This is a genomic window from Actinoplanes sp. NPDC004185 (genome assembly GCF_053603475.1).
The window spans coordinates 1-57,302 of record NZ_JBSGFR010000054.1 but is presented as its reverse complement, the minus strand read 5'-3'; the positions used below and the strand labels follow the sequence as shown (position 1 = coordinate 57,302).

Annotated in this window: 49 protein-coding genes and 2 pseudogenes; 27 read left to right on the top strand and 24 right to left on the bottom strand. The window is 67.1% G+C overall.

Annotated features, from left to right (window positions below):
• Together ACWEOZ_RS37545 and ACWEOZ_RS37540 are read left to right on the top strand one after the other, a co-directional pair.
• A partial coding sequence (locus ACWEOZ_RS37545; protein ID WP_451915429.1) for a non-reducing end alpha-L-arabinofuranosidase family hydrolase occupies positions 1-165 on the top strand: 165 nt, incomplete at its 5' end.
• A 100-nt stretch (positions 166-265) separates the two neighbouring features.
• Positions 266-1,648: a poly(ethylene terephthalate) hydrolase family protein gene (locus tag ACWEOZ_RS37540; RefSeq protein ID WP_451915426.1), complete on the top strand. Its 1,383-nt coding sequence runs from the start codon at positions 266-268 to the stop codon at positions 1,646-1,648.
• Positions 1,649-1,732: 84 nt separating this feature from the next.
• Here the strand turns inward: ACWEOZ_RS37540 and ACWEOZ_RS37535 are convergent, their stop codons facing one another.
• Positions 1,733-1,891: a hypothetical protein gene (locus ACWEOZ_RS37535; protein WP_451915425.1), complete on the bottom strand. Its 159-nt coding sequence runs from the start codon at positions 1,889-1,891 to the stop codon at positions 1,733-1,735.
• 323 nt (positions 1,892-2,214) lie between these two features.
• Positions 2,215-2,796 carry a response regulator gene (locus ACWEOZ_RS37530; RefSeq protein ID WP_451915424.1) on the bottom strand — a complete coding sequence of 194 codons (582 nt, stop codon included), beginning with the start codon at positions 2,794-2,796 and terminating at the stop codon, positions 2,215-2,217.
• 412 nt (positions 2,797-3,208) lie between these two features.
• Here ACWEOZ_RS37530 and ACWEOZ_RS37525 point away from each other — a divergent pair, with 412 nt between their 5' ends.
• From ACWEOZ_RS37525 to ACWEOZ_RS37515, 3 genes are all read left to right on the top strand, one after another.
• Positions 3,209-3,433 carry a hypothetical protein gene (locus ACWEOZ_RS37525; protein ID WP_451915423.1) on the top strand — a complete coding sequence of 75 codons (225 nt, stop codon included), beginning with the start codon at positions 3,209-3,211 and terminating at the stop codon, positions 3,431-3,433.
• A gap of 687 nt (positions 3,434-4,120) precedes the next feature.
• The gene (locus ACWEOZ_RS37520; RefSeq protein ID WP_451915422.1) at positions 4,121-4,873 is read left to right on the top strand and encodes a GAF and ANTAR domain-containing protein; all 753 of its coding nucleotides are present in this window, start codon (positions 4,121-4,123) and stop codon (positions 4,871-4,873) included.
• Positions 4,874-5,218: 345 nt separating this feature from the next.
• Positions 5,219-5,572, top strand: coding sequence for an STAS domain-containing protein (locus ACWEOZ_RS37515; protein ID WP_451915421.1), 354 nt, complete (start codon positions 5,219-5,221; stop codon positions 5,570-5,572).
• 12 nt (positions 5,573-5,584) lie between these two features.
• Here the strand turns inward: ACWEOZ_RS37515 and ACWEOZ_RS37510 are convergent, their stop codons facing one another.
• Positions 5,585-6,841 carry a PP2C family protein-serine/threonine phosphatase gene (locus tag ACWEOZ_RS37510; RefSeq protein ID WP_451915420.1) on the bottom strand — a complete coding sequence of 419 codons (1,257 nt, stop codon included), beginning with the start codon at positions 6,839-6,841 and terminating at the stop codon, positions 5,585-5,587.
• 266 nt (positions 6,842-7,107) lie between these two features.
• On the opposite strand from ACWEOZ_RS37510, the gene ACWEOZ_RS37505 reads away from it, so the two are divergent.
• The 3 genes from ACWEOZ_RS37505 (at position 7,108) to ACWEOZ_RS37495 (ending at position 8,799) form a co-directional block, all read left to right on the top strand.
• Positions 7,108-7,854: an ATP-binding protein gene (locus ACWEOZ_RS37505; RefSeq protein ID WP_451915419.1), complete on the top strand. Its 747-nt coding sequence runs from the start codon at positions 7,108-7,110 to the stop codon at positions 7,852-7,854.
• A 253-nt stretch (positions 7,855-8,107) separates the two neighbouring features.
• Entirely contained in the window at positions 8,108-8,368 is a 261-nt protein-coding gene (locus ACWEOZ_RS37500) for a hypothetical protein (protein ID WP_451915418.1), read from the top strand.
• Complete coding sequence (locus ACWEOZ_RS37495) at positions 8,368-8,799, top strand: diacylglycerol/lipid kinase family protein (RefSeq protein ID WP_451915428.1); 432 nt, start codon at positions 8,368-8,370, stop codon at positions 8,797-8,799. Before ACWEOZ_RS37500 ends, ACWEOZ_RS37495 begins: the two co-directional genes overlap by 1 nt.
• 200 nt (positions 8,800-8,999) lie before the next feature.
• Here the strand turns inward: ACWEOZ_RS37495 and tkt are convergent, their stop codons facing one another.
• Entirely contained in the window at positions 9,000-11,111 is a 2,112-nt protein-coding gene (tkt, locus tag ACWEOZ_RS37490) for a transketolase (protein ID WP_451915417.1), read from the bottom strand.
• Between the two features lie 341 nt (positions 11,112-11,452).
• Here tkt and ACWEOZ_RS37485 point away from each other — a divergent pair, with 341 nt between their 5' ends.
• Positions 11,453-12,208, top strand: coding sequence for a hypothetical protein (locus tag ACWEOZ_RS37485; RefSeq protein ID WP_451915416.1), 756 nt, complete (start codon positions 11,453-11,455; stop codon positions 12,206-12,208).
• Between the two features lie 252 nt (positions 12,209-12,460).
• Here ACWEOZ_RS37485 and ACWEOZ_RS37480 read toward each other — a convergent pair whose 3' ends face one another.
• Positions 12,461-12,781, bottom strand: a complete 321-nt coding sequence (locus ACWEOZ_RS37480; RefSeq protein WP_451915415.1) for a helix-turn-helix domain-containing protein — start codon at positions 12,779-12,781, stop codon at positions 12,461-12,463.
• 855 nt (positions 12,782-13,636) lie between these two features.
• Here ACWEOZ_RS37480 and ACWEOZ_RS37475 point away from each other — a divergent pair.
• Positions 13,637-13,909 carry a hypothetical protein gene (locus tag ACWEOZ_RS37475; protein WP_451915414.1) on the top strand — a complete coding sequence of 91 codons (273 nt, stop codon included), beginning with the start codon at positions 13,637-13,639 and terminating at the stop codon, positions 13,907-13,909.
• 774 nt (positions 13,910-14,683) lie between these two features.
• Here ACWEOZ_RS37475 and ACWEOZ_RS37470 read toward each other — a convergent pair.
• Positions 14,684-15,757: a sensor histidine kinase gene (locus tag ACWEOZ_RS37470; protein ID WP_451915413.1), complete on the bottom strand. Its 1,074-nt coding sequence runs from the start codon at positions 15,755-15,757 to the stop codon at positions 14,684-14,686.
• A gap of 84 nt (positions 15,758-15,841) precedes the next feature.
• The gene (locus ACWEOZ_RS37465) at positions 15,842-17,284 is read right to left on the bottom strand and encodes an ATPase domain-containing protein (RefSeq protein ID WP_451915412.1); all 1,443 of its coding nucleotides are present in this window, start codon (positions 17,282-17,284) and stop codon (positions 15,842-15,844) included.
• A 335-nt stretch (positions 17,285-17,619) separates the two neighbouring features.
• On the opposite strand from ACWEOZ_RS37465, the gene ACWEOZ_RS37460 reads away from it, so the two are divergent.
• Together ACWEOZ_RS37460 and ACWEOZ_RS37455 are read left to right on the top strand one after the other, a co-directional pair.
• Positions 17,620-19,659 carry an ATP-binding protein gene (locus ACWEOZ_RS37460; protein ID WP_451915411.1) on the top strand — a complete coding sequence of 680 codons (2,040 nt, stop codon included), beginning with the start codon at positions 17,620-17,622 and terminating at the stop codon, positions 19,657-19,659.
• A 144-nt stretch (positions 19,660-19,803) separates the two neighbouring features.
• Positions 19,804-20,202, top strand: coding sequence for a response regulator (locus ACWEOZ_RS37455; protein ID WP_451915410.1), 399 nt, complete (start codon positions 19,804-19,806; stop codon positions 20,200-20,202).
• On the opposite strand, the gene ACWEOZ_RS37450 is transcribed toward ACWEOZ_RS37455, so the two are convergent.
• The gene (locus ACWEOZ_RS37450) at positions 20,178-20,564 is read right to left on the bottom strand and encodes a TraR/DksA family transcriptional regulator (protein ID WP_451915409.1); all 387 of its coding nucleotides are present in this window, start codon (positions 20,562-20,564) and stop codon (positions 20,178-20,180) included. The two genes, ACWEOZ_RS37455 and ACWEOZ_RS37450, sit on opposite strands and share 25 nt — an antisense overlap.
• Positions 20,565-21,101: 537 nt before the next feature.
• On the opposite strand from ACWEOZ_RS37450, the gene ACWEOZ_RS37445 reads away from it, so the two are divergent.
• Positions 21,102-22,067: an MFS transporter gene (locus ACWEOZ_RS37445; RefSeq protein WP_451915427.1), complete on the top strand. Its 966-nt coding sequence runs from the start codon at positions 21,102-21,104 to the stop codon at positions 22,065-22,067.
• Between the two features lie 171 nt (positions 22,068-22,238).
• On the opposite strand, the gene ACWEOZ_RS37440 is transcribed toward ACWEOZ_RS37445, so the two are convergent.
• Positions 22,239-22,751: a hypothetical protein gene (locus ACWEOZ_RS37440; protein ID WP_451915408.1), complete on the bottom strand. Its 513-nt coding sequence runs from the start codon at positions 22,749-22,751 to the stop codon at positions 22,239-22,241.
• 62 nt (positions 22,752-22,813) lie between these two features.
• Positions 22,814-23,008 (bottom strand): hypothetical protein, encoded by a 195-nt coding sequence (locus ACWEOZ_RS37435; protein WP_451915407.1) that lies wholly within the window; start codon positions 23,006-23,008, stop codon positions 22,814-22,816.
• 1,020 nt (positions 23,009-24,028) lie between these two features.
• Here ACWEOZ_RS37435 and ACWEOZ_RS37430 point away from each other — a divergent pair.
• Positions 24,029-25,402: an extracellular catalytic domain type 1 short-chain-length polyhydroxyalkanoate depolymerase gene (locus ACWEOZ_RS37430; protein ID WP_451915406.1), complete on the top strand. Its 1,374-nt coding sequence runs from the start codon at positions 24,029-24,031 to the stop codon at positions 25,400-25,402.
• 121 nt (positions 25,403-25,523) lie between these two features.
• On the opposite strand, the gene ACWEOZ_RS37425 is transcribed toward ACWEOZ_RS37430, so the two are convergent.
• The 5 genes from ACWEOZ_RS37425 to ACWEOZ_RS37405 form a co-directional block, all read right to left on the bottom strand.
• On the bottom strand, positions 25,524-25,697 hold the full coding sequence (locus ACWEOZ_RS37425; RefSeq protein ID WP_451915405.1) for a hypothetical protein: 174 nt from the start codon (positions 25,695-25,697) through the stop codon (positions 25,524-25,526).
• Complete coding sequence (locus tag ACWEOZ_RS37420; RefSeq protein WP_451915404.1) at positions 25,694-25,864, bottom strand: hypothetical protein; 171 nt, start codon at positions 25,862-25,864, stop codon at positions 25,694-25,696. Before ACWEOZ_RS37420 ends, ACWEOZ_RS37425 begins: the two co-directional genes overlap by 4 nt.
• A gap of 472 nt (positions 25,865-26,336) precedes the next feature.
• Complete coding sequence (locus ACWEOZ_RS37415) at positions 26,337-27,842, bottom strand: cellulose binding domain-containing protein (RefSeq protein ID WP_451915403.1); 1,506 nt, start codon at positions 27,840-27,842, stop codon at positions 26,337-26,339.
• A 26-nt stretch (positions 27,843-27,868) separates the two neighbouring features.
• A complete protein-coding gene (locus tag ACWEOZ_RS37410) occupies positions 27,869-28,033 on the bottom strand; it encodes a hypothetical protein (protein WP_451915402.1) in 165 nt (54 codons plus the stop codon).
• Positions 28,034-28,579: 546 nt separating this feature from the next.
• Positions 28,580-28,978 (bottom strand): MmcQ/YjbR family DNA-binding protein, encoded by a 399-nt coding sequence (locus tag ACWEOZ_RS37405; protein ID WP_451915401.1) that lies wholly within the window; start codon positions 28,976-28,978, stop codon positions 28,580-28,582.
• A gap of 456 nt (positions 28,979-29,434) precedes the next feature.
• On the opposite strand from ACWEOZ_RS37405, the gene ACWEOZ_RS37400 reads away from it, so the two are divergent.
• Positions 29,435-29,773: a hypothetical protein gene (locus tag ACWEOZ_RS37400; protein WP_451915400.1), complete on the top strand. Its 339-nt coding sequence runs from the start codon at positions 29,435-29,437 to the stop codon at positions 29,771-29,773.
• 88 nt (positions 29,774-29,861) lie between these two features.
• On the opposite strand, the gene ACWEOZ_RS37395 is transcribed toward ACWEOZ_RS37400, so the two are convergent.
• Complete coding sequence (locus tag ACWEOZ_RS37395) at positions 29,862-30,767, bottom strand: hypothetical protein (protein WP_451915399.1); 906 nt, start codon at positions 30,765-30,767, stop codon at positions 29,862-29,864.
• 255 nt (positions 30,768-31,022) lie between these two features.
• On the opposite strand from ACWEOZ_RS37395, the gene ACWEOZ_RS37390 reads away from it, so the two are divergent.
• The 6 genes from ACWEOZ_RS37390 (at position 31,023) to ACWEOZ_RS37365 (ending at position 38,131) form a co-directional block, all read left to right on the top strand.
• Entirely contained in the window at positions 31,023-31,463 is a 441-nt protein-coding gene (locus tag ACWEOZ_RS37390; RefSeq protein ID WP_451915398.1) for an endonuclease domain-containing protein, read from the top strand.
• Positions 31,464-32,015: 552 nt separating this feature from the next.
• A complete protein-coding gene (locus ACWEOZ_RS37385) occupies positions 32,016-33,416 on the top strand; it encodes a hypothetical protein (RefSeq protein ID WP_451915397.1) in 1,401 nt (466 codons plus the stop codon).
• A 247-nt stretch (positions 33,417-33,663) separates the two neighbouring features.
• Positions 33,664-33,957: a hypothetical protein gene (locus tag ACWEOZ_RS37380; RefSeq protein WP_451915396.1), complete on the top strand. Its 294-nt coding sequence runs from the start codon at positions 33,664-33,666 to the stop codon at positions 33,955-33,957.
• Between the two features lie 649 nt (positions 33,958-34,606).
• Entirely contained in the window at positions 34,607-34,804 is a 198-nt protein-coding gene (locus ACWEOZ_RS37375) for a hypothetical protein (protein ID WP_451915395.1), read from the top strand.
• A 441-nt stretch (positions 34,805-35,245) separates the two neighbouring features.
• Positions 35,246-37,021 carry an endo-1,4-beta-xylanase gene (locus tag ACWEOZ_RS37370; RefSeq protein WP_451915394.1) on the top strand — a complete coding sequence of 592 codons (1,776 nt, stop codon included), beginning with the start codon at positions 35,246-35,248 and terminating at the stop codon, positions 37,019-37,021.
• An 846-nt stretch (positions 37,022-37,867) separates the two neighbouring features.
• Positions 37,868-38,131, top strand: coding sequence for a hypothetical protein (locus tag ACWEOZ_RS37365; RefSeq protein WP_451915393.1), 264 nt, complete (start codon positions 37,868-37,870; stop codon positions 38,129-38,131).
• A gap of 294 nt (positions 38,132-38,425) precedes the next feature.
• Here the strand turns inward: ACWEOZ_RS37365 and ACWEOZ_RS37360 are convergent, their stop codons facing one another.
• Both ACWEOZ_RS37360 and ACWEOZ_RS37355 read right to left on the bottom strand, forming a co-directional pair.
• On the bottom strand, positions 38,426-39,247 hold the full coding sequence (locus tag ACWEOZ_RS37360; protein WP_451915392.1) for a hypothetical protein: 822 nt from the start codon (positions 39,245-39,247) through the stop codon (positions 38,426-38,428).
• Positions 39,248-39,802: 555 nt separating this feature from the next.
• Positions 39,803-40,084 (bottom strand): hypothetical protein, encoded by a 282-nt coding sequence (locus ACWEOZ_RS37355; protein WP_451915391.1) that lies wholly within the window; start codon positions 40,082-40,084, stop codon positions 39,803-39,805.
• A gap of 107 nt (positions 40,085-40,191) precedes the next feature.
• Between ACWEOZ_RS37355 and ACWEOZ_RS37350 the strand changes: the two genes are divergently transcribed.
• A complete protein-coding gene (locus ACWEOZ_RS37350) occupies positions 40,192-40,776 on the top strand; it encodes a dihydrofolate reductase family protein (RefSeq protein ID WP_451915390.1) in 585 nt (194 codons plus the stop codon).
• A gap of 283 nt (positions 40,777-41,059) precedes the next feature.
• Here ACWEOZ_RS37350 and ACWEOZ_RS37345 read toward each other — a convergent pair whose 3' ends face one another.
• The 4 genes and pseudogenes from ACWEOZ_RS37345 to ACWEOZ_RS37330 form a co-directional block, all read right to left on the bottom strand.
• Positions 41,060-41,992 (bottom strand): RNA polymerase subunit sigma-70, encoded by a 933-nt coding sequence (locus ACWEOZ_RS37345; RefSeq protein ID WP_451915389.1) that lies wholly within the window; start codon positions 41,990-41,992, stop codon positions 41,060-41,062.
• A gap of 173 nt (positions 41,993-42,165) precedes the next feature.
• A complete protein-coding gene (locus ACWEOZ_RS37340) occupies positions 42,166-44,454 on the bottom strand; it encodes a tyrosine-type recombinase/integrase (RefSeq protein WP_451915388.1) in 2,289 nt (762 codons plus the stop codon).
• Between the two features lie 108 nt (positions 44,455-44,562).
• Positions 44,563-45,084: pseudogene (locus tag ACWEOZ_RS37335) on the bottom strand (tyrosine-type recombinase/integrase); the annotation flags it as partial.
• A gap of 416 nt (positions 45,085-45,500) precedes the next feature.
• A pseudogene (locus tag ACWEOZ_RS37330) lies at positions 45,501-45,713 on the bottom strand (site-specific integrase); the annotation flags it as partial.
• Between the two features lie 126 nt (positions 45,714-45,839).
• On the opposite strand from ACWEOZ_RS37330, the gene ACWEOZ_RS37325 reads away from it, so the two are divergent.
• Entirely contained in the window at positions 45,840-46,145 is a 306-nt protein-coding gene (locus tag ACWEOZ_RS37325) for a hypothetical protein (protein ID WP_451915387.1), read from the top strand.
• Between the two features lie 194 nt (positions 46,146-46,339).
• On the opposite strand, the gene ACWEOZ_RS37320 is transcribed toward ACWEOZ_RS37325, so the two are convergent.
• Entirely contained in the window at positions 46,340-47,134 is a 795-nt protein-coding gene (locus ACWEOZ_RS37320; protein WP_451915386.1) for a MerR family transcriptional regulator, read from the bottom strand.
• 78 nt (positions 47,135-47,212) lie between these two features.
• Between ACWEOZ_RS37320 and ACWEOZ_RS37315 the strand changes: the two genes are divergently transcribed.
• The 3 genes from ACWEOZ_RS37315 (at position 47,213) to ACWEOZ_RS37305 (ending at position 49,513) form a co-directional block, all read left to right on the top strand.
• The gene (locus ACWEOZ_RS37315) at positions 47,213-47,572 is read left to right on the top strand and encodes a nuclear transport factor 2 family protein (protein ID WP_451915385.1); all 360 of its coding nucleotides are present in this window, start codon (positions 47,213-47,215) and stop codon (positions 47,570-47,572) included.
• Between the two features lie 42 nt (positions 47,573-47,614).
• Positions 47,615-48,403: an SDR family oxidoreductase gene (locus ACWEOZ_RS37310; RefSeq protein ID WP_451915384.1), complete on the top strand. Its 789-nt coding sequence runs from the start codon at positions 47,615-47,617 to the stop codon at positions 48,401-48,403.
• 78 nt (positions 48,404-48,481) lie between these two features.
• The gene (locus tag ACWEOZ_RS37305; RefSeq protein ID WP_451915383.1) at positions 48,482-49,513 is read left to right on the top strand and encodes an alpha/beta hydrolase; all 1,032 of its coding nucleotides are present in this window, start codon (positions 48,482-48,484) and stop codon (positions 49,511-49,513) included.
• A gap of 16 nt (positions 49,514-49,529) precedes the next feature.
• Here ACWEOZ_RS37305 and ACWEOZ_RS37300 read toward each other — a convergent pair whose 3' ends face one another.
• The gene (locus ACWEOZ_RS37300) at positions 49,530-49,934 is read right to left on the bottom strand and encodes a hypothetical protein (protein ID WP_451915382.1); all 405 of its coding nucleotides are present in this window, start codon (positions 49,932-49,934) and stop codon (positions 49,530-49,532) included.
• 2,252 nt (positions 49,935-52,186) lie between these two features.
• Between ACWEOZ_RS37300 and ACWEOZ_RS37295 the strand changes: the two genes are divergently transcribed.
• Positions 52,187-56,998, top strand: coding sequence for a P-loop NTPase (locus ACWEOZ_RS37295; protein WP_451915381.1), 4,812 nt, complete (start codon positions 52,187-52,189; stop codon positions 56,996-56,998).
• The last annotated feature ends 304 nt before the right edge of the window (positions 56,999-57,302 follow it).

Sequence of the window (57,302 nt, the reverse complement as noted above, 5' to 3'; positions counted from 1 at the left end):
ACCAACGACATCAGCCACGGTGACCTGGTCCGGACCAACCCGGACCAGACCAAGACCGTCGACCCCTGCAACCTCCAGCTGCTCTACCAGGGCAAAGACCCCAACGCCGGCGGCGACTACAACAACCTGCCGTGGCGCCCGGGCCTGCTCACCCTGCAGCGCTGACGGCACCCCGCCCAGCTGTCGAGCCGCTGCCGGCAGGCGAACCCGCCTGCCGGCAGCAGCCACCGCCCCGACCCGTCACTGACAGCAGAGGAGTACCACGATGCACCAGCCCGACATCGGCGACACTCCCGTTCACGCGACCGCGCCGCCGCCACGAACCGGCGCCACCCGCCGGCGTCTGCGCATGCTCCGCGCCTCGGTGGCGATCGGTGTGGTGCTGGCCATCGCGGTGGTCGCGGCCCGTTCGGCGTCCGCTGACAGCCCGTACCAGCGCGGCCCGGACCCGACCGTGGCGAGCGTCGCGGCCACCTACGGACCCTTCGCCACCGCGCAAGTCAGCGTGTCGCCCGGCAACGGGTTCAACGGCGGCACGATCTACTACCCGACCGACACCAGCCAGGGCACGTGGGGCGCGGTCGCCATCGTGCCCGGCTACACCGCCCGCTTCGCCGACGAGGAAGCCTGGATGGGCCCGCGGCTCGCCTCCTTCGGCTTCGTCGTCATCGGCGTCGAGACCAACAGCACCACCGACTGGGACACCGCCCGTGGCACCCAGCTGCTGGCCGCGCTCGACTACCTCACGCAGCGCAGCCCCGTACGCGACCGGGTCGACGCTAACCGGCTCTCCGTGATCGGCCATTCGATGGGCGGCGGCGGTGCCCTCTACGCGGCCACCCAGCGCCCGTCGCTGAAAGCCGCGATCGGCCTCGCCCCCTACTTCCCGTCCGGCAACCTGAACAACGACCGGGTGCCCACGCTGATCCAGGGCGGCCAGAACGACACGGTGGTGACCCCCTCGTACCTCGACGGTCTCTTCCCGACCCTGCGCGCCGACACCCCCGGCGCGTACGTGCAATACAGCGGCGCCGACCACCTGTTCTGGACCAAGCCGAACGACATCGAGCTGCGCACCCAGATCCCGTGGCTGAAGATCTTCGTCGACGGCGACACCCGGTACACCCCGTTCATGTGCCCGGCGTTGCAGGACAACACCCGGGTCGCCCGATACACCGCCAAGTGCTCACTGATCCCCAGCACACCGCCGTCCTCGCCGTCAGCCAGCCCGAGCGCGTCGACCCCGCCGACCTCGACCCCGCCGGCGACCACCGGCGCGCTGAAAGGCCGGGCCAGCGGGCGATGCACGGACATCACCGGCTACGGCACCGCCGACGGCACCCGGCTCCAGCTGTACGACTGCACCGGCCAGTGGAACCAGACCTGGACCTACACCAACAACACGCTGGTCAACCCGCAGAGCGGCAAGTGCCTGAACACCGGCAGCGACGGCACAGCCGTGAACCTGTGGACGTGCAACGGCAGCGGCGCGCAGAAGTGGACGCTGCAGAGCAACGGCAACGTGGTCAACACCGCATCCGGCAAGTGCCTCGACGCAATCGGCCAGGCCACCGGAAACGGTACGGGCCTCCAGGTCTACAACTGCATCGCCGGCGGCCAGGGCAACCAGCAGTGGGCGCTGCAATAACCCTCGCGGACAGCTAGGGCAGGGTGCCGTCGGTTCATTCGGCGGCACCCCACCGCCCGACAGGGCGCGACCAGTCGTCGTCGATCAGCGGGCGGTCAGCGCCTCCCCGCCGACCACGGTACGGATCCCGGCGGGCACTCCGTCCAGAGTGACGTCCTTGCGGAAGAACCGTCTGGCTTCCGCCTCGAGCGCCCGGGCCACGTACCCGTCGGTCTCGAGCGTGTTGAGGATCGGCACCCGCATGCACCGCAGGTCGGGGGTGCATCCGATGTGCCGCGTCGCGACGGGTCGTAACGCCGGTACGTGATCGGCTGGCCGCCGCGGTACCGCAACAGCTGGCCCGCTGGCGGCGCGCCGCGCTCGGCGGCGTGCTGATGCAGATGACTCATCAGCGTCGGTGACACCGGCTGCCACCGCACCGGACCACCCTTCTCATGCAGCAGCACCAGGCACTGGTCCTGGTCCTGGTCGATCGGGCGCAGTGCCAGCGTTCCCCCCACGACGGCACGCCATCTCGGTGTGCAGAAGCAGCGCGCCGCAGGCGGTGCTCAGAAACGCCGCGGCGATCAAGCGCCACAGCTGGTGCAGCCGCGCGAGGGCTGGTCGCCGCCGCCACCCCATGGCTGAAGCAACCATCGGCGGAACAGGTAAGAAAAGACCAGCGCCTGCGCCAGGTTCGCCACCACGAAGAAGAGCGCGAGTGCTGGGGGTGCACCGGTGGCCGTGTTCACGGCCATGGTGACCACGGTCAGGGCGATCAGGTCGAGCCAGAACCAGCGAGAGGAGCGCTGGGCGAGGAACCAGACGGCGGAGACACCAGCCGCGGGCCACACCAGGCTCAGGTTGGTCTCATCCATGACGGTCAGACGCCCGGCGTAGGTAGCGAGCACGTACAAGGCGGTGAAGCCCAGCGTGCGCGGCAACGACGACGACAGGCTCACGGGGGCGGCCCGGATCCGGGTCTGGACTTCGCCGCTCCACAGCACTGTCAAGAACAGCGCCGGTAACGCCGGGCGTAGCTCGCGCAGGCGGGTCAGTAGATCAAGGCCGTCCATGTCGGGCATGTCGACGTCAAGGATCACGGCGTCCGGGAGGCCGTGGTGCCGCACCAGCATCAGAGCCGTCGCTGCATCCTCAGCGGATTTCACCTGATGTCCCTGGCGCATCAGTCGTTTTCACGACCAGGTCACGAATGTCCAGCTCGTCGTCGACCACCAGTAGCTTCGCCACCGACGCACCTCCCCTTTCACCATCCCTATCGGCGGTGCAGCGGCTACTGATGAGCACCCAGGAAGAACCGCAGGATGCTCGACAGAGGCAGGGGGGTAAGGCCAGGTGCTCAGACGGCACATTGGGCTGGCTCGGTCGATCGGGCGATCTGTAAGACTTCGCCTGATGTTCGGGGAGCCCGGTTCAATTCAGCGGAGCTGAGACATTGTCGCCCGGCGGCCGGGCACTGTCGGCTGGCGGCGCCGTCGTTGTCTGCGAAACCGGGTGGTATGAAGAGGCCTTGTCTCAGCGACTCGAATAAGCCGACGAGCAGACGGGTATGCGACGGATATGACCTCCCACGAGCAAGATCGACGCACGACGGCCGCGACGATGCACGAGACCGCTGAGGCGCTGGAGCGCAGCGAGGCCACACTGCACGAAAGCGCCGAGAAGTCTCCGGACGAGGCCACCACACGCCGGCTGCACGATCTCGGCGACGCCGTCACTCATGAGGCCAAGAAAATCGACGAGCGCGCAGATACCATCGCACCACGAACGCGAACGTCTGCTTGACGCTCGTCGACGTGGTTCCGGGTGCCCGCTCAGGTCATCACTCGAACGTGCGCTCTGGTACACGGACCTGCAGCCAGGCTGGCTGCGATCGCTGGCCGCCGTGCCGGGGAAACCCGCCGGGCCGGCCGATACGGATCGGCGATCCCCGCTTGAGGAGCAAGAGCCGCCGGCGGCTGGACGGCCCGCATGAGCGGACTGTCAGTGATGTGGCTGTCGACGCGCGGCGAGAGTACAGATAGCGGGCCGGATACGGCGGCTCGAACGTCGAACCTACGGCTGCCGCCGAAACGTTCTGTGCTGTACACCGCGCCGCAGTTTCCTAGGTGCTGGGCGCAGATGACGTCACGCGGCGGCGGTAAGAGGAGCGCTCCGACCAACGGGCCATCAGCAAAGTCCTGGTCACAGCGACGCACAGCCCCGGACGCCTGACCTATCCCTGCACTTTCGAGCTGTTGAAGCTGACGTCGGCCTCACCGACGTCGCGCTCCCGGGCTATGGAACGGCTACTCTAATTCAGCGAGCGTAACTCCGCCGGCATCTGCGAAGCGTCACGCGCACGTGTAGACACCTTCGCAGCGGGCACACCCACACCAAGCCGGGACATGATTCGCGATAGTGACCTGGTGAGGCCCTGGGCGGTAAGCCAATCCCGCCCGGGGCCGCCCGACGTCGAGAAAGGGAACGGCATTGGCCCGCAACGGCAGCGGTGAAACCGGCGACCAGGGTGGGGCGCCCTCGGACACCACCAGCCGATCCGCGACAGATGACCTGGCAATGCGGCTCAGCGACCTGGCCCGGACCTTGCAACTCGAGGACAGTGTCGACGAGACCTTGCAGGCGATCGTGCACGCAGCCGTCGGCACAGTACCGGGTGCCCAGTACGCGGCACTGTCGGTGATGGAGCGCCGCCGTGCGATCTATACCCGGGCCGGGACCGACGAGCTGGTGTTCCAGGTGGATCAGGTGCAGTACGACACCGGCGAAGGCCCCTGCCTGAGTGCGGTGTACGAACAGCAAACCGTACGCCTGCCGGACATGACCACCGAAGCCCGGTGGCCGCAATTCACCGGTCGCACCGCGGAGATCGGCGTGCTGAGCATGCTGTCGTTCCAGCTCTACGTCAAAGAGGACAACCTCGGTGCGCTGAATATGTATTCCACCGAGAAGCAGGCGTTCGACGACGAGTCCGAACACATCGGTCTGCTGTTCGCCTCACACGCCGCCGTCGCGATGTCCGGCGCGCAGGAGCAGGAACACCTGCGCAAGGCCGTCGCCGCGCGAGATGTGATCGGACAGGCCAAAGGCGTCTTGATGGAGCGCCACAAGATCAGCGCCGACCAGGCGTTCTCCGTGCTGGCACGGGCCAGCCAGCAGACCAACACCAAACTGGTCGACGTCGCCCGTTCGCTGACCGACACCGGACAACTCACTGCAGGATGATTGAGGACGATCCGGACTGACCTTGCTGCCTCCCGCGGTACCACCCTGGCCGGTCGGCGGCGTAAGCCCGGTCCGTACTGCTGCCAGCCTGCGGCGACGGGTCACGGACGGACGGCCGCCGCCCGGTGTCGGCCTCTCTTCGGAAAGAACGTTTACGTCGGAACGGTGATACTGGATCGAGGCGCGACACCAGACCACCGAACGCGGTGATGATCAACATATGCTCGGCTCGTCTTCGACCAAGTGACCACCTTGGTCCCGGTTCGCCGTAGCCGTTGTGGATATTAGGGTAACGAGGCCCGCCGCCCGGCGGTGCATCGAGGTGCCCGGGTTCTGGAGGTAGTCGTGGATCTACAGCTGTCGGCCCGGGCCGCTCGGGGGTGCACGGTCGTGCGGGTCGGCGGTGAGCTCGATATGGATACGTGTCCCCATTTGCAGGATTTCCTGCAAGAGGTCACTGATTCCGGTGCTCTGCAGGTGGTGTTGGACTGCACCGACGTGACGTTCATGGACTCCAGCGGTCTGGGCGTCCTGATGGTGTGGTTCAAGGAGCTGCAGGACAAGGGCGGCCGGTTGTGCGTCGCCGGGGTGCAGCAACCCGTCGAGTACGTGTTGCGGGTGTCAGCGGTGGACCAGGTGCTCAAGGTCTACGACACGGTGGATGCCGCCGAGGCCGACATGCCACCGACGGGGCCCTGACCACGGTCGTCGTCACCGGTGGTCGGCTGAGGTCGCGGCGGCGAGGTCAGCTCCGGCGTCGGCGCGGCGTGGTCGTCCGTGGTGGCCGTGCCAGTCGATGATCAGCAGAGTGGCGTCGTCAGCCAGTTCGGGGCCGGCGACCTCGAGAACGGCGTCAGCCAGCGAACGGGCGGCCTCGCGCGGGTGTAGTGCGGTCAAGGAACGCAGCTTGGCGGGCAGGTCCAAGGCGGCGGCGGCGCGTTCACGCATCCCGTCGGTGACGATCACCAGGCGGTCGCCGGGCCGCAACGCGACCTGATCGACGCGGCACGGCGAATCGGGGAACATCCCGAGCGCGAAGTTGCGGGGCAGGTCCAGCGGCTGCGGGTCGCCGTCGCGCACCAGCAACGGCGGTACGTGCCCAGCGTTGATCACGTCGCAGATCCCGGTGGTGAGGTCGATACGTCCGAGCACGGCGGTGATGAAGGCCCCTCGCGTCGGAGTGTGCTGGGCGATTACGGCGCTGGCGGTGTCGGCCTGTTCGGTGAGGCTGTGCCCGGCCCGGCGGGAGTTGCGCAGGCTGGCCACGCCGAGGGTGGCGGTCAGTGCGCTGGCCACACCGTGGCCCATGGCGTCGGTGATGCTGAAGTGCAGGGTGTCGCGGGCGACGCTGTAGTCGAAGGTGTCCCCGCCGATGCTGGCGGCCGGCTCGAGCCAGCCGGACAGGGTGAACGCGCCGCCCTCGCAGGTGAACGCGGCCGGCAGGAGCCGGCGTTGGATCTCCGCGGACAGGGTGAACGGTACGGTGCGCTGTCCCCATTCGAACAGGTCGGTGTGGCGCCGGTTGGCGATGATCACGAACGCCAGCGCATGCGCGGTCCGGGCGATCTCCCCGAGCGTCCCGGTTGCCGGTGCCGTGTCGAGGGCGATCTCGAGCAGGCCGATGATCTCGCCGCGTTCGGTGACCGGCGCAAGGACCAGCCACCCGCCGTCGGCGGACTCCACCTGCAGTTTCTGCGTGCGGAGCACCTGCTCCTGGGGGCCACCGTCGAACGGCACCACTGTCGCCACCTCGCCGCCGTCGCGGCGTCCCTCACCGTCGGTGTCCAACGGCACGTACGCCAACCGGACCAGAGCCCGGCCGCTGAGGTCAGCGATGAGGAAGGAGACGCTGCGAGCGCGCAGCGCCGCACCGAGTTCCCGGGTGACAGCCTCGACGGCCTGCACCGGTGTGGCTTCCTCGGCCGCGGCCAGCATGGTGGACAGCGCTACCTCCATGGTGGGGTCCATCCCGGCAGCATACGGATCTTCCGGCCGATCCACCGCGACGACCGAGCTTACAACTGCCGAACGGCATACTCATGCACTCAGCCGGGTACAACGCGCCTCAACCGCCTCTCGACCGCAGCCCGGACCAGCGGCGGCGGCCACTCAGAAAGCGATCAATGGCCCTGATGGCCGGCAATGCCCGTCGGCGTTGCGCAGAATGTTCAACCCTGAGATCGACGACGGGCACGACACAGCTGAAACGACGCCCGGTAGAGGAGCTGACGCACGTGACCCAGCCCGCGAGCTGGCAGGTCGAGTCCCATGATGATCTGGTCACCGTCACGGTGCGCGGTACGGTCGACGCCCGATCCGGTCCGGCACTGCAAGATTCTCTGAGCCAGTGCTTGCGACGCAGACCGAGGGCTGTGCTGGTCGAGTTGTCCGGCGCCACTGTGACCGACGCGCACGCAGTGGAGGCTTTCTCCACGGTCGCCACTGAGGCGCGGCTCTGGCCCGGTACGCCGGTGCTGCTCTGCGCGCCGGATACTGCCACCGCCGGCCTGCTCACGACCAAGGCCGAGGAAACACCGCCGCTGTACGCCAGGACGGCTGACGCACTCCGCGCGCTGGCCAGTCACGATGAGCTCATCAGCGAGGACATCCGCCCGGTTCCGGGTGCCGCCCGCCAGGCCCGCGCCATCGTCACGGAGGCGTGCGCGCGATGGAACGTCCCGCATCTCACTGCTTCAGCCACCCTGGTCGCCAGCGAGCTGGTCACCAACGCGGTCGTGCACGCCCACACCCCGGTGACCTTTCAGATTAAAATGCAACCGCACTATCTGTACATTGCCGTGTTCGATGGCGCCGCCGCCGAGCCGGAAGCCCGCAGCGACCATCACGCGGACATCCCGGGCGGGCGGGGCCTGCACCTGGTCGCATCCGCTGCCACCACGTGGGGACACCAACGGCAGAACGGCGGCAAGGTCGTCTGGGCCTGTCTGGCTACCGGCCGGCGGACCAGCGCCGACTGCTGACGTGCCAGAGCCCCACATCACCCGCTGAGCGGCTGCCAGCCGAGCTCACAACTGCAAGCCTTGGGACGCCGCCCTCGCCGGGTCAGCGCAGGCGAGGGCCGGCATCTGGCCAGGATGCCAACTCCGCATCGATGTCTCGCTGGTCGGCCACTTGCTCACGGAAGGTGACTTCCCGCTCCCGGGCGTCGAGAAGTTCGGCACGGAGCACGCTGCTGGCCTCGCGCTGTTGCGCTGATCGTTCCCGAGCAGCGAGGTGTCGTACGCGCGCGTCCAGGTGTTCCTCGTGCAGCGCCTCGACAACAGCCCGGTACCGCTGGATGATCCGCGGATCAGCGGGGACCGGCCGGTGGAGGGATGGGGGCTCGCGCCTGTCATGGCCTCGGCGATCCCGGTCGCGGCTTTGTTCATGAAGCTGGTGCGCGTGCCACGCGGCCGTCGACACAGCCACCTCGGCATCGATCTCGTCCTGCTGTTGAAGACGTCGGCGCCGTCGGCGAGCAGAATTTCGCCGTGATGGCCGGCATGGGTTTCGACGCCCACATGCTCGACGCGACCAACGACACCGCGAAGCACATCGGTTGGCTCGCCTACGTCGCCGGCGCCGCGCAACACCTGCGTGACCGGCCCATGCGGCTCCGCATCACCCTCGACGACCAGCCTGCGTTCACCCGCCGCCCACGCACTGTGATCGTCGGTAACGTCGGTCGCCTGCAGGGTGGCGTGCGGCTGCTCAACGACGCCCAGCCCGACGACGGGCTGCTCGATGTCGCCGTGCTGAGCTCCCGCACCTTGCAGCACTGGGCGGCGCTGGGCTGGGGCGTGCTGCGCCGAAAGACACCGTCGCCCGGATGGAGACCTTCACTGCCGCCCGGGTGGAGATCCACAGCACCCGTGACCAGCCCCGCCAACTCGACGGCGACCTCATCATCCCTGGCCGGGACCTGATCGTCACCGTACAGCCGGAGGCGTTGCCGCTCTGTGTGCCGCAACCGGCGACCAACGACTGCAGGTTGCCGCTGCGGATACGGTCCCGGGACAGGTCGTCCAGCCAGACCGACACCCCTGCCTGCGACAACGCAGCCAGCTTCTCGTTCTGCGTCATGACAATGCCTTCCCGGTACGGAGAGGGAGCGGAAGCCGACGGTTCAGCGGTCGCCGGTCGGTGAATGCAGGACGCCGACACTGTCCGGTCCGGTGGGCGCGACCGCCGGCGCGTCGACGGCGGCGAGGCTTTCCCGGGCCGCGGTCACGACGGCGTCGGCGGTGAGCCCGAACTGCTCGTACAGCACGGTGTAGGCGGCGCTCGCGCCGTAGTGGTCGAGCCCGACGATGCGGCCGGCGTCGCCGACGAATTCCCGCCAGCCCATGGACACTCCGGCTTCGACGCTGACCCGGGCGCGGACCGTGGGCGGGAGTACCTGCTCGCGGTAGCTGCGGTCCTGCGCGGCGAACCACTCCCAGCAGGGCAGCGACACCACCCGGGTGGGGACCCCGTCGGCTTCCAGCACGTCCCGGGCAGCGACGGCGATCTGCACCTCCGAGCCGGTGCCCATGAGGATGACCTGAGGGCTGCCACCGGAGGCTTCGGCCAGCACGTACCCGCCCCTGGCCACTCCCTCGGCCGAGGCGAACCGGGTGCGGTCGAAGACGGGCAGGTTCTGCCGGGACAGCGCCAGACCGGCCGGGCGGTCGTTGTGCTCCAGGATGGTGCGCCACGCGACAGCGGTCTCGTTGGCATCCGCCGGGCGCACGAAGTCCAAGCCGGGAATGGCCCGCAGGGCCGCGTAGTGCTCGACCGGCTGGTGGGTGGGGCCGTCCTCGCCCAGGCCGATGGAGTCGTGGGTCCACACGTAGGTGACCGGTAGCTGCATGAGGGCGGCGAGACGGACGGCGCCGCGCATGTAGTCGGAGAACGTGAGGAACGTCCCGCCGTAGACGCGGGTACCGCCGTGCTGGGCGATGCCGTTCATGATCGCGCCCATGGCATGCTCACGGACGCCGAAGTGCAGGGTGCGCCCGTACGGTCCGCCGCTCCACATCTTGGTCTGCCGGTTCGTGGGCAGGAACGAGGCCTCGCCCTTGACGGCGGTGTTGTTGCTCTCCGCCAGGTCGGCCGAGCCACCCCACAGCTCCGGCAGGACCGGGTAGAGCGCGGCCAGGACTTCTCCGGAAGCCTTCCGCGTGGCCACCCCTTTGGCGTCGGCGTCCCAGGTGGGCAGCTTGCCGGCCCAGCCCTTAGGCAGGGTGCGGGTGGACATGCGCTCGAGCAGGGCAGCACCGTCGGGATTGCCGGCCTGCCACGCGTCGAAGCGCTGCTGCCACTGTTCGCGCTTCTGCTTGCCGCGTTCGGCGACCTGGCGGACGTGCTCCAGCACCTCCGGGGCGACCTCGAACGTGGTGTCCGGGTTGAAGCCGAGGACCTGCTTGGTGGCGCGGACCTCGTCGTCGCCGAGCGCGGAGCCGTGCGCGGCCCCGGTGTTCTGCTTGTTCGGCGCCGGCCAGCCGATGATCGTGTGCAGCACGATGACCGACGGCCGGCCGGTCTCCGCCTTGGCCGCGGCCAGTGCCCGGTCGACGGCGGCCAGGTCCTCGCCGTCGTCCACGTGCTGCACGTGCCAGCCGTACGCTTCGTAGCGGTTGCCGACATCCTCGGTGAACGCGATCCGGGTGTCGTCCTCGATCGAGATCCGGTTGTCGTCGTACACCAGCACGAGATTGCCCAGCTGCTGGGTACCGGCCAGCGACGACGCTTCGCCGCTGACCCCCTCTTCCAGATCGCCGTCGGAGGCGAACACCCACACGGTGTGGTCGAACACGCTCTCCCCGGCCGGGGTGTCCGGGTCGAGCAGGCCCCGCTCGCGGCGGGCGGCCATCGCCATGCCGACGGCGTTGCCGACGCCCTGACCCAGCGGGCCGGTCGTCGTCTCCACCCCCGGGGTGTGGTTCACCTCAGGGTGCCCGGGAGTCAGTGAACCCCAGGTGCGCAGCGCCTGCAGGTCGGCGAGTTCCAGGCCGTAGCCGGACAGGTAGAGCTGGATGTAGAGGGTCAGGCTCGAGTGGCCCATCGAGAGGACGAACCGGTCGCGGCCGGTCCAGTGCGGGTCGGCTGGATCGTGGCGCAGCCACTTCTGGAACAGCAGATAGGCGGCGGGTGCCAGGCTCATCGCCGTGCCGGGATGCCCGTTACCGACCTTCTGCACCGCGTCCATGGCCAGCACCCGTACGGTGTCGATCGCCCGGCGGTCAACATCGCCCATCCCTTCCGGAAGGGTTGGATGCGGCTGAGAAGGGTGGCCGGCGGAGGTGTCGCCGGCGGCCTCTGCCGGGGCCTCGGGGCGGGTGCTCTTCGTCGCGGTGGCGGAATCGGTCTCGTTGGCGGTCATCGGTAGCGGCGCTCCCTCGAAGTGGGCGGTCAACGCTCTAGCCGCGCAAATGGCAATACCTTCACTATGCGGCTACCCCGCCTACCGATTTGCACACCTCCGCACCGTATGACGAACAGCCCAGCGCAGCGACGAACCCGCCCGCACGCGATGCTCCTTTGTGGCACGCTTCGCAGCGGTGTGACTTCTGCCGTTTAACCCATCGACGAGCGGGAATGCGGCCGCTACGACCGGTAGCGCCTGTTCTCGGTGCAGACATTGCCGCTGAGTCGATCGGAGACATCATGAGCACGCTTCCCTCCCGCAAAGACTCCGCGCCCCGCACCCGCGAGTCGCTGGCAGAGACCACCAACAGCACGGCCGCACGGCCCGCCGAGGCCGACACCGGCGCATATGCCCCACGCACGGATCAGCAGAACATGGTCGCGCGGCAGAAGGACCGCTTCGGCGGCATCAAGTGGGGATCGGCGTTCTTCGGTTGGCTGACCGCCACCGGCACCTCAGTCATCCTGACCGGCCTGCTGCTGGCCGTGGGCACCGCCGTGGGTCTGGCCGCCGCCGATGACATCTCCGACGCGCAGAGCAAGGCGGGGCAGAACGCCGGCGAACTCGGTGTCGCCGGGGCCATCACCCTGCTGGTAGTGCTGCTGATCGCTTACTACTGCGGCGGATACGTCGCCGGGCGGATGGCCCGCTTCAACGGCATTCGCCAAGGGGTCGCGGTGTGGATCTGGGCCGTCGTCATCACCGCCGCCATCGCCATCGCCACCGCCACGCTGGGCGACAAGTACAACGTCCTCGACCGGGTCGGCGGGTTTCCGCAACTACCGGTCAGCGGCGATGACGCCACCACCGGTGCTATCATCGCGCTGATCCTGGCTTTGCTCGCCGCCCTCGTCGGAGCCATCCTCGGCGGCCTGGCCGGCATGCGCTTCCACCGCAAGGTCGACAAAGCAGGACTCGACCACTGAGCGACCTGCAGTGTGCGACACCCGATGCCGCACACGGCACCCACTCAGCGGATGCGGTCCGTGGGCCGGGGTCGGCGAGGAACGGCAGCGTGGCGGCGCGGGCGCCTGGTGGGTGCCGCAGTGGCTGGACCGCCGCCTACCGCACCTCGCCCTCGCCGAGCACTGACCGGCGCCCGGCAGGGCGCTCGCGGGCACTTGGGCCTTGGCCACGAACGGTCCTTCCGCGTCGGGAAAGGACCGGCGGTGGTGAGGTCAGGCAGCCTCCGCTTCCCGTGGGCGCTGCTGGTTCTCGTTCTGTTGAAGAGCTTCCCGGAGCTGGTCCTCGAGGATGATGATCCGGCAGGCGGCTTCCAGAGCGACACCCTGGCCGACCATCTCGCGGGCCCGCGCGGCGAGACGCAAATGGTAACGGGAGTAGCGACGGTGTCCACCCGCCGAGCGGTACGCGACGAACAGTTTCGCCTTCTCCAGGCGGCGCAGGAAGTCTTGCGAGGCGCCGGTGATCTCCGCAGCGCGGCCCATCGTGTAAGCGGGGTAGTCCTCGTCGTCGAGCATGTCATCGGGTTGGCCCATGCATACACCTTCCATGACGAGGGCCCCGGCGCAGAAGCACCGGGGCCCAGGGTTATGGGTTTACCACACCATCTACCGACAGGTTCGTCGGTTTGCCTTTTCCGCACCTGCGCCGTTTCGCGGCTTGCGGTGCGAGGATCGCATAAGCGTGACCGGAGACCACCTCACGTTCGATGGGACCTGCGGTGTCCACCCCAGAACGATGACTCCGTCCTGACGGCGGGCGATCCAACGGTGCTCAGCCCTCCCTTTCCTCTGCTTCTATTGCTATGACACTGTCGTACTCAAACGCCGGTGCCGGAGCCCCACGCAAACTTCACGGCCCCATCCACGTACGGCGGTTCTTCTTGCATCAAGCCGGGCCCCGAAATTGCATCAGCCCTGCCTGCACTGCCTTGACCTGGAATTACATCAAGGTCTTGAACTGCACGTGCCTTACTGAACTCCATGTGGTGATGCTGTGCCACCACGTGCCGAGCGAGCCACGTGACTTCCGGGCCCTGCTTGACGCTCGGACTCACATCGTCTGCGTCTTCGACGATCTCTGCTTCCAACGAGGGGAAGACTATCTGCCCCTGGCGACAAAGTCTAGTTCCCCCGGCCTAGATTTTCTCGGCAGCGTCGTGGGGTCAGCTCCCGTCCCGGCATGACCGCACTCCTCCGCGCAGTGGCGGGACGAGAATCTGGACACCGCCCACACTCGGAACTCTGATCGCACGCGCGACGGGCCGGCCCCGGGGCGCTGAGTCCCGGGCCGTCGCGCGGCGCTCACAGGAAAAGCGATACTCACCCGAAAAAGTGGCAAGCTTCATCCGCGCCGCCACTGCTCAGTACGTACGACGAAAGGATCCCCGCATGCCCGCCACCGGCCACGACATCGCTGAGACGCTCAACCGCGCTTTCGACGAACCCACCATGACCATGACGACCCTGCTCGCCGACGTCATCCCCGCGCTGGCCGAGTTCGACCAGGACGCCACCACCGCGGCCGACCCCGAGAGCTACCACGACCGGATCGTCCTGCACGACGGCACCATCATCCTCTACGACAGCCGGACCGAACGGTGGACGGTCAGCAGCGCAGAAGAGGTCGCCGCCTCCGACCGGAGGCGTACCGCCTCCGCCTGACCAACCTCCCAGCGGGAGGCGACCGGGACAGGATCAGCAGATGGATGGTTGTTGATCTGCGGCATGATCTTCGTTCCGTGACGGATGACATGATCCCGACCTGGGCGCCGGAGGATCTGTAGCAGGTCGCGCAGCCGTTGCTCCCTGATGGAAGCTACCGGCCGCACTGTTCGGGGGCAGCCGCCATCGCCCCTCGTCGCTTCAGCGAGTGGACCGCGGCCGGGCTCTGGGAAAGGATGCATCACCGGCTGTTGGACCAGTTCGGGGTCAATGGCGAAGATCGGCTGGTCGCGGCCCGTCATGGACTCCATCGCGGTACGGGCGAAAAGGAGGGCGCCGACCGGCCAGAACCCCGGCGACGGGGGAAGCCGGGGTTGAAGATCCATGTCATGTGCGACCGCCGTGGGACACCGCCGACGGTCTTGAGCACCGCGGCCAACACTTACGATTCACTGGTGATGGGGCCGCTGCTGGACTCGATCGCTCGATCCGCCCCCGGCACGGCAGAGCCCAGCGCCGTCCCGGCAAGCTGCGCGCCGAGATCCGCCGCCGGGGCATGGTCCCGGACGCAAGGGCGTCGAAGCCTCCGACCACCTCGGTCGGCATCGGTGATCGTCGAAGCGTAATCGTCCGGCTCCTGCGCAACCGCCGCCTCGTCCGCCGCTACGACCGCAAAGCCGAGCACTTCCAAGCCTGCGCCGGCCTCACCCGCACCCTGCCTGCCTACCGCCGACTCCGCGAGTCACCAACTGGGAAACGCCTTAGTCAGGACAATTAGCGCCGGCCCGCTGCGTCTGCCCTTGGCAGGGTGAGAGTGAACGTGCTGCCGCGGCCGACATGGGATTCGGCGGTGACCGTGCCTCCCATGCGTTCGGCCAGTAACCGTGCGTACGGCAAGCCCAGGCCAGTGCCAGGGGCAATCGACCCGGGTAGCCGCTCATATGGCTGGAAGATCCGCTCGATCTCGTCCGGGGCGATGCCGGGTCCGGTGTCTGTGACGTCTACTTCGACGGACTCCGCCTGGATGCGCCCGCGGATATCTATGTCGCCGTATTCACGGTTGTACTTGATGGCGTTGGACAACAGGTTGGTCATGACCCGGTGCACATGAACAGGGTCGGCGCGCACCCACGCTGGCTCGCCACCCATTGTGTGCACGTTCATGGTGAGGTTGCGGCGTTCGGCGAGCGGGCGGACGGCCGCGACTGCCGAGTGGACCGCTTCCACCGGGTCCATCACCGTGGTGCGGTCGGGAAGGTGACCCGATTCGGTGCGACTGCGTTCGAGCAGTTCGTTGACGAGGTCGAGCATGCGTTTGCCACCTCGGGCGATGTGGTCCAGCAGTTCGGACTGTTCGGGGTCGAGGCCCTCGGTGTGCATGAGCTCGGCGGAAGCCAGAACAGCTTGCAAAGGTGTGCACAGCTCGTGGTTGATGTGGGCGACGTGAAGCTGCATTATCCGGCGTTCGTCCGCGGCCTGCCGGCGCCTGGCCGCCAAGCGGTTGATCCGGTCGAGTAGTTGCCGCTGAGTGACCGGCACTGTGAGAATCTCATCGGCAGCGATAACCACGCTCGCCGGTAGGGCAGGACGGTCGCTGGCCCGGGTGAGCAGCATGATCGGGGGGCCGTGCCAGAAGCCGCTGTCTGCTGACATCCGGTCGGGAGCTGACCCGTCGGTTGCGGTGAGCGCCTGCAGGAGCGAGCGGGGATCGGCCACCAAAAGGTCGACCGGGCTGTCCACTATCCCAACAGTGGGCACCACCTCAACATCGAAGCTGTGGTGAGCCAGCGCCTGCTCGACGAGCTGACGGTTACGTCCGGAGGACATGAGCAGCCCGATACGGCTCACCACGGTCCTCCTCGCCGTCAGACTGACTCTGATCCCGGGCGCCACCGGAGCTGCCGGCCGGTCTGGGCATGCGGGAACATGGGGTCATCGCGCCGGCGTATCCAGCAGGGTCGGTGTGCCGTGCAGGATGCCCCGCATGTTCGTCAGGGCAGCGCCCACCTTCACGCCGTACCGAGTGATCTCAAACTCGCGCATGGTCTTCTCGAAATCGCTCATCCGCTTCTTCAGCACGCCGAGAACCTTGCGCAGCTCGCCATGGATCTCGATGTACCGCAGGTAAATGATGTTGTCGGCGAGATAGCTGATGGCATTGTCGGTAGCGCGGAACTCCCCGGTGATGTTGGCCGTTTCGCTGATCAGAATCGTCGTGACGCCCATGTTGCGTAAGTACTTGGCTACCGCGTGCAAGTACGTTTCGGGCCGATCCTCACGCATACACATCCCGAACCCCGAAACGCTGTCGATCATGACGATGCGGGCATCGGATTGCTCGATCTGCTCGCGTACCATCCGGCCGAACTGGTCGGCGGTGTAGCGTAACGGCTCAATCTGCACTATGGACAGGTTGCCGGTGGCCACCATGTTCGCGACCGGAATGTTGACTCCCTGTGCCCGGTACGCGAGAACGTCGGCGCTCTCTTCGAACGTGTACACCACCGAGCGCTCGCCGCGTCCGGCGGCCTCCTTCATGAACTGCAGGCCCAGGGTCGTCTTCCCGACTCCGCTGGGGCCCGACATGATCGTCACGGTGCCGCGTTCGATACCGCCACCCATCAGCTCGTCGATTTCCGGAACGCCGGAGGAGAGTGTCTCGGCGACGAACGGCTTACCGTGATCCTGTGGCGTCAAGCGCGGGTAGACGTGCATTCCGTCAGCTTCGATGCTCAAGCTGTGACTGCCGGCGGCGAACGCTGAGCCGCGCAACTTCGACACCAGGACCGTACGTAGTCCGTTGTTGTTGCCCATGTGGATGACACCGTCGGACATGAATTGCAGGTCCGCGTCCTGGTCGGTGTGCTGGCTCTCCGAGACGAACATGACCGTCGAACCCTGCGAGACCAGGAACCGCAACAGCGAAATTGCCTGCCGGCGGAAATGAACCTCGTCGAGCGACAAATAGCGTAGCTGGGTCATCGCGTCAAGGAAGATCCGACTAGGGCGCACCTGCTTGACAGCTTCGATGATCGCTTGGGTCGTCGGCTCCAGTTCCACCTCGGCGGGGTGAAAGACGTCGTAGGTCTGCCCTTCGGTGAACAACGTTGCCGACGGAGTCAGATCGAGAAAGGTGACACCGGCCAGGTCAAGACCCACGGCCGCGGCGTTGGCCCTTACTTCTTCCTCCGGCTCACCCTGGTTGATGAACAGCGTCGGTTCTCCTGTGGCAACGCCCTGGGTGAGGAAGTGCAAGCCTACCGTGGTCTTGCCGCTGCCCGGCCCACCGCGCACCAGGTATGACCGCTGTCCGAGCAGTCCGCCGTGAAGAATCTCGTCCAGTCCCTCGATGCCGGTAAGCAACCGGTCCGCCACGAACCACTCCCCCACGACAGGCGCCGATGCCTTCGACGATGGAATAGGGCCGACCGTCCTGGAGCGATCTGGCCTGATACGGCCGAACCTACCGCAGGCATTGGCGCCACAACTCCGATTCGCCGATGTTCCCGGTCTTCCTGCACGAGCCTCATGAGTGGTGGTCGAGCTGCTCGCGCCGCCGCCGCTACGCACGCCCCGCCGCTTCGCCGATTCCGTGATGTCGGACAGCCATTGGTCAATAGAGTGTGGTGGTGGCTCGTGTCGGTGGGTGTCAGGCGGGAACCTCCGATGGTCAGGCGCCGGGGGTACCGGGCGAAGCAGTGGTCCAGGAGATGGAGCTGGGTGCCGGCGTGCTGACCCAGGACGCTGCGGATGCCTTGGCGGCCGTCACGGCTCGGGCGGCGCTGGCGCCGACGGCGATGATTCATGTGGCTGACGGTGACCAGCTGCGGTTGGCCGGTGGCGTGGGTCTGCCGCCGGGGTGGGCTGCTTCTCGTCGCGTGCCGGTGTCCTCGACGTTGGCGGGTGCGGTGTTCACCGGACATTGTCCGTTGATCGTTGAGGACGTGAACGCCGATGACCGCGTTCCCGCGGAGGCTCCCGTGCGTGCGGTCGGCATCCGCTCGTACGCGGGTTTCCCGATCCTCGACTTCGACGGGACCGTAGTGGGGGTCTGCGCGGTGATGGACACCCGTCCCCGCCCGTGGCTGCCATCAGAGCGGTCCGGGGTCGACGAAGGCGCGCGGGCGTGTACTGCATTCATCGGCGAGCGGCGTGCGGCTGCGACGGCCGACCGCTCCCGGCGGTTTCTCGACGCTTTGCTCGCCAGTTTGCAGGTGGGAGTCGCGGCCGTGGACGCCGACGGCCGGATAGTCGTGACGAATCAGGCGATGAGGGCGTTGTCCGCCGGGCTTGCGGAGGCCGGAGATCTACGGGCCTGGGCAGAGCAGCAGCCCCTCGGCGATGCCGCCGGTCGGCCGCTGCCGCCGGACACCGTTCCGCTCCTTCGGGCCTTACACGGTGAGCGGCTGCGCGACGTGGAAATCAGGGTCGAGCGTCCAGGCCGGCAGACCCGCACTTTGCTGACCGACGCGCAGCCCATTCTGGGCCGGCATGAGGAGGTTCTCGGAGCCGTCGCCGCCGTCTACGACGTGACGGAACGGCGCCGCGCCGAACGGTTCCACGACTGTGAGCTGGCCGTCTCGCGCATCCTTTCCGAACCTGGCAGCGTGCAGCAGATTGCGGAAAGGGTGCTGCGCGCCATCACCGAAACGCTCGACTGGCCGCGAGCGGAGTTGTGGTCGGTCGATGACGAGGCACAGGTGTTACGGCCGACAGCGGTTCACAGCGCGGACTATGACACCTCGATGCGCGCGCCGGCACAGTTGCGGTGTGGTCAGGGTCTTGCCGGGCGGGCGTGGAAGGACGGCGAGCCGGTCTTCATCAGCAACATCAGCGCCGACACCGACGCGATGTCGGCGCGCATTCCCACCGGATCTGGCCTGCGGACTGCGCTGGCGGTGCCGGTACCCAGCGGCGAGCAGACACTGGCGGTGTTGGCGCTGTTCGCCGATGTCGTCGAAGGCCGGCAGGAGTTGCTGGTCACGTTACTCAAGGGCATTGCTGCGCTTATCGGGCAGTTCCTCGAACGGCGCCGGGCGCAGGAACTACAGCTGGCTCTCGCGTTCACCAAGGACGAGTATCTGGCATTGATCGGTCACGAGATGCGGACGCCATTGACCTCAATCGCCGCCTACGCCGACCAGTTGCTCGACCTTCATGCCGAGGACTTCGACGTCGAGGGACGCGCGATGGTGACGGTCGTGCTGCGCAACAGTAATCAGCTGCGCCGCATCGTCGACGACCTGATGGATCTGTCAGCGTTGGACAACGGGTATGCCACTCTCCTGTATCAGTCTTGCGACCTGGCCGCCCTGATCCGCGAGGCCGCCGCTGGAGTGCAGGGGCATGCAGACCAGGCCGGGTTGAGCATTGCCTGTGAGCTGCCCGAACGCTGCCTGATCTCAGCAGACGCGGCACGGCTACGCCAAGCTCTGGACGTCCTGCTGTCCAACGCTGTATTGCACACCGCACCCGAGGGACGCATCACCATTGTGCTGACCGAGATCGCAGGCGCTGTGGAATTGACCGTGACCGACACCGGCGTCGGCATTCCCGTGCACGAGCAGCCGAAGGTGTTCGGCCGGTTCTACCGGTCCAGCCGCACCCGGGAACAGCGCATCCCGGGAGCCGGGCTGGGCCTCGCGCTCAGCCGGGCGATCATCGAACGTCACAAAGGCACCATCCGCCTGCTCGCCGAGGACCAGCCCGGTACGAGCGTGCAGATGCGCCTACCGACCGCGCGCAGCTGAACCCCCTTACCGTTCAGTCGATTCTGCTCAGATCGCCTTTACCGCCGGGCGCAGCGGTCCCGACGTGTGATCGGGTGAAGGTCCTGCACGATGTCGTCCTGTGCCATAGCGTTCTTGATGACGCGTACGTGAGAGGGGTCGTAGGTGGCATTGGTCATCGTCGCGGAAGACGAGGACGACATCCGGCACATCATGGGCCGCGTCCTACGGCGCGCCGGTCACACCGTCATCGAAGCACCCGACGGCTCGGCAGCCCTCACAGAAGTCCATACAGCCAGGCCGGATGCTGTCGTCAGTGACATCGACATGCCGCGTATGTCAGGGCTGCAACTGTGTGAAGCCATCCGCGCCGACCCCCGAACCGCCACCCTCCCAGTGATCTTCGTCAGCGGCAGTCTCGTTCCGGGAGACACCAGGCCGGTGGATGCCCAAGCCACCGCCATCGTGTCGAAGCCCTTCCTTCCCCGCGATCTGGTGGCTTGCTTGGCCAAGGCCCTCACCACCGGCCACGTGAAAGGTCAGGAGCCGACCAGCTGCCCGTAACCCCGTACCGTCTGCTGACGAGTCAACCAAGGTGGGGTGAGTTCGAGCCTATTTGGGCGGCGGCAACAGCGAGCATGCGGAAGAACCTCAAGGCGCTCCACGGGGATGTTGCGGTCGCACCTCTGGCAGACGCCGTAGGTACCCTCGGCGATCCGTTGCAGGGCACCGGTGATCTGCTCGATGATGCGCCGGGTGGCGACCAGCAGCTCGGCCTGGATGTGGGCCTCGCCGGGATCGCCGGTGTCGGCGTTGAGCTCAGTCAGTTCTCGCAGCCGGGCGGTTCGTGCGGCGAAGTCGTCCGACAAGGACGCTCGCAGGTCGGCCGGCCAACGGTGGTCGACCGTTCGGTGGTCGAGGCTCATGGGATGCCTTTCGAAGAAGATGCGGAAACAAAAAAGGGCCGAAGCTACGTGGCTTCGCCCTGGTGGTCGTTCTGGGATGCAACGACTCCGTGGGCGGGCCTCGGCCGGTTCGCACCAGGCGCGACAGGTGGTGCGTCGGCGTGCCGGACACCACGGACCCCCGTGCCGGGACCACGCGGCCCGGCGCCATCGCAGCGCGGGCAGCACCGAAAGCCGTCACCTCGGTGACGGCTGGCGAGCAGAACGGCACCGGCGGCATGGCTCCACCATAGGGGTGATGTCGGCCGGCAGCCGACGCCGTCCGGGTGGCGGTCACCGCAGCGGGTCGAACGGCGCCAGTTCGGGCGGCACTTCGCCCTTGATCACGGTCTGGGCCATCAATTGCCCGGTGATCGGACGAGCGCGATGCCCCACATGCCGTGTCCGCCGGCGACGAACACCCGCGGTGCGGCGGTCGGGCCCATCAACGGCAGCCCGTCTGCGGTGCGCGTCAGGCGACGACATGACCGCTGACACGGCACCGCACCACGCCACGCCATCGAGACAACACAAAGCGGCGCTGCGCCGACACTGCGGCGCCGTCAGTACCTGGGCTACGCCGCCGGAGACGTCGCCAACAACCTGACGTTCTCGCTGGCCTCCAGCTTCCTGCTCATCTACTACACCGACGTGGCCGGCGTCGCAGCGGCCACCGCTGGGACGTTGTTCCTGGTCGTCCGGGTGTGGGGCGGGGTCACCGACCTGTTCGCCGGCCGGATCGCCGACGCGACGACGACGCGGTGGGGCCGGTTCCGCCCGTACGTGCTGTTCGGGTCCATCCCGCTGCTCGCGTCCGCCCTGCTGTGCCTGGCCGGCATGTTCTCGTTGCAGACGGTCGGGGTGTACTACGCCCGCGACGTGCTGAACGACGCGAACCTGTACATCATGCTGACCGTCGTGCAGAACCTCGGCATGATCGTCGCCGCGGTCGCGCTGCCGAAGATGATGGGCCTGCTCGGCAAGAAGGGCGCGTACCTGCTCGGCGGCATGGTGGCCGCGGCCGGGGGTGCAGGAGTCGCCGTCGCCCCCGGATCCATGCCATGGATCGGCATCGTCGCGTTCGGTGTGCTCGGCATGGGACTGGGCATGACCAACACACTGATTTTCGCCTTCCAGGCGGACACGGTGGACTACGGCGAATGGCGCAGCGGCGTGCGCGCCGAGGGCAGCAGCTACGCCGTCCTGTCATTCACCCGAAAAGCCGGGCAGGACATCGGCGGCGCCATAGCCGCCTACACCATCGGCCTCGGCGGCTACATCTCCGGTGGTGCCTCTCAGACCGACACAGCGGTCACCTCGATCAGAGTCGCAGCCGGGGCGATCCCCGCCGGCTTGATCATCGGTGCTGTCGCAGTGATGCTGGCCTATCCCCTGACCGAGAAGGCGTTCAGGACCATGGTGGCCGAGATGGCGCAGCGCCGGGTCGGTGAGGCCGCCGCTGCACAGGACGCGACTGACCAGTAGTAACCTCGCGGTGCCGTTAGCGGCCGCCTGGCTCTCTGCCGGCTCGCGCGCCACCCCGACAAAGCCGCTCGCGGTCCACGCGATACGTGGCTGTGTTCGAGGCCGTTGCCAACGGTCAACACGCGGGTGACGAAGTGCATGCGCAGTTGACTGGTTCGACAGCGGTCGTGCTCAGCCGCGTTCCCACACGGCGACGGCATCCCCGTCGGGTTGCGCCACCCAGCCCAAGGCCTCGGGTCGTGCAGGGGTGCCGGTGAATGTCAGGGTGAGCGCGGCGGTGCCGGCCTCGAACCGTACCGGCTTGCTCTGCTCCGCCTCATTCTCCCAGCCCTCGGCGTCGTAGAGGATGAACATTGCCGGGTCGACGGTGATCGGACGGGTGGCGGTGACCTTGAGGACGGCTGTGGCGGAGTGAGCCGACCAGGTGGTCGAGGCGAGCGTCACGGTGGCGACCGGCGTGGACCTGCGGGTGACGATGACGATACGGCCGTTCTGCGCGAACGTGAGCGACGGGTCGCTGTCCTTGATCGCCGGAGGTGCTGGCACGGCCACGCTCGCCGTCGGGGTGGAGGCGACCACGGCCGGCACGGGCTGCTGGCCCGCCGAAGCGACCCCGATGGAGTTGAGCGACGCGGCAGCCGCCAGGCCGATGACCACGACCGCGACGCCAAGGGGCCTCTTCATGACCCCACCCTATCGGGACCGATCGATTTCGCTGCCTCCGGTCACGAGAATTCGGCCAGGGGCTAGCCGACCGGGAGCGGCAGAACGGTACGCCAGAACCAGCACAGCGGACCGAACAGCCGCCGCCCAGGCGCACCGTCGCGGGCGGCTGTGTAGACGTACAGGTAAACCGCGAATGCTGTAGCCAAGAAGCCGAGCCGCAGCGAGAACGTGAACATCCCGGTCGACGCCTCCAGCCGGATCACAGTGACCACCACGATCGCAGTCAAGATCAGCCACAACGGCGCGCCTGACGGAAGGTTGATCCGCCCCCGGCCTAGGAGGACCCACCGCAGCACCCCGAACAGGTCCCAGGCCGGCAACGCGGGCCGTCGGCGTCAGCTCCGAAGATCTACTCCGCCATTCCACCTGTGCGCGCACGTAGCCCGGCTGGACGATTTCGCGTAACTCGGCTCAGCGGGCCTCGACGTTGCTCGAGGGCGCCTGAGTCGAGTGGCGTCAGTAGATGGAGCCGGGTTGAACCATAAGCCCATGCTTCCGAAGCGGCGACGACCTCGAATTTCGCCGTCTGCGAGCAGCTTGGTCGGGCCGCCCGGAGCAGCACCAAGGCCTCGACGATCGAGATACGAATGGCACCCCACGGTGATTGTCGTCGGCCCGCCGGCCGGCCTGTGCGGGTGAATGCTCCGTCGATCGAGGCGGCGCGCTGACCGAGCGCGCGCAGCCTGGTGACGTCGCCGTACTCGGTGGGCCGCGTCGGGGACGGCACCGCCTCGACCTCCGGGCCATCAGCGACCAGTCACGGCGGGAGGGCATAACGTTTTTCCGAAACTTCCGAAACATTTCCGAAAACTATTGTTCCCTGATGCCCCCTCTGCCTAGCATCGCTCTACATCGAGCTGCATCCATATCGTGCTCAGGTCGTTTCGCATCGGCATCCCCCTCGGCGTACCTGGCGGTCTCCGCCTGCCGGCGTGCCCACGACCGCGATCCAAGCGCCGACTCGAGGAGGGAGAGGCCATGGCGGGTGCGCCCTCAGTTTCGCTCGGCGTTACGCGCCCTAGACGGTCGTTGGGAATGCGGACCGTGGTCGGAGCACAGTCACGGCGGCCGTGTCCGGCACGGGCAACGGCCAGCAGATCCAGCCCCACGACCGCAAAGGCCAAACCAACCAGAGGTTCAGCCTGGGCTGACCCAGCCGGTTTGTGGTGGGCGCCTCACCGCCTCACCCCGGCCCTCGCACCACGCCGCATACCGTCGTCTGAAGAGAAGGTTTGATGAAGCGCCTCTTGCAGATCCTGCTCGCGGCCGGCACGGCGCTGGTCGCCGGCCTCGCCGCGATCCTGGTGTCCAACTCCCCCGCGATGGCGGCGAGCCTGACCCGGGTGACCAACTTCGGCACCAACCCGACCAACCTCAACATGTACATCTATGTGCCGGCGAACCTCGCGCCCCGGCCGGCGCTGCTGGTGCTGGTGCACTACTGCAGCGGTTCGGCGAGCGCCGTCTTCAACGGCAACGGCCACGACTACGTCAACGCCGCCGACCGCTACGGCTACATCATGGTGCTGCCCGAGGCCACCCGTAGCGGCGGCTGCTTCGACGTGTCGACCGCCGCCGGGCTCCGGCGCAACGGCGGCAGCGACTCCACAGGCATCAAGTCGATGGTCGACTACGCCCGCTCGCAGTACCCGGCCATCGACTCCTCCCGCATCGTGGTGTCCGGGTTCTCCTCCGGCGCCATGATGACCAACGTCCTGGCCGCCGAGTACCCGGACGTGTTCAGCGCCGGGTCGGCGTTCTCCGGCGTACCGGCCGGCTGCTTCGCCACCAGCGACGGGTCGATGTGGAACAGTCAGTGCTCCGGCGGCAACGTCATCCGGACGGCCCAGCAGTGGGGCGACACCGCCCGCGCCATGTACCCGGGCTACACCGGCGCCTACCCGCGCATGCAGTTGTGGCACGGCACCACCGACACCACGCTCTCATACCCCAACTTCGGCGAGGAGATCAAGCAGTGGACCAACCTGCACGGCCTGTCGCAGACGCCGGCGTACACCGACCGTCCGCAGTCCAGCTGGACCCGGACCCGCTACGGTGACACCGGCACCCAGGCGACCGTCGAGGGGATCAGCATCTCCGGCGTCGGCCACCAGCTTCCGATGAGCGGCCAGATCGCGTACGCCATCTCCTTCCTCGGACTCGACCGGTCGTCGACCCCACCGTCGTCGACCCCACCGTCGTCGACCCCGCCCGCCGGGGGCGCGAAAGAGATCGTGGGGACCCAGTCCGGCCGGTGCATCGACGTGCCGAGCGCGTCGCGCACCAACGGGACGCGGGTGCAGCTCTACGACTGCCACGGCCAGTCCAACCAGCAGTGGACATACACCGCGAGCAAGCAGCTCCAGGTGTACGGCAGCATGTGCCTGGACGCCGCCGGGTCCGGTAACGGGTCAGCGGTGCAGATCTACGCCTGCAACGGCCAGAGCAATCAGCAGTGGAACGTCAACACCAACGGCACCGTCACCGGCGTCCAGTCCGGCCGCTGCCTGGACGTGTGGGGCACCGGCAACGGGCAGCAGGTTCAGCTCTACGACTGCAACGGGCGGCCCAACCAGCAGTTCACGCTCGTAAGCGCTGCGCTCCGGTAGCTGACCCGGAGGGAGTCGCCCCGCGGTGATTCCGTGGCTACTGACCCGCCTCGACGAGGCCCTGACAGCACCACTCGTCGCGGGATCGAGCCCGGCGGCCAGCAGGCCGCCGGGCTCGGTGTCACCAGTACTGGTTCGGACTGTCGGCGCTGTAGATGAAGTTTCCCGAGCCGTTGTAGAAGACCGTGTGGGTGTAGTTGATGTGAGTCTTCGTCCGGCTCTCCCCCTGGCTCGTCCCGTTGACGTAGAAGTCGGCCCACAGCGGGTTCCACGTGCCGGAGCGGACGCTGATCACACACTGACGGCCGTGTTCTGCGAGGCCCGCCGACAGCCGCCGCCGGAGTCGGCCGACGCCGGCGCTCCCACGCTGAGCACACCCGCGGCCACGGCCAGCATGGCGACGCCCGTGCTCACCTTGGTCGCCGACCTCTTCATCTTCACCTGCGGTGCGAGTCGAGTCATCACCCTTCTCCTCCCAAACCGATGGGTCCTGAGTTTTCTCACTGTGTTTTCGTTCCGGAATGGCCCGGATCCGTCGCGGGCGTTCGCCCGTCGGCGGCGAGCCCGCCAATGGCCGTGGGGATCTACTGCCAGAGGATGAGGAACTGTTCCCAGATGTCGGCGCTGCCGGAGGCAGACCGCCAACGGCATCGATGCATAAGTGGTCTGAAGTGGACGGTGGCGAGCGCGGTATTCAGCACGCTGGGCGACTTGGCGCTCGGCGTGGTGCCGGCCCGCTACCGACCGTTCATGTCGACGAACCCGGCACTGACCCTCAAGTCGTCCACCGGCAAATACCCCCTCGCGCAACCGCTCAGCGCGCGGTTCCAGGTGGTCGGGGCCGTGGACGGTCCACGTCACCATCCTCTACCCGCAGCCGACTCCATGCAGGAAGGTCGCCGGCCCGCTGGTGGACGATGGGGCGGTGAACCGCTCAGACGACGGTGCAGGGAACGCCGTTGAGCGTGAAGGATGCGGGCTTGCCGGTGTTGCCGGTGTGGGTGGCCTGGAAACCGATGGATGTCGTCGCCCCAGGCGCCAGCGTGCCGTTGTAGCTGACATTGCGTGCATTCACCGTGCCACCGGCTGGAGAGTAGGTGGCGCTCCAGCCCGAGGTGATCGACTGGCCGGAGGGCAGGGTGAAGGTCAGCGTCCAGCCGTCGATCGTCGAGGTCCCGGCATTGGTGATGCCGATGGTGGCGGTAAAGCCGGAATCCCACGTGCTCATGGTGTAGCTGACCCGCGGCGCCGTACCCGCGGGCGGCGCCACCGTCGGCGTCACGGTGGGTGAGGCGCTGGCTGACGGGCCGGGCGACGAGGTGCCGCCGGTGTTCGTCACGAACGTCATGGCGCTGCGGGCGGGCAGGGTTACGGTCAGCGAGCCGTTCGTCATGGTGAGCGCGCTCTGGGGCGCGACGTTGCGACTGGCGTCGGTCAGCCAGTTCGCGACGGTGCCGGACGAGGCCGTGCCCGCGAGGGTGAACTGCTGGCTGACCGCGGAGGTGTTCTTGTTGACGGCGACGATGACGACGGTGTCGCCGCTCTTGTACGCCGAGACGTACACGTTCGACGCGGGGTTGGCGGTCGCGTCGATCCGTACGTATCCGGGGCGGACGAACCGCGCGAAGTGCGCCATCATCGCGCCTCGTTTACTGATCTGGCCGTCCTCGCGCATGGGGCCGTAGCTGCGCCGCAGATACCACCAGACGTACGCCTGGAATTCCGCGTCGACCATGGCGTGGTGGATGTGTTCGGCCACGTCGAGCGCCTCGGGCCAGGCGTCCCCCGAGTTCGCGTTGCTGTTGGGGTAGTAGACCTCGGTCATCCAGAGCTCTTTGCCCGCTCCCTTCTGCTTGAACAGCGGGTACGGGAAGTTCGCGTACGAGGTGCCGTAGAGGTGAGCCCCGATGATGTCCACGTTGGCCAGCGCTGCGGCGTCGTTGAGGATAGGGTCCGACATCGATTTGACGTACTGGAACGATTCGGGGGCGATGACGCGGGTGCCGATGACGCCGGAGTTCTCCGTCAAGAACTTGACTATCTCGGCGGAGGTCCACCACGTCCACGTCGACGCGTAGTCGGGTTCGTTCTGCACCGAGATGGCATAGAGGTTCACCCCGTTGGTGCGCATGTAGGTGGTGAAGTCGTTCAGGTGGGTGGCGTAGGCCCCGTACGAGCTTGCCTTGAGCCTTTTCTGGTTGGGCACGCCGTTGCGGGTGAAGGTTTCGGTCATGCCGGCGGGCGGGTTCCACGGCGACGCGAAGACGGTCGCGCCGAGTTCGACGGCGCGCTTGGCGGTCGCGAGGTCGCGGCTGAAGTCCGACTGGTTCTCTCCGACCGGAATCCGTAGCACGGAGAACCCGAGCCGGTCCTCACCGTTGCCGAAAGCCGTGTCCCGTTGGGCTGCGGTCAGGTCACCGACCCAGGCCGCGTGGGACATGGCGCCGAAGCCCTTGATGGTCTGCTTCAGGGCGGACGGATGATGTTCGCCGCCGCGGCCGAGGCATCCGTGGCCGCCACCACCGACGCCGTGACCGTGAGAACGGGAACGGCCGCCAACGTCGTCAGAACGACGCGGCGGCTCAGCAGCCGTCGTTCTCCGGCCACCGGCTCGTTCTCGAGGTCAGTCATCGGGTACTCCTGTCGGTCTTCATCGGCGCGCGTCCGCTGGGCAACGGCCCGCAGAACGTCGTGGTCCGATTCGACTGGAGGACCGCTCAGCTGACCGGCCGGCGCTCTCCGGCCGGAGGGAAACCGCTCCCCGCCGCGGTGAAGTCGCCGGCCCAGGCGCCGCGTCGATTGCCTCCGACCACCTGGTTACGGTGAAGTTAACGTTCACAACGCGCCAAGTCAATGACGGCCGTCAATGACCGGGCGGTCCCGTACATCGGCACAAGCGTGCTATGCCTGTTCGCCGAACCTCACCGGTCGCCGCGTCCGGGACGTGCCCGACAGCGGTGGAGCGCAGGATGGCCCGCTCGACGGACGTGCACGCGTCATCCATTTCGGCGGCCGCGAAGACGTCGCGCTCGAGCAGCTCGTGGAACGGCTGCCCGGTGGCCATCTCCAGCAGCCGCCCCCGACGATCATGCCGCCGTTGGAGTAGCTGACGAATAGAGAAATTGTTTCTCAGCACCGAACCTAAATAAGCGGCAACGTGGGGAGGTAGCCGGCGGTTCATCCACCTGCCTTCAGCCGGAATGCGAGGCGGCGGGGCGCCTGCACGCGATAGCTGTCCGTCACCAGTTCGGCAACCTCGACCCAGTCCGTCTCGTCGTCCAGCACCATTCCTACGACATTCCCACCCCAGTCGGCCCGGAAGAACGGAGGGCCGGCATGCGCCAGCGCGGCCAACTCCCCGGGCGGTGCCCGGAAGGTCATCAGGATGGCCGGATCGTCCAGATCGATATACGCCGACCGTCTCTCGTCGGTGGTGTAGAGGTGCAGGAACGTCCGCCGGCGAATCCGCCACCGCAGGCCGATCCACGCCGGTTCCTCGTACGCCTCGGGCAGTTCCCCGCAGATCACCCGGAGCCGGCCCACAACGGCAGGTGGAACGTCCGCGATGTCGCTCATCTGTTCCTCCCCGCCGGATAGGACATCAGCACATCAGATTCTCCGGGGTTGGCGGGGCCGCGCCGACGTCATAGGCCTATCAGGCCCAGCTCGGAGGACCTTTGTGCCTACAGGCTACGTACGTCGATTACCCGCGTGGTGGGCGCGGCATCGCCGATCCCGTCCCGGTAGCCGAGTCGATCGGGTCGACCATTGAGGATTCGTATCCGGCTCGTGCGCGGAACCGGATCAGCTGTACCTCGGTTGCCGAGTCCGTGTCGCGCATTCGCCGCTCGACCGATCCGCCGTGCCGACCCAGCAGCTCCAACACCGTGTCCTCGTACCGCTGCCCAGCTGCGGCCTGCCCCGGCGACATCTCGACGATGGCGACCAAGAGCAGCTCTCCGGACAGTTCCGTCTCACTCGGCATCATCACGCCCCGGCCGTATCCATCGAAGACAAGGGATCATGCTCGGGATGGATGTACGACGCACTCAATTCGGCACCGCGGTACGCGCTCGGGCTCACGAACTCGAACAGGTGACCTTCCGCCACCGCACGGCGGGCATCTCCGGCGATCCGGTCCGCGACCATGCGGCAGACAGAGACGGCCGGTTCGGATGGGACATCCCCTTCTCTGACGGTCGCGTGCTGCGCGTCCTCATGCCCGGCGTCGAGCTGACACGACTCCACGACGACATCACCGCACAAGCACCATGTCTCTACGTCAACGGGCACGCATGGTGGTGGAACGACGCGGTGGGCTCCGTAGCCAGCGAGGGCATGACCACCCGGCAACCATCCCGACAGGACTGATCAACACCGGACCCAACCGAAGATCGACGCCTACTCGCCCGGGCTGGCGGAACGCACCATAACTATCAGCCGGCGCACCAGAAGCCCCTCAACTACCCGGCTGACGGGTTGCGGCGCCCGGATCGGTGCTCTGCTCAAGGGCTGTCCACCACTCCTCCAGCTCATCGACCCGGCTCTGGAGTGCGGCGTTCACCGCCCGGGCCGCCGCCAGTTCCTCGGTCAGCGCACCGATCGGCCCGGAGGCGGTCAGGGCGTCGAGCCAGCCCGCGACCAGCCGGTCCTCAGCGGCGACCCGGCGGAGCGCGGAGGCGACCACCTCCGGTGACAACTCAGCCACGAACTCTCTCGGGAGCGTGAGCAGGCGAGCGACCTCGCCGAGGCTCCGCGCAGCGCTCATCTGGCGCCGAAGGCGCTCGGCGGACGGCACCGCCGGTTCGGCCGGCGTCGCAGCCGCCGCGATCGGCTTGGCAGGAGAAGAAGCGGGCTTCGACACAGGCGCGGGCGCAGGTGCCGGCTCCGGTTCAGGCTCAACCTCTGACGGGAGTTCGGGAAGATCGTCTCCCACCCAGGCGTAGGCCAGAGTGTCGCCCTTCTGCCGTCGGAGGACATTTGGCCACTTGGGCAGAACCGCCAGCGCACGGGGCCCGTGCCGGGCCCAGGTCTCGTTCCGGAGACCGAGCTCGGCCAGATGCTCCCGGATCTCTCGCACCTTCAGTGGGACCGATGACTCGGCCAACAGGCGGAGAACCACCGCGAGGGGCTCCTGGGCGAAGACGGCGTGGAACAGCCGGGAGTCGGACAGAGCCAGGAAACGCAGCGAACCCCTCGTCGCGACGTGAACGCCGGCGCCCCGTGGGACAAGCTCCTCTTCCCCATCGGTGTCATCCCACTTGACCCGATAGTTTGTCCCGTCATCCGCGAGGACCGATCCGGCTCGGGTACGGCGTACGCCGAACGAATCGGACACCCGGACAAGACTCTGATCTGCGCTCACGAATGCGACTGTAATGGTTATCGTCGCGGCCGGGGCGTCGGCCGGAGGCAGCCCATCCTGGCCAGGCTCATCGGTCGTGTGCGCAAGTGTCACTGCTCTCCTTGCCGCTCTAGGAGAGGCGGACTCACGCCACCCTCAACGGATCGGCGACACTCAGGTGCTCCTCATGATCGCCCGAGGCGGTCTTGCGGCGGTCAGGGCGAGGTTGTGCGGCTCGTGCAACCGCCTCTGCCGGCGACCTCCCTACCTGACGCGATGGTGACGCCCGCCTGCTGGCGCTGGGTCACCGACCGACAGACACTGGACGGACTCCGGGCACAAGCAGCGACGAGCACCGACCCGCCGTCGCACGTCCTGCCTGAGCACCACATCACCTTCGAGCTGCTGAGACTCTGGGACGACGGCCGGTGCGTCGTCTGCAGTGTGACCGCCGCGAACCGACTCGTCCGAGATCATGAACATGCCAGTGGGCAGCTGCGTGGTCTGCTCTGTTCGGCGTGCACCACCGCTGAAGGGCGCTCCGACTCCCCACTGTTCGCGAACTACCGCCGTCGGCCGCCGGTCGACCTCCTCAGCGTCGAGGTGCTGTACCTCCCACTCGGTTTCCGGCCGGGCACATGCCACCTGGCCAGTATGCCGGGGCCACAGGACCGGATGGCGCCCTTCTGGTCGGCAACCCGTCGGTCGTCAACGTAGACGGCTAGACCTGGAGGACGGATCGGGCAGGTGTAGGCGGCACAGCCGGCATCGGCCTTTCCCATCGGGCTGTTCGCGCTCGGCGTGTCCTGTCCGGGGTCGGTTGAGCGGAAGCTGTCCAGCGCCGTGTGCCGTCGTCCGCCTCGGCGATCCGAGCCGGGCGGGGCCTGATTTGCTGGGCGTCTGACGGAATCGAGACCAGCCGATGCTTGCCGACTTTAAGTAAGGTGTCGGTTGATGACCGTTCCGAGGGTGGGGGCCACGGACTGTGAGCGGATTCGAGGTTCAGATTGGTCAGCTGCGGGATGCGGCCAAGGCGGCGGGATCTGCTGCTGATCAGGCCAGGGTGGTGAACCCGGGTACCGGCTTGGAGGCGATCGCTACAGCGTTGCCTGGTGGGGTGGCGGCCTCGAGTGCGCCCGCTCTGGCGTCGGCGTTCAATCAGCGCGGCAAGGTGTGGGCGGACGAGATCGCCCGGTGGAGCGCATCGGTCAGGTCGGTCGCGCAGACGTACGCCGACAGTGATGACTCTGCGCGAAGAGCTTTCGGGAAATGACCGTCAGCTACGCCGAGGTCCGCAGATGGGACGACAACGCGCTCGAGACCTCAGCCACCGGCCTGCATGGCCGGCAGTACACACTCATCGGGCTGCAGGACGAACTCGACGACGCCAGGAGACTGCCCGACTGGCACGGCACGGCGGGTGAGGACGCACGCAGTTCGCTCGGGCATACGCGCAACAATGCGGAGATTCTGATCGCGGAGCTGGCCGCCGTCGAACGTGGCTTGCAGAACGCGGCGGACGACGTGCTGGCCCTCAAGAGCCGCGTGGCGAACAACGACTCCCTGGCCGACACCTACCAGTTCCGCATCGCCGACGACGGCGCGATCGTGGACACCAAGCCCGCCGATCCCCCGCCGCGGTCGCGGTTCGAGGCCGAGGACCGCGCCGAGGCGGCCCGGTACCGCGAGACCATCAGGCAGCAGTTGGTCCACGAGACCTCCGCGATCCTGACCACGGCGAACAACATCGACACCACTCTGGCCCGGGTCATGCGCCTCGCGCTGGACCGCAAGATCAGCGATCACGACGCGACCACCCTGGCCGGTGCCAGCAAGGGCGGCGACATCGACGCCCAGGTCGTCGATATGGAACAGGGGCTGCGTGACGCCGGGCTGCTGACCGGGCCGCCCGCCGCCGGCCACTACCGGGAATGGTTGGAGAACGCCGTGCGCCGAGGCGTGTCGATCGACACGATCACGAAGATCGCCGCTGATCACCACATCACGCCGGCCGACTTCTCGATCCTGGACGGTATGGAAGAGATCCGCGAGGACGAGGACGGCAACGGGATCTTCAAGTCGTACTTCCTGATGCCGACCGACATCAGCGGGGACGACGCGGCCAAGGCGGTACGGATGACCTACATCCTCAACGCCGGCACCGACTACGGCACCGAAGGCGAAACGACCGACTTCGCGCCGACCCCGTACGGATCGGAGGAACTGCAACGCATCACCGACCGGCAACGGGAGAACTCGTTCAGCTACGACGACGATGTGGGATTCGTGCACGGCAACGGCGGGCGGCTGGTGACCACCCCCAACGGCATGATGATGGGCATGGGCGGCAACTTCATCCAGGACCAGTTCAGCCAGCAGGGCGGAACGACATGGGGCGACACGTTCATGCTGAACATCGACGACCCCGACGATCCCGCGCAACAACTGCGCGACGTGGTGAGCTCGGGTCACGCGTGGTACGAAGGCGATGACGGCCCCTACCAGGGTGCTCTGGACACGGACCGGCTGTTGCACCACGAGGAGCGCCACTCCCAGCAATGGGCGCGCGAAGGCTACACGAAGTTCCTCGCCTCGTACGGGTGGGAAAAGATCACCGGCGGCAACCAGACCGAGGAAGACGCAGGGCTTTCCGATGGCGGATATCACTAGACGGCTGCGCGTCATATGCGCCGCCGTCCTCCTGGCGGCGGTGACGGCGGCGTGCGACACCACAGCGCCATACGCGCCGTCGCTGCCACCGGCAGCCGGATTCCGGGTCGACGACGGCGTCCTGAAACTGTGGACCGGCACCCCGTGCCAGGGCGTCACCGGCCTTACATTGATCTTCGACACTGGCACCAAGGACAGCACCAAGCAGGTGTGGAGGGCTCCGCAGCCGGGAGTGACGGTGGAACGCATGGACCTGCTGAGCACTGGCAAGGGATCCGCCCCGGACACCGACGGACCTCTGCAGGTCCAGACGCCGCTGCCCGCCGGCTACGACTGGACTACGGCATCTTCGATCAACTTCTCCGTTGACGGCCCGACCGCGTTCGGCGCCAGGGTCGAGGTCGCCCCCGTGCTGCGCGAGTCAGCCCAGCATCCGCCCGGAAGCTACCTGTTCGGCCAACGCGGCTGGATGGACGCCGCAGACGTCCAGCGCGAGAACCGGAAGTCATTTCTGACCGTCTGCACTCCCGACCCGAACTGACCGCGCCACCACCCATCCCGCGGAGCCGACCATGGACACCCCCGAACGCCCTACCCGCGCGGGCGGCCTCCAGGCAGCGCTCCGGCGCCTCGTGCTCGGCGCGTTCGCCTGCACCGCCGTGGTGATCGTGGTGCTCGTTGGCGAGGCAGTGCTCAGCGCCACCGGACTGTCCGCCGACCCGCACGCTACGCGGTCTTCGCGGGAATCCTGTTCGCGGCGGTCCTGACACCGGTCGCGCTCGCGCTATGGCTGCTGTACCAATCAATGCGACGACGCGGCAACCGCCAAGCCACAAAGATCGAATAGTTAAGCCAGCGCATGACGGCGCTGACTTCAGTTTTCACGTTGTCCCAGACCGCCACGATCGGCCTGCCCAGCTGCTGATGCGCGGCATCTAGCACGTTGTCACCTGTGCGGTCGGACCGTTTGGGCCGACCTTGAGGGTGAGAGGCAACGATCCTTGCACTGCCGACCGCCGAACCGCCGACCGGTGACCGGCTCGCGCCACGCTCAGTCACCACGAGCGTCCGGTCGGCGCACGGATCGCGGCAGGTGAGGACGCCGGTCAAGCACGTCGCAACGTCGATAAGCGATCATGGTCCTCTCATGTCACTCAAGCCGCCATGAACGCCGACGATTGTTGAGGAACATGCACGTCGAGATGAGTGACAGGCTCTGGGGCGGTCGTCTGGAGACGACGTGGTTCGACCCGTGCGGTGGTAGCGCCGTTCTTGTGGTGTCGACGCAGCACGACGACGAGATCCACCGGTTCCGCATCGAGGCTGATGCAGTGCACGAGTTTCGGTTCGAGACGGACGGTGGTGGCCGCGGTTCTACGCAGAAGTAACGCAGGCCCATCTTGACACCAGGTCGGATAAGCTGGCCCAGCTGACGCTCATCTTGTGGTCGGAGGAGCACACGATAACAATCCGAGCCGCTTTCATCCGCATTACCGAACAGACGAAACAGCACCCGGCGTAGATGAAGTGACGTCTTGCCGGCCCAATTCTGGACACGCTCATCTCGCAAATCAATGCGCTGCTGGCTTGAAGGGACTGCACCGGCTAGGAGCGCGTCGCATGCGTTGAGCTGCGAGCCGCTGGCGGCGGGCCCGGCGCAGTCGAGCTAATCCCGGCCCCTCACCTGCGTGGGGACGACTCAAGCAACACAGTATTGCTCGCCTTAGAGGCCAGTCGTTGGTTTCGCCGGCGGCGGCCATGGGGCCGATCCTCCCGCCGCGCAGTTCGACGATGAACCTGTTATGCCCCCTTTCGGCACTCACGGTTGTGTGTCTTCTGTACCGTCGATCGTTCCCTTATCGCAGACTCCAAGAGGACCCGTGTTGAACGCCCTCCGCGCCCGCCTGACGCTGCTGGTATCCGTGCTGTGTCTGCTCGCCGGTGGTGCCGCCTGCGATCCGTCCGGTGATCAGGACGCACGGCCGAGCGTATCCAGCACCGCCCGGACGTCCGGCCGCGTGGACCTGCTCGCCGGGGACTGGAGCCATTTTCCTGGGGCGACCGCCGGCCCCGGCGGTGTGCGCATCCACGGCCTGGGACGGCAGATCGTGCTTCAGGACGGCACGGGCGGGCAGCCCCATCCGCCGGTGAACCTGCGCGGCCCGCAGCTACGGGTTCGCGGCGACTTTCAGGTGAGCGCGACGCTGGACCGTCAGGCCGGCCAGGTGGCGTCGCTCTACCTGTACGGCGAGGTGCCGATCGTCTACGACGAGTGGCGACAGAACCGGCGGGGCCTGCGTGTCGCGGTCTCGGACCGCGAACTGCGCCTGAGCGTCTGGGACGGCGGTTCCGCCGAGCCGGCCTTGGAGCGGACCGCCCCGGCCGGGCCTGCTGGAACGGTCGCCATCAGGTTGGAACGTCACGGCGGCGACCTGGTGCTGTCCGCCGGCGAGGCCCGAGTGACTGTCGCAGATCCGGGAGTGTTCGACTCCGGTTCGGTCACATTCGGCGTCGACGGCGTGCCGGGCGGGCCGGACTGGACGCTGGCGGCGCTGGAGGCCACGGCGCGCGACGGCGGCAGCGTCGAGATCCGTGACACCCCGCTGACGGGGCAGCCGGCCCCGCCCGGGGACTCCCTGCGCGGCCTGGCCGAAGCCAGCGGCCGCCGGCTACCGATCGGGGCCGCGATGGCGGCCGCACCACTGCTCAGCGACGCAGGCTATCGCACCCTCGCCGCCACCCACTTCTCGATGCTCACCACCGAGAACGACCTCAAACCCCAGTTCGTGCACCCCGGGCCGGACACCTACGACTTCGCCGAGGGCGACCTGCTGGTCGACTTCGCGGCCGCCAATCACATGACGGTGCACGCGCACACCCTGGTCTTCGGCGAGGCCAACCCGCGTTGGATGCAGGACGTCGCACTCGCCGACCGAGCACGCGTCATGACCGGTCATGTCCGGACCGTCGTCGGTCACTACCGCGGCCGGGTCGCGGAATGGGACGTCGTCAACGAACCGTTGTCCGAGGACGACGGACCCGACGGCGGCCCCGGCCTGCGCGAGCACCTGTGGCAGCAGGCCATGGGCGAGTCGTACATCGACAAGGCGTTCGCCGCCGCCCGCGCCGCAGACCCCGGAGCGAAGCTGTACCTCAACGAGTTCGGCGCCGAGGCCGACGGCCCCCGCTGGGACGCCCTGTACGCCTTGGTCGTCCGCCTCAAGGGACGGGGAGTGCCCATCGACGGGGTCGGCTTCCAGAGTCACATCCACGAAGCCGGTGACCACATCGACCCAACCGTGCTCCGGTCCCACATCGCCGCGCTGGCCGAGCTCGGCCTGTCCGCGCGCGTCTCCGAGATCGATGTGTACGGCGAATCACCGCGTGTGCAGGCTGCCCAGTTCGCCGGCGTGCTCGGCGCCTGTCTGGCCGAGCCGACTTGCACCTCGTTCACCATCTGGGGCATCACCGATCGCTACGGCTCCACCGCCGAACACGACAGCTACCCGCTCGAACCCGGCGACGAACTGCCGTGGGACGACCGTCTTCACCCGAAGCCCGCTGTCGGCGCCCTGCTGGACACCCTGCGAGCCGCCCGCCGGTGATGGCCCTGAAGCCACCGGCGCCGCCGGTCAGCACGTAGATCGGGATGCCGTTGCCGTCGCAGATCAGGTGGTGCGTGGAGCCAGGCTTGCCGCGGTTGAGCCCGTCGTGAGCACGGCGTGGATCGTCGATGACGCGTTGCCGTCGACGAGATGACACGGTGCTCGAGTTCGACGAGGCCACCCTTGCCGAGTGACGCATCAACCTTCCCTATGCCCGGGAAGAGAATTCTCGAGTCTGGGACGGCCCGCTCGAACGCACTCTCGTCGGCGAATCCGGATACCGGTGGACGTCGACGCGTACGCCGGCCAAGCGTGGGACACGGTCGGGCGCGCTCATGGCCGTTGATGCCGCTTGGCCGGTGGCTGCGCTTGGAGCGCAGTAAGTCCTTGAAAGGCACAGGTAGCGCTTGCCGCCGTGGTCGACATCTCAGCGACGTTCATCTCTGTCGGTCGTTCGGCTCCCAGGCTGAGTGCATTGATGGGTACGGGGCAGTCAACCTACGCCTGCGGTCTGGATCAACTCTCAGAGCCACCCCTGCGATCAATCTCATGAACGCCGACACCTGTCTCCGCCTGCAAACCGGCGCCGAGATCCGATCTAAATCGGCGTCGCCCGCCCGACAACGCGCGCCAACGCCGACGTTCCGGCGCGCCGCAGCCCTCAGTCCTGGGCGACATCATCGCCACCGGCCGGGCCGGCCAGCCCGGCCCGGTCCACGTTCGGACCTCGCCGCGTGCGTCAACGCCCAGACCAGCGGAGGTGTACGCATACGCTCATCCCCTCGCACCGTGGGTACGCTGCGGGCGAGGACGTCGCGTCAAGCGCGCGATGACAGACTCATCACCGTGGCACAGTTCGAGTTTGAGGTCCTTGACGTCTTCGACATCCCACAGCGCCACGGACTCATTGTCGTCGGCACGGTCCGGCACGGGACCGTACGTTCCGGCGTCATGCTGCGTGACGCCGCCACGGGAGACTCGTTCAGGCTTATGGGCGTCGACCTGGTACGCGGCCGCGATCGCGACGGTGGCGGTTTCGGCCTGGTGGTGTCGCGAGACGAGCGCGCCCATGCCCAGCCGGGCCGCATCTGGATCACCGACGAGGACTGAAGCACCCGTCGATATTTCCCTCCCCCCGACGGCCGTCAACTATCGATCCGCTGTGATGACAAGCCACAACGAACCCGCGACAACGACGCCAGCTCCAGACGGCCCCAGGTCGGACCTCCTCAGATCCGAACAGAGTCGCCATTAGCCCTACGACCAGTCTGGTCGTATCGCGCGCGCGGCGCGGCGACCGGGCACTTCGACCGGAGCTTGCCGGCACATGCGAGGTCCGGGTGGTCGACTCGGCGACCCGTTTGAGCGCCGGTATCGCCGCCGGCTTACATGGCGTTCCGGGAATTACTCGAGGCCAGGGATCCGCTGATTCAGCGTCTGACGACTCGTGCCGTGCGCGGGAGCCGTCAGACGGCTTACAGCCGGGCTCCCGGCCGGTCCAGGCGAATGGGGCATCGTGACGGTGCGGGGCCGCGCTGCCCGGCCACGCCCGACCGCCTGCATGGTGATCTCCTGGTTGCGCAGTCGCCCGTGGCCGTGCCCCAGCCCGGACCATGTCCGACCGGTGAGGGTGATGGTCAGGTCGCAGCCGGTCCACGCCGATGTCGGGATGAGCACGGTGCCTTTCTGCCGTGCCCGGTTCATCACAGCGCGGGTCACGCTGTCGCCCACCGTGTCCGGAGTGGCCACGACGACGATGTCGACGCCGTCGATGGCCGCGGACACCACGGTCGGCCAGTCGGGACCGGGCTCGGGAATCAGAGCCAGGCGCTCCAGTGGTACGCGGGCCTCGGCGGCGGCGAGGGCGCCAAAGGTCGGCATTGCCACGACTGCGGCCCACGATCCGGTGCTCATCGCCTCGACGAGCAGCGCGATGACCAGCGAGGTCAATCCGACAGCGGCGACAGTCGCACCGCGCCGGATACCGCCTGGCCAGGGAAACAGGCCGGCGATCGCCGGTGGGGCGGGCAGGACCCGCGCGAGATCCGAGTCGGCTAGGCCGAAGTCCTCGACGGGCTGCACCAGGTGGGTGGCCAGCGCCGTGGTGTCGCGGCTCGGCCCGGCAGCGTTGACCTCGCGCAGCAGCCGACGCACGTCATCGGGCCCAGCGATCCGACGGTCGCCGGACCATGCAGGTCGAGTCGGGCGCGCGGGCTTGCCGGGCATTGCTCCTCCTCCTACGGGCACGCTGACGCGATGCCGTGGGGGAAGACACGACCGAACACCTGTTCTAATTTCAGCTTTACCGTGCACCGAGCGGATGCAGACACACCGCGACATCGGCGAGTCGCCTGGCGTAGCCGGGGTCGGTGATCCGGCCGAATCGCTTCGCCTGCCGCGGGTGGGCGCGGTCACGGCGGACCTCGACCCCGGGGTGAGCATTGCCGATGCAAAGGCTCATGGCTTCCCTGTGATCGAGCGTCCGCCGATCACTCCACCATCGCGTCTCTGCAGCTCAACGACAAGATCGATGATCGAAGAACAGCGTTGTAGTTCACCGGCAGGCTCAGCGCTAAGCCGGTGCAAGATGGTCATTACGGCACGTTGTTCGCTGCTTGATCGCTAGCGTCAGGAGGTGCTCAGGCCATCTGTCGAGCCGATGCGAGCGATCGGCGTCGCCGAGCTTCCGGAGCCGCGGATGTGCCGCGGGGGCGGCGCGTACGAGCCGAAGTTCGACGGGTTCATTTACTGAACTTTGCAAGTACCAAGCCGGTCGACTATTCACGCACCGAAGTTGGTCAGGGCAAGGTGCGCCCGTAGGTCCAGAACTGCACGCCGATCAGCGCGGTCAGGAGCATTCACCTGTCGGAGGCCGCCTGACGTCGTAAGCGTCATGTGTCGGGGTTGAGCAGGTCGTCGTCCGGTGCGCTGGTCCAGCTCGGCGAGCACGGCGGTGATCATGCCGCTGCGGTCGTGGGCGTGGACCGCGGTGTTGATGTGGTCGTAGAAATCGCCGTAGACGTCCGCTTCGCCGACTGAGGCGCGCCGGTATCGCACCGCCACCTCGACTCCGGGAATCCGCGGCAGCTGGGGCGCAGATCGCGCACCGATTAGGTTTCCGCGCCGCGCCCGTCTGTACGTGTGAGATCGACTCACGAGAGGCTGGCTTGATGCGGAAACTGACTTTCGCCATGAATGTGACCCTGGACGGCTACATCGCCGCGCCCGGCGACGACCTCGGCTGGAGTGGGGGTGAGGGACCGGACTCGTCGTCGAGTGACGAACTGTTCCAGTGGTGGTCCGATCGGGTGGGGGCGACGGGCTTGGCGCTGTACGGGCGCAAGCTGTGGGAGGTGATGAGTTCCCCTTGGCCGACCGCCGACCAGCGGCCCGGCGCCACCCCGGCGGAGATCGAGTTCGCCCGCCGCTGGCGGGACATGCCGAAGGTGGTGTTCTCCTCGACGATCGACAAGGTCGACTGGAACACCCGTCTGGTCACCGGCGACGCGGTCGCCGAGATCACCCGGCTCAAGGCCGAGGCCGGCGGCCCGATGGACATCGTCGGCGCGACGCTCGCCGGGGCGGCCATGCGGGCCGGGCTGATCGACGAGTACGTGCTGGTCACATACCCGGTCCTGGTGGGCGGCGGCACGCCGTTCTTCACGGCCCTGGACAGCTGGGTGAACCTGAACCTGGTGGAGACGCGGACGTTTCCCGGCGGCGTGGTGCTGACCCGATACCAGACGAGGCGATGAGTACGGGCCAGATGCTCGGCTCGTAAGGCCACCGTGGCCCTCGGCTATGAGGAACCTTCCTTGCGTTCCGAGTGAGCTGTTGACCGACTTGAAGATGAGGGACGAGGGCGTCGTTGATTGTGACGATGTTCTTCGGGCATGACGCCGCCCCGTCGGCAACGCCGGCGGGGCGGCGGTGTTCGCGTTCTCGCGTTGGTGTTCAGCTGGTCGGCGTGCTCGTTCGACGGTGACTTCGGTGACGGCGGTCCGTGCGCTGGACTCATCCGACGATGGGGCTCTTGTCTTATGGCAGCGTCGGGGGCAGACCCAGCCACGGTTTGTCGGTGGCGTCGAATCCGGTGAGCTCGGCAATCTTCCCGTCGACGATGTGCAGGACCGCGATGGTAAATAGCCGGTGCTGCGGGTCGTCGGAAGTGCGCAGGTACAGCGCGGCGGCTGGCATGCGGTTGACCGTCGTGGTGATACAGCGCCAGTCGTCGTAGCCGGGCTTGAACAGCCCATTGGAGACCCAGCCGTCCACCGCGTCCTTGGCCGTCATGACCGAGGTGCCCGGCTCGGCCGGCATCGCGAAGCGCAGATCGTCGCGCAGCAGGGACATCAGCGCGTCGAGGTCGTTGCGCTCATGGGCGTCGATGTACGACTTCACCACGCCGCGCTCGTCATCGGACAGCTCGTGCGTGGCGGGGCTCCGCCAGTCGAGGCGGCGGTCGGGCAGCTGCTCGCGCATCGTCACACGGGCCCGTTGCAGCGCGCTGGTCACCGACGCGATGGTCAGCTCGAGGGCGTCGGCGGCCTTCGACGCCGGCCAGCCGAGGACGTCGCGCAGGATTAACACCGCCCGTTGCCGCGGCGGCAGATGCTGGACTGCGACGATGAACGCAAGCTCGATCGTCTCCCGCGCCACCACCGTTTCCTGTGGGTCCTCGGGGAGCATCCGGTCGGGGTACGGCTGCAGGTACAGCACCTCGGAGGCCGGGTCGGGCAGCCCGGACGGTACGGGTGTGCGGTCGTTGCGCTTCTCCAGGAAATCAAGGCAGGCGTTCGTCGCGATCCGGTACAGCCAGGTCCGCAGGGCAGCGTGACCCTTGAACGACTCCCGCTTGTTCCACGCTCGCAGAAACGTTTCCTGCGTCATGTCCTGAGCGTCCGCGTAGTTCGCGAGCATCCGGTAGCAGTGCACCTGCAGCTCACGCCGGTGGCGCTCGGTCAGGAGCACGAACTGCCCGGAATCCTCCGCGCGGACCGCCGCGATGAACGTGGCCTCGTCGGCGCCCTGCCGTCTAGCGTCGGTCATGGTCATTAATCCTTCCAGCGGTGCGAGAGAGCTACCAGAACTGACGACGTGGCGGAAGAATTCTGATCGGTGAAAGCCGGTGACACCGGTTGCAGTTACGCGGGTGTGGACTGCTGGGATGGCAGCTGGGACCGTTTGCCGCGGATGTGCCGCAAGCTCTCTTCGAGAGCAGCGACTTCGCCGAGCCACTGCTTGCCTCGAGTCTCGGCGAGCCGCTCCTCGGTGTTGGCCTCGATGGTGTTCAGCCGTGGTTCCTGGGCGGGGTCGAGCCGCAGGAACGGGCAGCGGGTGCAAGCGTGCTCATGAATGCAGGGCGTGCCGTAGGGCCGGAAGCAGTCGCCAAGCGCGACCCGGCGCAGCAGAAAATGCTGCTCGAAGTCGGCCCACTCGTCCGGCGTGACGGTGCGGTACTCGTGGGAGTCCCGCAGGCTGCGCCGGTGCTCGACCATCTTGCGGTGAGCTTCGATGACCTGGTCGGGGAAGACCGCGGTGTAGCCGCGGGTGGTGTCGAGGTTGAGGTGTCCAAGCAGGGTCGCGGCGATGTGGATGGGCAGGCCGGCGCCGACGAGCTCGGTGGTGAACAGCCGTCGGAAGTCGTGCGGGGTGAACCGGATCGGTTCGCCGTTGTCGGTGAGGCCGGCGGCGTCCGCGGTGGCGTTGAGGATGGTTCTGACGTAGTGGTTCGAGAGGACTTCGTGGCGGGCGCCGACCGGGCGGGAGAACAGGTGCGGTAGCGGTGCGCCGTGGATGCGGTCGTGGGGGTCGTAGCGGATCGACAGCGGGATGCGCTCGTCCTCGGCGCGGGCACGGCGCACGACAGCGAGTAGCACGCTGACCAGCTCGGGAGTCATCGGCACGAGGCGTTCGGTATCGAGCTTGGAAGGCGTGATGTGCACCAGCGGCACGACTGCGCCGGTGGCCGGTGGGGTGTAGTGACGCAGCGACAGCTGGGTCAGCTCAAGGACCTCCTCTATGCGGCAGCCGGTCAGCCGTAGCGTTTCGATCAGCGCCCAGGCCCAGAAACAGTCCGCCTCGGTAACGCTGACGTCGAATCGGCTGCCGTCTGAACGCAGCAACCAGGTCCGGCAGCGGGCGAGTCGGGCGGTCCTGGCCGGTGGGTCGAACCGGCGATAGCTCACGCCGTCGACCTCGACTGCCTGGTTGTGACCGGCGGCCTCGGCGGCGGCCAGTAACCGTGTCGACCAGTCGCGGCGTGCCGTCGCGGCGGTCAGAAGATGGGGCAGAAGCGGGGTCAGCACGCGGGTCCGTTGCTGCGTGCGGGCCTGCTGGTGCCGCTTGGCCTTCTTCGGCCCGCGGGCGTCGGCAGCGCGCACCGGCGACGGTACGGCCCAGATACCCCAGCGGGCGGGGTCGTCGAGTGCCCACTGTTGCAGGTCGCGGTAGAAGGCCCGGACTCTGAACAGCAGGCTGTGCACGTCACGACGAGGTCCACCCGCGGCGGTCACGGCAAGCCGCTCGCGCCATTGCGTGATGACGTGCGGCGCCAGTCGTAGGTCGGCCTGGCCGGGGTTGATCTGCAGGATCTCCCACCAGAACGCGCGCCCGAGCGTATGCACGTGGTGCAACCAGCTGCCGTAATCCAAGCCGGACCTGATCTCGGTGAGGTAGTCGATCAGCACGTCGCGGACCGGGCTCGGCGGCAGGCCGTAGCGGTCCAGCACGTGCGCGGCGTCGTGCTGGCGACTGTTCCCCTTCACCGTCCACACCGCTCGCAGGGTCGTCGGCTCGCCTGCGAGAGGGCCGGCCATAACCAGCAGCTCCCAGAGCAAGTGCTCGCGGCGGTTACGGCCGGACGTCTTCACCAGATCGGCGTAGGTGAGCAGGTCCTCGGCGGTGACCTCACCGAAGCGCTTACCGGTGCGGACAAGTACCCGGATCAGACCCGCTTCGGCGTCGATCTGCGCCCGGGTCACCGCCCGCCGATAAGGCGTCAAGGTCCGCAGCTGGGCGAACTGTTCGCTGTCGTGCAGCAAGGGGAACCGCTTGAACAGCTCACCGAACTTGGCGTTGAGCTGGAACGAATACGACGGTCGCAGTACCCGGCTCAGCAACAGCAACGCCAGGGCTTGTGCGAACAACCGGGGCGAACCCCCCGCGTCTTCGGCGACCCGCGTGGTCCAGGATCTCGGTGCGCAGTCCGCGCCGCTGGCCAGCCAGCGCTGCTCCCAGTCCTCGCCAGGAAATTGCTGTAACCAGCCGAGCAGGACGCGCGTGTGCCGCAGCAGGGCACGGCGCGACTTGGGATGCGGCGGCAGAAGCTCAACGTGGTGCCGTGCCACTTCCGCCACCACGTCAGCGCCGGCCACCAGCATCCACGCCGGGGCCGCCGTCCGGGCGCGGCGCGGCCGGCTGGCCTGCGTCATAGGCCGCCAGGTGCCGGACACGGCCGTCGGCAGCGAAGCGACCGTCAGCCGCTACCGGCTCAAACATGGCGGCGACAGCATCGAACTCGGTGGTCTTCAGGGTGCCGGTCACCGGCCGAGACCCAGCAGCTCGGTCAGCTCGCCGGCGTCATAGCCGTCCGGAATCTTCGGTCTTACACCTGCGGCGGTGACGCGACGCTCGTGCAGCTCGGCCACCTTGGCGACCAAGTCCTCCAAGCGCGGCTGCAGGTAGATCTGGGTGCTGTGGATTGAGGCGTGCCGCAAAATGGCCTGGACCTCCACCAGGGTGAAGTTGTCGTCGGCGGCCATCCGGGCCGCCGCCGTGTGCCGCAGATCATGCAGCGAGTAATCCGTGCCCAGCAGTGTGTTCGCCCGGCTCAGCACCGCCCGCGCGGCGTGATAGGTCAACGGCCGGCGCGGAGCGCGTCGCGTCCACCACACCGGCCCTTCGACCGCCGGCGGACTGCCCAGCTCAGCCAGGTAGAGCGCCAGCCAGACGAAGGCGTCCGCCGACGCCGGGACCTCGTCGAGTGACCGGCTGCCCTTCGACACCACCGTGATCGTCCGGCGGCCGTAATCAATGCGCTCCAAGCGCAACCCCAGCAACTCCGACGCGCGGACCCGCTGGACAGGTAGAACGCCACCAGCGCCCGATCGCGGTTACAGGTCAACGTGGCGAACAACCGCTCCGCCGCGTCATCCGGGATGCTGCGCGGTGCCGTCCTCGGCACCCGCTGCCGATAGGCCGCCCGCGGTATCAACCGCACCGGCTCCAGCGGACTCTGATGAGCGCGAGGGCGCCCACCGTCGCTCGCCCGCTGCACCGGAACCGGGTTGACCAGCGGCCCGAGATCGAAATCCATCGCGAACGCGTAGAACCCGTGCAACACCGTCAGCTGATGATTGATCGTCCGCGGTGCATACCCCGCACCCAGGTACGCCTTACCCGTGACCCGGTTCCGCGAGCCCAGCGCCGGCGCACTCGGCGGCCGACCGGCCCGTGACGGGTTCGGAGCCTCCCGCAGGAACTCGACCAACGCCCGGACGTGCACACGCTCCGCACGCTCCCACGCCACATCGATGGCGTGTAGAAACCGCAGCCAGCGCAACAGGTCGTAGCCGTAGCTGCGCACCGTCCCCCGGCTGACATCGCACGCCGCGAGATCACGCAGCCAAGCCCGTGACGGCTCATGCGCAGCGGTCGGGAAGCGCACCAACCACCACGGCGACTCCGCCATCGACACCACCGCACCCAGTCGCGGAAGCACCCGTACGAGAGCAGACAAGATCCACCTTCCGGCCTAGGGAGATCAACGACCCTTCCCGAGCCGGCTTAGTTCAGTCAACATGCCGGGTTCTCGCGTTTGTCCGGCCAGATGGGGTGTACCTGCAGAGCCGGCGCACCGTGGCTGTTTCCCGGCCGACCGTGGAGCCATCCCATCAGCGCTGCCACGCTGCGCAAGCGGCTCGCGGCGGCCGGCCTGACCGCCCGCGCCGCCCGCATCGCCGCGCTCATCCAACTCGCCGTCGAGCTGCCCGCCGCCGTCCTCGCCCGCTGTCTCGGCATCGACATCAGCAGTGCCGTGGCATGGCAGCGCGCGGCTGCCGGGGACTGGCACCCGTATGCGGCCCGCGCAGCCCGTGGTATGAGCGAGTCTTTGACGCCGTAGCGCCTGCCACCGAGCCGGAATGACCCCAGTCGAGTGCCATCGGTGGGCGCTGCAGGGCCTGCCTAGCGTCAGGTCGTTGCGGGACGACGGCCGATAAGGTGCCGTGGCCATCGATCGAGCTGATGCGCGTCGCCGGAGTGACGCAGTTACCGCCAGGAAGTCGGCCAGGACGGCGGTCCGCTGTCTACACGTCGTCATGTCACGCGGAACACCGGCCACCCGATCTCCGTGCGCCAGGCGGCCGGATCGCTCGCATCCCGGGGCCCCACGCGGTAAACCTCCCGCACGGGCCCGGCCACCGACATCGCGTTCTCCACGACCCACGCACCGAGCTCGCCGTAGGTGACGTCCACGCCCTCGTGCTCGCCGACGTGGGTGGTCACCGCCAGTTCCGCGGCGGGCAGGGTCGCGGCGTGCACCCGTCCGGTGCGCGGCGGGGTGGCGGTCGGCAGATAGACCAGCACCCGACCGCGGCCCTCCTCGAACAGGGAGTTGTCGTAGTTACCCCCCGGCGGTCCGGTCGCACTCGCGCCCACGGCCGCTTCCAGCTCGGCCATCGCGCCGGCGAACCACGCCTCGACGTCGGCGTGGCCGATCACGGCCTCGACCGCCGCGACCTCGCGGGCGGGTTCGGCACGCAGCTCGACCTCGATCGGCGCGGGGTCGGGCTGCAGGAGGCGGCGCAGCGAGGTGACCGCGGCCCGGGTGCGATCCAGCTCCGCTTCCAAGCGCCGCAGGTGATCCGCGACCAGGGTCGCCCGGACGCCGGGGTCCGGCGTCCGCAGGATCTGCTGCACGTCGTTCAAGGGGACGTCGAGCTCGCGGAGCCGGTTGATGACCTGCGCGGTCGGGATCTGCTCGACGGAGTAATAGCGGTAGCCGGTCGTCCCGTCCACGACGGCCGGCTCGAGCAGCTTCCCCTCGTGGTAGCGGCGCAGGGTCCGCACGCTCAGGTGGGTCAAACGCGAGAACTCCCCGATCGTCAGCACCCCCTCAGTGTGCAGGCTCTCCCAGGGGGAGGGTCCAGCGCTTGACCCTCCGGCCCCGCGAGGCCGCACGGTGGCGACATGACAAACAACGACCTTCGCTCCGACATCCTCCCGACCACCGTCCGCGACTTCCTCGCAGCCAGCACCGTGCACGACGCCGACACGGCCTCGTCGTTCCTCGTCGAAGACGTCGTGATCGTCGACCAGAACGAGACCTTCCGGGGCCGCGATGAGGTGCACGCGTTCCTGCGCGACGCCGGCGCCGAGTTCGAGTACACCACCGAGCAGATCGGCGCCCGCCGCGTCGACGACGACCACTGGGTGGTGACCCTGCGCCTCGAGGGCACCTTCCCCGGCGGCGTCGCCGACCTGGACTACCGCTTCACCCTCCGCGGCGACCTCGTGGCCGAGCTCGTCATCGCCAACCACGAGGCCTGAGCCCGACCGCACACCACCCATCCGTCAGAAGGAAGAGGAAGAATGACCAGCAAGGAACGTGACCGCCTCGACGGCCGCCACGCGCTCGTCACGGGCGGGTCGAAGGGTTCGGGCAAGGCCGTCGTCACCCGCCTGCGAGAGATGGGCGCCGACGTGTGGACCACGGCCCGGACGATGCCCGACGGGTACGAGCGCCCCGACCGGTTCATCGAGGCGGACACGTCGACCGTCGAGGGCGCGCAGCTCGTGGCGGACCGCATCGCCGAGTCCGTCGGCGCGCTCGACATCCTCGTGCACGTCGTCGGGGGCGCCTCGACGCCGTCCGGTGGGTTCGCGGTCATCACCGAACAGCAGTGGCTGACCGAACTGAACCTGAACTTCCTGGGTGCGGTGCGGCTCGACCGGGCCCTCCTGCCGCCGATGGCCGGGGCCGGGTCCGGTGTCGTGCTGCACTTCACCTCGATTCAGCGGGAACTACCGCAGTACGACGCGTCACTGGCGTACGCGGCAGCCAAAGCGGCGCTGCGTACGTACAGCAAGGGCCTCGCCAACGAGCTCGCGCCGCGCGGCGTGCGGGTCAACGCGATCAGCCCCGGCGGCATCGAGACCGAAGCCTACGAGCGGTTCGTGGACCGGATCGCCGAGGGCAACGGGCTGACCCGCGAGGCCGCCAAGCAGACGATCTACGACTCCCTCGGCGGGGTTCCCCTGGGGCGGTTCGCCCAGCCCGAGGAGATCGCCGACCTGGTCGGGTTCCTGGTGTCGGACCGTGCCTCGGCCATCGTGGGCGCCGAGTACGTCATCGACGGCGGCACGGTCCCGACCGTGTGAGCCGACGGCGGGGCGGCCTCGAGGAGATCGTGGCCGCCCCGTCCAGACCACCCGATAAGTCACCGACGAAGAGGACCCATGACCACTCACGTCCCCGCACCGTCACCCGTCCAGCCGGTCGGACCGCCACCGCCCTTCGATCCGGAACTCGCCCCCGTCCTGGACGCGCTGACCAGCATCCGCCCCCCGGACGCGTACCGCCCGGACACCATCGTCGAGATGCGCCGGCCCGTCCCCGGCGTACCCACCCCGACCGACGACGTCCTGTCGCGTCACGGCGCTTACCTCGTACGCGCGAGGACCGTGCCCGGTCCGGACGGGGACCCGGACGTCGCGCTACTCGTCTGCCTCCCGCGACACGCGCGCACGCCAGTGCCGGCCATCTACTTCATCCACGGCGGCGGGATGATCGCCGGCGACAACCGGTTCGGCCTCCCGGAAATGCTGGACTTGGCTGAACCGCTGGGCACGGCGGTGGTCTCGGTCGAGTACCGGCTCGCGCCGGAAACTCCCCACCCGGGTCCTGTCGAGGACAGCTACGCCGGTCTGCGCTGGCTATCGGAGCACGCCGACGAGCTCGGCGTCGACCCTGGCCGCATCGTCGTCGCCGGCATGAGCGCCGGCGGCGGACTGGCCGCAGGCGTCGCCCTCATGGCCCGTGACCGTGGGGGCCCGACAATCGCGGGACAGCTGCTCCTGAGCCCCATGCTCGACGACCGCAACGACTCGCCCTCGGCGCGCCAGATGCGCGGCATCGGCATCTGGGACACCCGCTCCAACGAGACCGGCTGGAACGCGCTCCTCGGCGAGGCCGTGCGCGGGGGCCCGGAGGTGTCCCCGTACGCCGCGCCGGCCCGCGCCGAGGACCTGTCCGGCCTGCCACCCACTTTCATCGACGTCGGCTCAGCCGAGACGTTCCGGGACGAGGACGTCGCCTTCGCGAGCCGTCTGTGGCAGGCGGGCGGCCGCAGTGAGCTGCACGTCTGGCCCGGCGGTTTCCACGGGTTCGACGTCGTGGCGCCGTCCGACGCGATCTCCAGGGACGCGATCGCTGCCCGCGCGGCGTGGCTGCACCGCCAGCTGGGCACAGGTGAATGGGCGGTTCAATGAGTGTTTTTGAGGGTTGTCAGACGAGCAACGTCAGCATGAGGTCAGCAGCGCTCGGATCAACCTCGTACGTCGCCTCGATGACGAACGCGGCCTCGTGCTGATCCTCGACGATCTCCCGCGCCGGCCGATTGCGATCCGGCAGCTTCAACCCCTTGAGCGGGTTGTAGGTCCGCAGCGGCGGCTCGTCATCCTCACCGGGCAGGCAAGCCGCCTCGAAAATCGGTGACACGGTCTCGCCGCGGATGTTCTGGATGGTCTTCGGGGACAACTCCTTGGCGAGCAGGCCTTCCTGCCACAGCCGCATCTCCCGCCGGGTGATCTCGACGATCGGACGCTCACCGATGACCGGGAAGACATGCACGCGAAGGCGTTCGAGGTATTTGCGCCTGGTCTCCGGGTTCGACTTGATCAACCTCTCCAATTACTCCAGAGCGAACGCTTCGAACGTCACAACCGACGGCGGTGCTATCCCCACCAGCGCCTACGGCGCTGCCACAGCGCCCGGTACGAGATAGGCGAAGCCTTCGGCGATCAACACACTTCGGCTGGCGGCCACCGGTGGCCATACACCTCGACCAATGCCTTAAACCGCTTCGCGTCGGCGTGGGCGTCGAAGGTGGTGCCGTCCCAAGCGCCGTCGCGGGTCCCGCCTGTGCGCCGCTTCCCCCGGTAGGGAGTGATCTTTCCCTTGGTCTTGCGAGTCTCGATGGAGGCCATCGCGCCCGTCTCCCAAGCTGCCCTGGCGACCCGCCACGCCTCCCGAACCACGCCGCCAAGAAGGCGGTGTTCCCACCGTGTTCCCACGGGGACTGGAGCTCCGAGAACGAGTAAGGCCGCCGACCGTATAATCGCTGGTCAGCGGCCTATTTCATAGACGAAATCTGTGTCCGAGGCCCAACACATCGGATACGCACACGGTCATCGCCGCTAGAGTGCTGCCGCTCATGAGGTGAGACGGGCGGGGCCGATGCGCCGCTCGAGTGAGGCGCTGATCTTTAAGACTGTCGGTTGGGGAACCCGCCACGCCTTTCCCACGCCTAGAGAGCAAAGATCGTTCGCCTGCCGCTTCACCGCTTAGGTCTCTCGGATGGCAGAGCCGGCGAATCGCTTGCTGCCGCAGGCGGCAACCCGTATCGCTGCCGATCGTTCTCGGTGAGCCGTCGACGGGCGGCGACGTCGAGGTCACTGCGTTGTACCTTGAGGGGTATGTCCCAAGTTGCGGTGGAGCCGTCATCGAAGGTCAATGTCAGGCGGTCGCCCCAGCGAAGGTCCAACAACGTGGCTGCCGATGGGGTCCGCATGACGGTGAGGGGTTTGCCGTCGGCGCTGTTCCAGACGGTAATCCATTCGCCGCCGGCGCTGGCCAGGTAGGTGCCATCCGAGGACCAGCACAGCAAATCGACCCTTTGACGGCTAATACATCGAACGTATTCAGCCGCTGTTGTCGAATCCCAAATGCGGATCTGTTCGGCGAGGCTGATAGCGATGCGTCGCCCGTCCGGTGCCCACTTCAAGCCTTGGTGGCAGGTCGGAATGAGCCGGCCCTGGCGGTTCGGGTGTCGTTGCGGCGTGGCCGTGCGGTCGTTGTTCTGGCCATGTCAGGAGCGAAGCGCCGCGTACCGGTCGTGGTGGTGCGAGAGCCGAAGACGGGTACTCTGCCAGCGGAAGATCGCCAGAAGGCGGTCACCGCCTTGGCCGTCCTGAGCCATCATTGGTGGCCGGGCCGCCGTGGCCGCAGCTGTTCGCGGATCGGATTCGTCGGACGCTGCCACTGCGGCGGATGGCCATCGGTGAGCTGGTCAGGGTAGGCGTCGGCGTACGGCGGTCAGCGTCACGATCGGGCCCTGAACAGCGTAAATGCGGTTCGGGTTGTGCCACATCCGGTCTACCAACAGCTCGCGACCCCGGCAAACGTGAAAGCGCATGTGGCGGTACCCGAACCGCCTCGCTCCTGCCGAGCTCGTTGACGCGAGACCCGGGGGCAGCGTTCCAATCCTGGCGACCTTGGCCGCTCGCACGAGCTGCCTCGTCGGCGGCGACCCGGTGTGTGGGCCTGGACCGCGGCGGTGATCATGTCGGTGGCCAGTTTCCACCCGTTTCGCGAAGTGTCCCGCCCGCCTGCGTAGGTGAGAAACACTGTTCGGCGTTCACCTCGCGCAGATCGTCGCGGGCGGCGTCGGCGTCCCACACCGCCCGGTACAGCAGTCGTTGCATGGCGTCTGGACGGGTTTGCCCGGCCTACTCCGCCAGCGGCGGGCAGGTCTTGACCTCCAACTCAGCCAACAGGCCGATTACGAACTCAGTCGCCGTCAAACGCGGCTCAACCCGGGTCAAACGGCCCGCTATCGAGGCGAGCACCCGTCCACAACCTGCGGCCGCCCGGCGGCCTCTCCGCTGCGACCAGCGACCATCAAGATCCGAATGTCGTCCACAACCTACGACCACGCAGTGGCCGCGCTGCGCGCACCGGCCCCACCAAGATCTCAAAGGCGGCTGCCGTAGTAGGACCTCCGCTTGGCGGTGAGTCGCCCGCACCCGAATGGTCAAACTTCCCCATCGGCCACTCTGAACGTGGCTCGGCGCTGGTACGTTACGGCAGTCATCCACGCCAGAGGCGAAGCCTCAAGAGCGTGTGGCATCGACCGGTGATGACGGCTGACTTGGGGACGCACGATGAATATCGATTCCTCCGAATTGGATGAACGAGGCAGTTACTCGCGCATCGAGCCCGCATTTGAGTTGGTTCGAACCAACCGACCGAGCATTAGAAATATCGTGTCGGTTCGCGCTCTGAGCGGTGGCTTCACCGAGGCATCGGTCCTGGTATGCGACATTGACGAGGTCGGCGAGGCGACGGACGGGTCACTGCTGCGCGGCCAGTACATCGTCAAGATTTCAGAAGCCCGTGCCGATCCGCAATCCCAAATGCACCTGGCATTCACTGAAAACCTAAACGGCTTCGCGGCGTCTCATGTGCCTCCACTGCTGCTTTCCGTGGCGGACACCCGGATGCGCGTCGACGTCTATGGCATTGCCAACTATGGCCTTCGTAGTCTGCGTGCCGCAGACGAGATCGACTTCGTCGATCTTCATGCTGTCACGCAACGGATTTCCGGCGAGTTGCTGGAAGCCCAGCTGCAGCGGGTCAGCCAGCCCGATTACGCCACGAGCATCGGCGCAATGCTCAGGTCCTGGTTGCCCACGCTGTTCTCGCCAGGCCCAAGGTGGCAGGCCTTACAGCGAGTCGCCGACCGGCTCGGCGCGAATACGGCACCTTTATTAATGCATCAGGGTGAATATCTTCCCAATCCGGCATATGCTTGGGCACCCGATCATGACCTCTGCCGGGAGGAAGCCGCGGCACTCAGCGGCCCCTCCCACGGTGACCTGCATCTACGTAATGTACTGGTGACCGGAGCCGAACGGACCAAGGATCTTGCATACTGGATCATCGACATCAACTGGGGCGAACCCACTCCGCTGCTCTATGACCAGGCATATCTTGAGATGTCCGTGTTCATTGAAGAGCTGCGGCACAGCGGCGCGCGTTCGCCACTTTTGGTGCTGGCATCCGTCGATGACATCCCGCTCACGTCCAACGTCATTCGGCTGCCCCGCGACCAAGGCGTCGTCGAGATCGTGGAGGGCATTCGTCACGACACAAACGGCGTCTTGGAACGCATGGAAATGCGTCGCCGAGACATCTGGGAACTGCAGTATCCCCTGGCCCGCGTGGCGGCCGGGCTGAACTGGGCGACCAAACCGGTACAGGACCCGGTCGACGAGGACCTGCGCGCTGCGGCGTTCCTCTATGCGGCATGGACGACTAAGGTACTGATCAGTCGGTACTTCCCGAAGTACTGGACCAGTCTGGTGCGAGAGCACGAGGCCAACCGACTGTCGCCACCCCTAACCGCGCCCAGGGCTTCCATGGTCGATACGTCGACCGCTCAGAAGCTGCTGGCTCATTTCCTTGAGTCAAACGGCGACGAAGACCTCTACCTCATCGCCGATGAAGGTTTCGGAATCGAACAGATTCGCAACTTAGCGTACGCCCCATGGGCCTTGATTGTCGATTTTGACTCACTCAGTGATGAAAATGGCCTCTCCTCGATACTCGGTTCCCGCATTGGTCTGCGCCGCCACATCGCATGGGCCGGCCTCAACACACCCGACATCGAGCGGGACGTCGTAATCTGGTTGCACGCAAACGGGTGGAGTTCCAGGTCGGAGCCTCGGCTGGACGACTTTAACGTCTGGCGCCGCACTTATCTGTCGGCCATTCGCCACATAATCGACCGCAAAGCGATGCGAACCGCCAACCGGGCGGCCTCAGTGCTGGTGCTGCAGTCGGGAAGAAATGACCGGATGGTCAGGCGCGTCTATGAGGCCATCGACGAACGGTATGAGGGCAACGTCCACCTCGTCGAGCTGCCGGCGAAGGCCAGCGACGGTCGGCACAGCGCCGCCGACGTCTTAGATGCCATCGCCCCCACCCTCCCCATCACTGTTGCACCCGCCGCAGTCGTCATTCCCGGTCGCAGAGGCCCGGTCGGCATCCCCGTCGAAGATCAGTTGTGGCTGGGCGAAGATCTGGAAATTCTGCACTCGGGCCTTCTGGCCCAGGCAGCATCCACGAAGCCGAGAGACGATGAATTCTGGCGCGGACGGCCGCCGAGCTGGGTGGATCTGGCGGCGCGGCTCGACGTGTCGCGTACGTTGCAGTCCGACTTGCAGAATGATCTCGAGAATGCCCTCGCCGGATCGCGACCGGTCAAGTTCGAGCTGGCGCACTCACCAGGCGCCGGCGGAACTACCCTAGCTCGCCGTCTCGCATGGGACTTGAGCACCAGATATCCGACCGTTCTGCTGCGGCAGTACAGCAGCGGCACTCTTGGCCGGTTGGAAGAGCTGGTCAAGATCACAGATCGAACCGTGCTGATGGTGGCGGAGGCAGCGCACGTCTCCGAGGCCGAACTTGAAGATCTACTCGCCGGACTGCACCGTAACAGGGTTCACGTCGTGACACTCTGGATCAACCGGACCAACGTCACCAGAGATAGCGGGGGACCGGGTGGACGCCTGTTCCTGCTGCGAGATCCAATGCAGCCCGCGGAGGCTGCCGAGTTCGCCGAAGTATACGAGCATCAGGCTGAAACCGACGCCGGCAAGGAGCAAATCCGACGCCTCGGTCGGCTCGACTTCGTCGCCCCGCCCGCGCAGTGGTTGTCGCCGTTCTTCTTTGGGCTGTGCGCATACGAGCGGAGGTTCTCCGGACTCCAGGAGTTCGTGCGACGCCACGTCTCGAACCTTAGCCCGGCAAGGCGCCAGGTGGCGAAGTACCTCGCCCTCGCCACGAGGTACGGTCAACTCGGTTTGCCCGTCCATCTGCTTCGTTACTGGCTTACCGAGCAGTGGTCAGATCCCATGTCAGGCCGGACGCTGGATGAGGAACTGCGGGACCTACTGGGCGACGATCTTCGGCACATCACTGTGATCGACGGATCGACTGCACGGCTGATGCACCCCCAGGTCGCCGAGCGAGTTCTCGAACAGTTGCTTGGTGGGTCCGATCCGGACAAGTGGTTGATCAATCTGTCCGATGCGTCGGTCGAGTTCGTCGACCAATTGACCGGCGCCCTTGGACCCAACAACCTGCAGACCCTCCGGCTATTGGAGAACCTCTTCGTCAGGCGGACGAGGGCAGACGAGAACCGCGGCGGCAACTTCTCGGAGCTGATCTCCAGCCTGCCGAAGCAGTCCGCCCATCGCGTCCTGGAACGCCTGACCGCGACCTGCCCGAACGAGCCTCATTTCTGGAACCATTTAGGACGGCATCTCGCCTACGAGATCCGTGCGGAGTACTCCAAGGCGGAGGATTACCTGCTGACCGCCGTCGAACTGTCCCACGGGGAGGACGCAGTTCACCTCCACACCCTCGGCCAAGTCCGGCGGATAGCAATCGAACAGCAGTTGAGGTCCGTGCTTGACAACAATGAGCGCTCGGTCACCGCCGAGGAACTGCGAGACAAGATCGGCGGGAAGTTCCAGCTTGCGATGGAGGCGTTCGCGCGGGCTCGTGTCAAATCACCGGGGAGCGAGCACTCCTACATCACGCCGGTCCAGCTGGTCCTGCACGTACTGGAACGACTCCGTCGTGCCTCAGGCTACGACAACCTTCCGGAGCTGATCGGCGGAGACTCAGCCGTTGCAGACTGGGTCTCCGAACAATTCGCCTCGGCCGAGACCTTGCTGGAGGAGTACCGCAACGTGAAGGCCGGCCCGATGGGGATCTCCAGCCGTCACTTCCGCGACGTCGAACGAGATATCGAGGCTCTATACGGCAACATCGACTTTCTGATGGAAGAGTGGCGCGCTCAACTCGAAGACAACGAAGAACGCGCATCCATCGGTCGCGCACTGGCGCGTGCCCACGTCAGGCGGGCCCGACGCAATTGGGCCAGGCTCGAGGAATGGGAGCTGCGTGAAATCGAGGTTTGTCTTGATAATGCGATGCGATCCACCAGGCCCACCGACTCGGATTTGCGCACGTGGTTCCAGGCATACAGGCGACTCCCCGAGTACAACGAGCTACGCGCTCTTGACCGCTTCTCATCGGTCGTTCAGCACATTGACAGCCTGGAAGCCCACTACTACCTGTACGTCCTTCACTTCATGCGCTGGTACCGCGGTGACGAGTTTAGCCAGGACGCCATCCGTAGCCACATCGAAAAGGCGTCGAAGCTCGCCCGATCGGCCAACAGCCAGTGGAGTTACGAGTGGATGGGTGTCACCCCGGAGTGGTGCCCCCTCGCTCACTTCAGCGAGCTGGGCGAATGGTCCGGCTCATTTTGGAATTACGTCGCCCCTCTCAAGCGCGTCTCCGGGGTGATCCAAGACATCGAAGGCCCTCAGTTCGGAACGATCCGGGTCGGCGAAGGCCGGCTCATGGCCCGGTTCAACCCTCGCGAAAGGTTCAGGCGGGCCAGAGACGAAAATGCACTCGTCGACTTCTTCCTCGGCTTCAGCTACGAAGGGCTGCGGGCCTGGGAGGTGGACTTCAGTGGCCAGTGGAAGCCCGGCAAGCATCAGCTCGTGCCTCCTTACGTTCCCCCGAAGACCTTGACCCCGCGACCGACGGCAACCCAGACCGAGTCCAACAAAGTCGTCGACGTCGAGCCTAACCCGCAGGTGCCCGTACCAAGGCCGGTCGCTCCGGCGCCACCGACGGTGCCAGTGCCCATCCCGAGCTCCGCACCGGATCTGAGCGCTTACAGCGACCCTGTGGACCTGATCGATGAGTTCATTCGCCAGCAGGGTGGCGAGCTGGATCTCTTGACGCTCGGTTCCCTTCTGAGCGTGCATCTTGGCGTCCAGCGGTACGAGGCCCTGCGGAACGGCCGTAAGCTCAAGAGGTTCCTCGAAGACCTCGGATTCCATCCTCTGCAGAACGGTGCTCACCTGCTGATCAGGCCGCGGATATAACGCCTATTGCGGAATTAGCCGCCGGAGTCGTCGAGTGCGGCGTGATCGAGTGCGCACTCATCGGTGGATCATTTGCTGGTTGTACCACTGCGGCCTGACCATGACAGTGCACTCGCGCTTCGTTGTAGGAGTCTCCTGTTCACGGATCCGGGTCAGCCAGGCGGCGCTGCGGCGGGTGCCGATCGCCGAGTCGGTCGTCCGCGGGCGGTCTAGGGCGCGTTTCGAAGTAGGTGTGTCGGTCGTCGATAGACGAAGAGGCCTCCGGTAGAGGGTTCATCGACGAAGAAGAACCTGAATACCGGAG

Bases quoted from the DNA above. Each gene is read 5' to 3' on its own strand.
- ACWEOZ_RS37540 (WP_451915426.1), top strand. From the start codon at position 266: ATGCACCAGCCCGACATCGGCGACACTCCCGTTCACGCGACCGCGCCG.
- ACWEOZ_RS37535 (WP_451915425.1), bottom strand. From the start codon at position 1,891: ATGCGGGTGCCGATCCTCAACACGCTCGAGACCGACGGGTACGTGGCC.
- ACWEOZ_RS37525 (WP_451915423.1), top strand. From the start codon at position 3,209: ATGACCTCCCACGAGCAAGATCGACGCACGACGGCCGCGACGATGCAC.
- ACWEOZ_RS37510 (WP_451915420.1), bottom strand. From the start codon at position 6,841: ATGGACCCCACCATGGAGGTAGCGCTGTCCACCATGCTGGCCGCGGCC.
- ACWEOZ_RS37495 (WP_451915428.1), top strand. From the start codon at position 8,368: ATGGCCGGCATGGGTTTCGACGCCCACATGCTCGACGCGACCAACGAC.
- tkt (WP_451915417.1), bottom strand. From the start codon at position 11,111: ATGGGCGATGTTGACCGCCGGGCGATCGACACCGTACGGGTGCTGGCC.
- ACWEOZ_RS37485 (WP_451915416.1), top strand. From the start codon at position 11,453: ATGCGGCCGCTACGACCGGTAGCGCCTGTTCTCGGTGCAGACATTGCC.
- ACWEOZ_RS37480 (WP_451915415.1), bottom strand. From the start codon at position 12,781: ATGGGCCAACCCGATGACATGCTCGACGACGAGGACTACCCCGCTTAC.
- ACWEOZ_RS37475 (WP_451915414.1), top strand. From the start codon at position 13,637: ATGCCCGCCACCGGCCACGACATCGCTGAGACGCTCAACCGCGCTTTC.
- ACWEOZ_RS37460 (WP_451915411.1), top strand. From the start codon at position 17,620: ATGGAGCTGGGTGCCGGCGTGCTGACCCAGGACGCTGCGGATGCCTTG.
- ACWEOZ_RS37450 (WP_451915409.1), bottom strand. From the start codon at position 20,564: ATGAGCCTCGACCACCGAACGGTCGACCACCGTTGGCCGGCCGACCTG.
- ACWEOZ_RS37440 (WP_451915408.1), bottom strand. From the start codon at position 22,751: ATGAAGAGGCCCCTTGGCGTCGCGGTCGTGGTCATCGGCCTGGCGGCT.
- ACWEOZ_RS37430 (WP_451915406.1), top strand. From the start codon at position 24,029: ATGAAGCGCCTCTTGCAGATCCTGCTCGCGGCCGGCACGGCGCTGGTC.
- ACWEOZ_RS37420 (WP_451915404.1), bottom strand. From the start codon at position 25,864: ATGACTCGACTCGCACCGCAGGTGAAGATGAAGAGGTCGGCGACCAAG.
- ACWEOZ_RS37415 (WP_451915403.1), bottom strand. From the start codon at position 27,842: ATGTCCCACGCGGCCTGGGTCGGTGACCTGACCGCAGCCCAACGGGAC.
- ACWEOZ_RS37410 (WP_451915402.1), bottom strand. From the start codon at position 28,033: ATGACTGACCTCGAGAACGAGCCGGTGGCCGGAGAACGACGGCTGCTG.
- ACWEOZ_RS37405 (WP_451915401.1), bottom strand. From the start codon at position 28,978: ATGAGCGACATCGCGGACGTTCCACCTGCCGTTGTGGGCCGGCTCCGG.
- ACWEOZ_RS37400 (WP_451915400.1), top strand. From the start codon at position 29,435: ATGGATGTACGACGCACTCAATTCGGCACCGCGGTACGCGCTCGGGCT.
- ACWEOZ_RS37390 (WP_451915398.1), top strand. From the start codon at position 31,023: ATGGTGACGCCCGCCTGCTGGCGCTGGGTCACCGACCGACAGACACTG.
- ACWEOZ_RS37385 (WP_451915397.1), top strand. From the start codon at position 32,016: ATGACCGTCAGCTACGCCGAGGTCCGCAGATGGGACGACAACGCGCTC.
- ACWEOZ_RS37380 (WP_451915396.1), top strand. From the start codon at position 33,664: ATGGACCTGCTGAGCACTGGCAAGGGATCCGCCCCGGACACCGACGGA.
- ACWEOZ_RS37375 (WP_451915395.1), top strand. From the start codon at position 34,607: ATGCACGTCGAGATGAGTGACAGGCTCTGGGGCGGTCGTCTGGAGACG.
- ACWEOZ_RS37360 (WP_451915392.1), bottom strand. From the start codon at position 39,247: ATGCCCGGCAAGCCCGCGCGCCCGACTCGACCTGCATGGTCCGGCGAC.
- ACWEOZ_RS37350 (WP_451915390.1), top strand. From the start codon at position 40,192: ATGCGGAAACTGACTTTCGCCATGAATGTGACCCTGGACGGCTACATC.
- ACWEOZ_RS37340 (WP_451915388.1), bottom strand. From the start codon at position 44,454: ATGACGCAGGCCAGCCGGCCGCGCCGCGCCCGGACGGCGGCCCCGGCG.
- ACWEOZ_RS37315 (WP_451915385.1), top strand. From the start codon at position 47,213: ATGACAAACAACGACCTTCGCTCCGACATCCTCCCGACCACCGTCCGC.
- ACWEOZ_RS37310 (WP_451915384.1), top strand. From the start codon at position 47,615: ATGACCAGCAAGGAACGTGACCGCCTCGACGGCCGCCACGCGCTCGTC.
- ACWEOZ_RS37305 (WP_451915383.1), top strand. From the start codon at position 48,482: ATGACCACTCACGTCCCCGCACCGTCACCCGTCCAGCCGGTCGGACCG.
- ACWEOZ_RS37295 (WP_451915381.1), top strand. From the start codon at position 52,187: ATGAATATCGATTCCTCCGAATTGGATGAACGAGGCAGTTACTCGCGC.